Source organism: Micromonospora sp. PRAS1 (assembly GCF_059553435.1).
Genome location: NZ_JCANNB010000011.1, coordinates 57672 through 115342, shown reverse-complemented (window position 1 = coordinate 115342; position 57671 = coordinate 57672). Strand labels below are relative to the sequence as shown.

Below are 57671 nucleotides of genomic sequence, written 5' to 3'. Positions count from 1 at the left end.
TCCTGATCAAGGTGGGTGGTCGGCCCGGCATCCCGATCCGGGTCGCGATCACCGACACCGAACGCCACCTGCACGACACGAACACCCGCTGGATCGCCAACGGTGAGGCCGATCGGCTGCTGGCCGAACGCGCCGCCGCGGTGCGCGCCGTGACCGGCGGTGACCTGCCGGTGGCCGCTGCCCCCGCAGCCGGTCAGCACGGCTGGCCGGACGACGGACCGGGGCAGGCATGAGCCGCCAGGGTGGGATCGGTTCGGAGTACCTGCCGTGGCTGATCCCCGGCTTCGCCGCACTCAACATCGTGATCTTCGTACCGCTGTGGCTCGGTGGCACCCTCGCCGCCCTGATCAGCGGCCACGGCTGGCAACCACCACCGTTCACCCTGGACGTCTACGTCAGTCTGGTCAGCGGGGCCACCGACCGGCACTGGCCGGGCATGCCGTCGTACCTGGTGTACGGCTGGGCGGTCGCGCTGGTGCTGCTCGGTGCTACCCCGGCGATGCTGCTCGTCCGCCGGTTCGTACGCCGTCTCCGGGAACCCCGTAGTCTGGCCCGCCCCGGCGAGCTGAGCGCCATGATCGGCAAGGGAATCGAGGCCCGCGCCCGCGACCTGCGGCCCGGCCTCAGGAACGCCACCAAACTGAGCCCTGACGACACCGGCAACCTGCTCGGCGACCTGATGCCCGCCGGACCGGAACTACGCTCCTCCTACGAGGACGTGGAGCTCGACCTGATGGCACCGCGGGCGGGCAAGTCCACAGGCATCGCCATCCCACGGGTGCTGCGCGCACCGGGGCCGGTCCTGCTGACCTCGAACAAATCCGACGTGTTCACCGTGACCCGGCAGGAACGGACGAAGGTCGGCCGGGTGTGGACCTTCGACCCGCAGGGCATCGCGTACAGCGAGCGCGAGATGTGGTGGGACATGCTCGGCGGCTGCGACACCATCGAGGGCGCGCGCCGGCTGGCCGGGCACTTCGTCAGCTCGGTCAACGACGACTCGTCCAAGAAGGACTTCTGGATCGCGGCGGCGCAGAACACCCTGACCGCGCTCTTCCTCGCCGCCTGCCGTGGCGGCGCGACGGTGAACGAGATGCTGGCCTGGCTCGCCGACCCGGCCGACCGGACCCCGGTCGACCTGCTCCGGGACGCCGGCATGCACGCCATGGCCGACCAGCTCCAGGGCACGGTACGCGGCGCCGTCGAGACCCGCGACGGCATCTACGAGACCGCCCGGCAGTGCGTCGCCTGCCTGCTCGACCCGGATATCCTCGCCTGGGTCAGCCCCGACCCGTACCGCCCGCAGTTCATCCCGGAGCAGCACGTCCTCGGTCGGGACACCCTGTACCTGCTCTCCAAGGACGGCGGCGGCTCGGCCGCCGGGGTGATCGCCGGGCTGGCCGACGCCGTCATCCGCGCGGCTGTGGTCGCCGCCGAACGGATGGGCGGACGGCTCGACCCACCGATGACCGCGATCCTGGACGAGGCGGCGAACGTGTGCCGCATCTCCGACCTGCCCGACCTCTACAGCCACCTCGGCTCACGCGGGATCAGCGTGGTCACCCTGTTGCAGAGCTACCGGCAGGGCGTACGGGTCTGGGGCGAAGCGGGGATGGACGCGCTCTGGAGCGCCGCCACCATCAAGTTGCTCGGTGCCGGGCTGGACGACGCCGACTTCGTGGACAAGGTCGCCCGGCTGGTCGGCCAGCACGACGTAAAGACCCCCACCTACTCCCGGTCCCGGGACGGCTCGTCGCGGTCGGTGTCGTACCGACAGGAGCACGTGCTGCCGGCGGACAAGATCCGGGCGCTGCCGAAGGGCACCGCCCTGTTGCTGGCCACCGGCATCCGGCCGGCCCTGATCCGGCTGCGACCCTGGTACAAGGAGCCGAACGCGGGGCCGATATCGGCGGCGGCCAAGGCCGAGGTGCAGGCCATCACCGACCGTGCAGCGGCGAGCTGGAGCCGCCGCGAGTTCCGACAGGTCGGCTGAACGCCATGGTGGTGAACAAGGCCCGGGCGGCCCACACGGCTGCCAGCTCGATATTCAAGCCTGACGCGACGAAGCTGCTCTGGCTGTTCGTCTCGATGCTCGGGGCGTTTCCGCTGGTGGTGCTGGCGCTCCTGGCGCTGATCGTCCTGCTTGCCATCTTCGCCATGGCCGGCGGCTCGCAGATGACCTCGAACTCGGCCGAGCCGGACGACACCAGTGGTCAGGCGACCCACGCCACCGCCCTGATCGAGTTGTCCGGTGGTGACGGCCGTGGCGAATTCAAGGCGACGGCGGTGCCCGATGAGGACCTGGTAGCCCCGATAAAGGCTGCCGCCAAGAAGTGCACGCTGCTCACCCCGGTGATCCTCGCGGCGCAGATCGACTACGCGTCGGAGTGGGACGCGGACAAGGAAGGACCGCAGGGCCGCAAGGGGCTCTCCCAGCTGACGCCCGAGGTCTTCGACGAGTACGGCGAGGACGACGACGACAGCGGCGAAGCCTCCGTGCTCGACGCCGAGGACTCGATCCACGCCCACGCCCGGTACTTCTGCCACCTGGCTGACAAGACCGGGCAGCTGTTGAAGGAGCAGAAGGTGGCCGGTGACCACCTCAGCCTGACTTTGATGGCCTGGGACATCGGCCTGGAGACGGTCGAGGCTCAGGGCGGCATGCCCGTCCTCGCCCTGGGCACCTACGCGTTCCAGGTCCGCGGGCTCTTCCCGAAGTACACACGTGACGAGGACGAGGAGTCGGACGCCGACGCCGACGACTCGCCACCGGAGCCGGATGAGACCGCCACCGCGCGTCCCGCCCAGGACGACCCGGACGACAGCGCGGAGGACGGCGACGGGGCGGCGGCGCTCAGCGCGTCGAGTTTCGCCGCCATGTTCCCCAACCGGAACTCCTTCTACACCTACGACGGGCTGACCGACGCGATGGCGAAGTTTCCCGCCTTCGCCGCCACCGGCGACGAGCAGACCCGCAAGCGGGAACTGGCCGCCTTCCTGGCCAACATCGACCACGAGTCCGGTGGCCTGGTGCACGTCGAGGAGATCAACCGGTCCGCGTGGGGGAACTACTGCGATGCCGGCCAGCCCTACGGGTGCCCCGCCGGGCAGAGCGCCTACCACGGGCGGGGGCCGATCCAGCTCAGCTGGAACACCAACTACAAGGCCGCGGGCGACGCCCTCGGTCTGGACCTGCTCAACGACCCGGACCTGGTGAAAAACGACCCATCGGTGGCGTGGCAGACCGCCCTGTGGTTCTGGATGACGCAGAGCGGGGCGGGCACGACGACGGCGCACGCCGCGATCACCGGGGGCGGGGGATTCGGCGAGACCATCAGGACCATCAACGGCGCCCTGGAATGCGGCGGTGGCAACCCGGCCCAGGTGCGGGCCCGGGTCGACGCGTACCAGCGGTTCGCCGCCACCCTCGGCGTCGATCCCGGCGACGAGGGCACCCTCACGTGCTAGGAGGAGCAACATGACGCAGGCGATCCAGCAGGGCGAACCGGACCTGAGTCAGCCGCCGCCACCGGAGGAGCCGGAGGCCCGGCCGTTCTTCATCCTCTATCTCGACGGACCGGAGTACGCGGAGGAGCTGTGGCGGCTCTCGCAGTGGGTGGAGAACCTGCTGCTGCCGGTCTACGGCGGTGAGGTCAGCTCCGGTTCGCCGTGGTGTCCCCGCTGGCGTGAACATCCGGAGGCGATCGCCTACCTGCACGGGCTCTGGCTGGCCTGGCAGGAGCGGACCGGCCCCCGGGCCCAGGCGTCCGACCCGGCGATGTGGCACCAGAGCTGTCTCTGGCCGACCATGGAGGCGCTGCGCAGTCCCAACGGTCCCTTCGCGGGCTGCAAGCCCGGTTCGCACCGGCCGAAGGAGCGGCCCCAGGTCGAGTGAGCCGAAGGAGCCTCCAGGTCGAGTGAACGGTCCGCCCACCGGGCCCGTCGTAGTGGCATCCGGTCCACCGGTCGGCGGTGCGGTGCCCGCTGCGCCTGGGCCCCGGATCTGGGCCCCTCTGGGTCCTTCGACTCAGGCGTGCCGACCCGGTTGATCACTAGCGTCCGTTCTGGAGCGCGGTCAGATCATCCGGCCGGAGGAGAGCACAGCCATGACCATCGACGTCTGCCCGACGGAACGGGTCGGGACCGACACCGACCCGGTGAGCCGGATGCGGGCTATCCACGCCGCGAACGCCCAACCGTTGTACTACTACCTGCTCCGGCTGACCTGCGGCCAGCGCGAACTGGCCGAGGACCTGCTCCAGGAGACAATGCTGCGGGCGTGGCGTCGGCTGGAGGAGTTGCCTACCGAGCCGGACCGGATCCGTCGATGGCTCTTCATCGTCGCCCGTCACCTGGTGATCGACGCCGCCCGGGCCCGGGCCGCCCGGCCTGCCGAGATCTACGGGGTGGACGTGGGTTGGATGCCGTCACCGGAGAACGCGTTCGAGGAGATCGTGGACCGTTCCGTCCTCTCCGACACGCTCTGCCGGCTCACCCCGGAGCACCGCGCCGTGCTGGTCGAGCTCTACTACGGCGGTGCTTCGGTCGCGGAGGCGGCCAGCCGGATCGGGATTCCGGAGGGGACCGTACGGTCGCGGTCGTTCTATGCCCTGCGCGCGGCGCGGGGGATCCTGGAAACCGTGTCATGACTCCGGACAGGCGGGTCCGGGTTGGTCGCTACAGCCCGCCGGCCGGGTCCGCAGCGCCCAACTCGCGGCGGCCACCGCCACCGGCGAAAGCCAGCCGAGCCCGGCGGCGACCGCCCGGACCGCGCCCCGCAGGTCGGAGGCGTCGAAGTGACCGTGTACCAGACAGCCGCACACCGGTGCCCGGAGCAGGGACGTGATCGTCCGGCGGTCGGTGTCTCCGGTCATGATGATCACCTGTGACCGTCCGGCCAGGTCCCGGACCAGGTCCCGGTCGTCGGGCGTGCGGACCTGGTCGTCCAGCAGGGTCACGGTGGGGCGCAACCGCTCTGCCAGGGCCACCGCCTCGTCGCCGTCACCGGTGGCGGCGACGACCCGGATCCGGTCGCCGCAGCTGAGCATGGCGCGCAGGCTGGCCCGCTCGGCTGCGCCGGGATGGACGATCAGCGCGGTGAGTGTCGTGCCCCGGCCGCCGGTCGTTCCGCCGGCGTCGCCGCCCGGTGCCCCGTGGGCCTCGCTCATCGGCCGTCCGCCGATCCGTCGTTCATGGTCATCCCATCCGGGCGGTGGTGCCGGGCGGAAAGGGCCCGTCGACACTACGACGACCGCCCGCAGACCGGCGTTCAGCCAGCGGCCGGATCCGTTGGAACTACTGCTCTGCCGTCCATCGCACCACCGCCTCGGTACGGTTACCGACCTGCAACTTGGCGAAGATGTTGGCGAGATGGTTCTTGACCGTCTTCTCGGTCAGCAGCAGCCGTCGGGCGATCGCCGCGTTCGAGTGCCCGGCGGAGAGCAGGGCCATCACCTCCTGCTCGCGCCGGGTCAGGCCGAACCCCTCGCGGACCGTCCGGAGGCGCTCCGCCCGGTCCGCGTCCGCCTGCTCGCGGGCCGCCTGCTCGCGCAACGCCGAGATGGTGACCGAGGCGCTGCGCGGTGACAGCCAGCCCTGACCGGCAGCCACGGCCCGCACCGCGCGCAGCAGCTCCGCCGGATCGAACTCACCGTGTACCAGGTAGCCCCGGGCGCCGCCGCGCAGCATCCCGGCGACCAACTCGTTGGCGTCGTCACTGGTCAGCACGAGAACGTGGGAGTACTGCGCGACCTGGTCGACCACGCTGAGCCCGTCGGCGATGGGCATCCGATGGTCCAGCAGGGTCACGTCCGGGCGTAACCGCTGGGCCATCGCCACCGCGGTACGTCCGTCGGGTGCCTCACCGACCACTGTCACGTCCTCGGCGCTGGCGAGCCAGCCGCGCAACGCCATTCGTACGATCGGATTGTCATCGACGATCATGAGTTCGATCACGGTGACCACCCGCCGGCCCGGCCGGCGACGGCGGGGGAGAGGGGCAGCGTGACCACCACGGTGGTGCCCTTGCCGGGGCCGGAGTCGAGCCGCAGTGCACCGCCGACCGCCTGGGCACGCTCGGTCATTCCGACGATGCCGAAGTTGCCCGCGGTGGAGAGGGTGGTCAGGTCGCGGGGAGGGAGGAAGCCCGCACCGTCGTCCCGGATGGTCATCACCACGTCTCCGTCCCGCTCGTGCAGACCGACCTGGACCAGGGTGGCGTTCGCATGCCGGGCCACGTTCTCCAGCGCCTCGTTGAGGATCTGGGCCAACTCGTACCGCGCCGCCGGGGTCGGTTCGACAGCAGCGGTGTCAAGCCGTGTCGGTACCCCGGTTCGCTCGGTCCACTCCCGACACACCTGCCGCAGGTAGTCGACAAGCGGTCGGTCCAGCAGGTCCCGGCGCAGTCCGGAGAGCAGCTCGCGGGCCTCCCGGATCGCGGTGTCCGCCCCGGCGGAGACGGTGCTGGCGAGTTCCTCGGCCAGATCCGGTTGGCGGCGCAGCAGGGTGGGCAGGGCGACGGCGGCGAAGGACACGCCGCGCAGCGTCTTGGCGACCGAGTCGTGCAGCTCACGGGCCAACCGCGCCCGCTCGGAGGCGACCGCCGAGTGCTGGGCGTTGGCCACCGCCGCGACCGAGGCGTCGAGGTAGCGGGCGACGGCGGCGGTCACCACGGCGGCGCCGTACCCGCAGACGATGTTGAGCATGGGGAAGGCGAGGACGAACGGGGCGGCGATGGAGTCCGCAGTCTCCGCGGTGCGTAGCAGTTGGGTCGCGACGGCCAGCCCGAGCCCGGCATCGACGATCCAGAGTGGCAGTGCGCGGCTGCCGAGCAGGGCGCCGCTGAGCGCGGCGAAGCCGGCCGCGTAGCAGAAGAAGGCGATGCCGCCGCCGCTGAGCACCAGGACCGCGATCATGAGAGCGGCGTCGACGGCCAGGAAGCCCAACCGCCAACGGATCACGGCCGGCCACCGGCTCAGTACGGTGACCTGGACGGTCGTGACGACGGCGATGCCGGCGAGCGTGCCGAGCGTCCGCCAGATGTCGTCGACGAGTTGGATGCCGACGCCTACCGCTGCCAACGTCAGCGCCAACCGGCCGAGCAGCAGGGCTCGGCACAGGGCGACGTACGCGACGAATCGGTTCATCCGGTCGCGGTCAGCTTATGGTGATCTTGTCGATGTCTGGGGTGGGGCCGGTGTCGTTGTAGAAGGCGACGCTGACCCGGCCCGCCGGGACGGTGGCGGTGTACTGCAAGGTGCGGGGAGTGTCCCAGTCCGTACCGGTGAGGTGGTGGGTGGTCGGCGCCGCGCCGTTGATGGAGATCTTGAGTTGGCGATCCCCCTTGACCGTGTAGCTGACGGTGATGGTGCGCTCGCCGGCGGCGGTCGTGGTGAGGTAGGCGGTGAGCCGGCCGAGGTAGCGCACCCGGGCACCGCCCGCGCAGGCGGCGCAGCCAGCGATGCCCGCACCCTCGCTGAGCACATTGCCCGGGTCCTCGGCCTCCACGCTTACCGGTCGGAACGTCGCCGGTGGTGGGGCGTCGGGCGTGGTGGTGGAGGGGGCCGGTGCCGCTGGTGGCGGTGCCGTATTCCGGCTGGGCTGGTCCGCTGTCGCGCCCGCTGCGGTGGTCTGCGCGGTCGGTGCCGAGGTCGGTCCCGGCGCCGGCCCGGCCGGGTCCGGGACCGTGGCGGCGCCCGGGGTGGTCGGCGCCGGGGTCGGAGAGTCGCCGGGAGGTGGCGGGGTGTCCGGCGCAGTGCCCGTCGCGGCCGGGAGGGCCGCCTCGCGGGGTTGTTGACCGTCCGGGACCAGCAGCGATGGAACCGCTATCGCGGCCAGGGCGATCGCCCCGGTCAGCGTGCTGATCCCCACCCAGTGCCAGACGCGCCCCGGGTGATCCGGGGCCGCTGCGTTACCGAGGATGCGTGGGGCCGGACGGTCGGTGTTGGACAGTGCGTCGTCGGACACCGCTCGACTCCCCCACGATGACCATGAACCCTGCGCATGACGGGCCAACGGTACACACGGGTACGAGCACGAACAATGTCGGGCCGGTCCGGGTCGGCTCGGCGTCGGGCGGCGGCGCGGGCGGAGATGGTGGATGTCACCGCTGTCGGGAACCGCTGTCGGGAACGCCGTCGGTTCGGGGCGGCAGAGCCGGCACGCTGGCCGGGAACAGCGTCCGGAAGGGGCCTGGAACTTTCGCTGGTACGGGCGGCTAACTCCGGCACTCATTGGGTAGCCGCTGCCACCGCTCCTCGGACTCCTGGTTCGGATGCTGTCGCTGAGCAGTGCGGATGTCGTTGAGACGAGCGGGCTGTAAAACCATGGTTTCCAAAGTATTTCCGGAAGTTGTTGACGGGTGGACGGTATCGGCCCAATACTGTTGGCCATCGACACAACTGGATGAACGTCGATTGCCGCGACCTACTCGGCTGGTCGTTCTCGCCGACGGCCGGCACCCCACCACCACCACCACCACCACCGCGGTACGTGCCGGCAGTCGCTGGCGGCTGCCCAGCCACCGAAGCCTGCCGGCTCGTACCGCACCGCTGGCCACCGGCCAGCCGTCCCGAGGAGGAAGCATGAACAACGTCCCCGTCCCACCACGAAGTCGCAGGCGTGGACGCCTCAGGTCGCTCATCGGTGCCGCCTGCGCCGTGGCGCTGATCACGACCGGCACCGTCGCGATCTCGGCCGGCCCCGCCCACGCAGAGGCCGACCGGCAGGTCTGCTCGAACACGGAGGGCACCCACAACGGGTTCTTCTTCTCGTTCTGGAAGGACAGCGGCGACGCCTGCATGGTGTTGCGCGAGAACGGCCGCTACACCAGCTCGTGGAGCAGGAGCACCAACAACTGGGTCGGCGGCAAGGGCTGGAACCCCGGAACCCGCCGCACGATCACCTACTCGGGCACCTACAACCCGGGCAACAACAACAGCTACCTCGCCCTGTACGGCTGGACCCGCAACCCGCTCGTCGAGTACTACATCGTCGAGAACTTCGGTAGCTACAACCCGAGCAGCGGCGCCACCCGGCTGGGCACCGTCACCACCGACGGCGGCACCTACGACATCCTGCGCAGCCAGCGGGTCAACGCCCCGTCGATCGACGGCAACCAGACGTTCTACCAGTACTGGAGCGTTCGGCAGCAGAAGCGCAGCAGCGGCACCATCACCACCGCCAACCACTTCGACGCCTGGGCCCGCGTTGGCCTGAACCTCGGCAACCACTACTACCAGATCATGGCCACCGAGGGCTACCAGAGCCAGGGAAGCTCCGACATCACCCTCCGGGAAGGCAGCGGTGGCAACCCCGGCCCCGGCCCCACCACCCCGCCGCCCGGCAGCGGCGGTTGCTCGGTCAGCGTGAACCGCGCCGAGGACTGGAGCGACCGGTTCAACACGACCTTCTCGGTCAGCGGCAGCAGCAACTGGGTCGTCACCATCCGTACCAACGGCGGCCAGAGCCTGCAGAACAGCTGGAACGCCTCGATCAGCGGTAACAGCGGCACCCTCACCGCCCGGCCGAACGGCAACGGCAACAACTTCGGCATCACGCTCTACAAGAACGGCAACAACACCACACCCACCGCGAGCTGCTCGACCGGCTGATCGGCCTACTCGAATGGGACGCCGGCAATCGCCGGCGTCCCATTCTGCGGTGTCCGGTCCCTTGCGTTCACCTGGCTGTAGCGCGGATGGGATAGACATGCCCGCATGCGTAGATCCCTGACAGCGGTCGTTCTCGCGCTGGCGATGGTGGCCGGAACGGCCGGGCCGGCGGGAGCCGCCCCGGCCGCGAGCCCACCCCCACAGTCGCCCGCCGCCGGCTGGTCGGTCACCGACGGCAAGCTGACCTGGCGTGCCGACCGGCGGGTGCCGATCGGCGGTGCAGCCGTGGAGTTCTGGTCGGGCGACCGCCGGCTCGGCCCCGTCCGGCCGCACCCGGACGGACGCACCTTCAGTCTCGACCTGACCAGCGCGGTCCGGGTCGAGGACCTGACGGTACGTGCCGGTGGTCGGCGCATCGACCAGGAGACCCCCAGTGCCGCCCGACGGGCGGCCCCGCCCGCCCCGGCACCGGCACCGCAGCCGGTTAACGCGGTCGATCCCGGCGTACCCGGCCCGTACCGGGCGGTCACCGGCGAGTACGACCTGCCCGCGGTCAAGCTGCCGGACTTTCCGGAGCAGGTGGAGATGCGGGCGGTCGTGGTCGCCCCGCGCGACGCGCCCGGCGCCCGCCCACTCGCCCTGTTCCTGCACGGCCGGCACGCCTTCTGCTACCGCGGTGACGAGGAGGTGCCGCAGCAGTGGCCCTGCCCGCCGGGCACCGACCCGATCCCGAGTCACCGTGGCTACCTTCAGGCCCAGCAGCTGCTCGCCTCGCAGGGCTACGTCACGGTCTCCATCTCGGCAAACGGCATCAACGGTCAGGACTGGGCCGCCGAGGACCGCGGTGCCCAGGCCCGCTCCTCGCTGGTCCGGCTGCACCTGGCGAAGTGGGCCGAGTGGGCGGGTGCCGGGCGGGCCGGCGCCCCGGCGATCGTGCGCGCCGCGCCGCGCGCCGACCCGTCCCGGGTGTTCCTGATGGGGCACTCGCGCGGTGGTGAGGGCGTCAGCCGCGCGGCGATGGACTCGCTCACCCCGCCGCCGGCCGCTCAGGACGGCTATCGCGGCAAGGTCCGCTGGACCGTGCGCGGCATGCTTCTGCTCGGTCCGACCAACTTCGGCCACAACCCGGTGCCGAACGTCCCGTCGGTGACGATGCTTGCCGGCTGCGACGGTGACGTCTACGACCACCCGGGTCAGATGTTCGTGGACGAGACCCGGGACGTCAGCCGCAGCCGCGCGCTGCGCAGCGCGCTGTACGTCATCGGCGCGAACCACAACTTCTTCAACACCGAATGGACGCCCGGCCAGTCGGTGGCGCCGTCGGTCGACGACTTCTTCACCTTCGACGGCGAGCCCGACCCGGTCTGCTCGCCGGGCACCCCGACCCGGCTCACCGCCGCCCAGCAGCAGAACGTCGGCGCTACCTACATCGCCGCCGCCGCGCGGCTCTTCGTCGATGGCGACGACCGGGTCCGACCGCTGCTGGACGGCACCGGTCGGCGAGCCCCCTCGGCCGACCCGGCCCGGGTACTCAGCCACGCCCTCGGCGGCAACCGCACGCCGCTGGTCATCCCGGACCCGTCGACGGTGCTCTCCGGCGGCGCGCGCCTCTGTGACCAGGTCAGCCTTGACGAGCAACGGTCCTGCCTCGACCCGGCGGACCCGAACGCCGCCCTGGCCCACTTCGTGTCCTTCCTCGGCGCCGTCCCCGAACCCGGCCGGCACGCGGTCGCGCTGAGCTGGTCGACCTCCGGCCGCCCGATCCGGGTGGCTCCCGCCCGCCCGGTCAACGTCGCCAGCGCCCACGACCTGGCCCTGCGCATCATCGTGCCGCCGAACACGACCGGAACCCGGTTCGGCGTCAGCGCCGTCGGAGCCGACGGCAGCCGCCACTCGCTGGGCGAGGTCCAGCTGGACGGCCTGCCCGGCACCGGGTACACGACCTCGTACTGGGCCCAGGAGGTGCGGGTGCCGCTGCGGGACGCGCCCGCGCGGCTGGCCGCCGTCGAACTCACTCCGCGTACCTCGACGGGCCAGGCCTGGCTGCTCGACGCGTGGGGCTGGCAGCCGGGCACTCCCCGCCCGGCCCCGGCCAACCCGGCGCGGGTCGACCTCGGCATGCTGGAGGTGGTCGAGGGGGACTCCGGCTCGAAGACGTACGAAATCCCGGTGACCGTCACCGGAGGCGGTGGTGGCCTGGTCCGGCTCTACCTGTCCGACGCGCAGACCTGGCCGGTCAGCTCCTGGCTGGCCACCGTCCGACCCGGCCAGCGCAGCATCCGAGTGCCGGTCGAGATCACCGGCGACACGTTGTGGAACTACCCCGAACGGCACACGCTGTCGGCCAAGGCGGAGCGGGATCTCGTGATCGGCAGTTTCGTCGGCGGGATCCTGACCCGCAACGACGACCCGGTGCCGACGCTCACCGTGGAATCCGCCTCCCTCCGGGTCGCCGAGGGCGAGACGCTGACCTGGCGAATCTCCGCCTCCGCCTACACCGAGCAGGGCATCTCGCTGGGCGCCTGGCCGGTGGCACCGGCCACCGGGGTGGAACTCTCCACCGCCGACGTGGACCCGGACTGGTTCGCCGAGAACGCCTGGGGTCAGCCGGTGACGCCGGTCCGACCACTGTCGCAGAGCTGGCTGGGGGTGTTCGGGTTCATCGCGCCGGACGCGACCACAGGTGAGCTGACCGTGCCGACCATCACCGACCCGCTTACCGAGCCGGACGAGATCATCGAGTTGCACTTCGACGCCAATCCCGACGAGCCAACGCCGGGTGAGGTGCTGACCGGCGTGGTGGCCGCCAACTGACGCCACGGTCCGGGCCCCATCCACCGGATGGGGCCCGGACCACCGCCGTCGACCGTCAGCGGTTGGTGATCGTGATCGTCGCCTTGCGGTAGTTGTTGCCCTTGCCCTTCTTCGTCGGGTCGTAACCCTTCTCGACGTTGCCGGCCGCGTCTACCGAGAACCAGTGGAACGTGGTCGTCTCGGTCACGTGGAACACCTCGCCCGGCTCGCGGAACTCGGTCGCCTGGTAACGCGGCGAGTCCAGGGTGGGTCGGCTACCGTCCGTCGTGTAGTAGATGGTGGCCGGTTCGTCGGTCTCGAAGCGCACGTCGACCGAGCCGTGGTAGCGCCCGCCGCCGGGAACGAGCGTGGAGGTGGGCTTCTTCTTGTCGTTGCCCCAGTCCGCCGCGACCCGGAACATCTCCATGATGCCGTTGGCGTACTCCATGGTCTCGGCGTGGCCGCTGACCAGCTCGGGGTTGCCCTCCCACGGCGGCTGGAACGAGCCGCCCTGCCAGTTGCCGGTCGCCGGGTTGTAGACCGAGCCGCCGACCTCCCATCCGAACGCGTAGATCCCGTAGGTGTGGTACAGGTCCTCGCGTACGTTGCCGGCGGAGGAGTAGAGCACGTCGGAGGAGCCACCGACGTTCTGCGGCGTGACGACGGTCTCCCGGTAGGCCTTCACCTGCGACAGGATCCGGCCGGCCGACTGCCAGTAGAACGCCTCGTCACCCAGCGGCGGGCGGGGCGTGGTGATCCGTCCGTCCGCGATGTACGCACCGGGCTGCCAGAAGAGCTGACCGCCGTTGGAGTGCACCGACATCATGAACTTGATGTTCGAGAACTTCTCGACCAGCCAGATGACGTTCTTCGACTCGGGCTCGGAAAGCTTTTCTGGGCCCTGGTAGGTGTTGCTGATGCAGCTGGTCGAGCCGCCCGCGTAGCCGTCGTGGCCCGACCCGACCCGGTAGTTCCGGTTGAGGTCCACGCCCCAGGAGTCGCGCCGGCCCGGGTCGGCGTTCTCGTCCGGGCAGTGGTTGGTCAGGTTCCGGCGCTGCGACGCGAAGTTGTAGAAGCTGTAGTTCGCGCCGTCCGGGTTGTTGGACAGGATGAAGAAGACGTCGGTGTTGTCGACGATCTTCTTCGTCTCCTTGTCCGAGTTGTAGTTCTGCACCAGACGCTCGGCGGCCTCCAGCGACGTCGTCGCGGGTACCCACTCGCGGGCGTGGTCCTGCGCCTGGATCAGCACACCCGGGTTGCGCCCGTCGCGGTGCTTGCCGATGCGCAGCACGGGGATCGTCGCCTCACCGCGCGGCGGCTCGCCCGCCGGCGCGCCAGCGCGCTTCTGGTCCAGGAAGTCGGTGAGCGCGATCGGGCCGGATGTCGGCGCGACGATGCCGGTGCCGGCGTTGGTCCGGTACGGGTGGGCCCGGTCGATCAGCCCCGCCGACCGGGTGCGTAGCGCCGCCGCCACCTCGGCGGCCGTGCTGGCGAGCTCGCCGGCGGCGTTCTTGGCGAGCAGGACGCGTACCGCCTTGCCGCTCACCTCGACCGCGAGCGGCAGGTCCGCCCCCGGCCGGTTGACGAACTCGACTGTGATGTCGTTGCCGCCCTCATGACCCCACGCCGCCGAGCTGACCACGACTGCCGACTGCCCGGTGCCACCGATCGTGGCCATCGCCTTGCGCTGGTAGCCGTTGGTCTTGTGCGGCAGGTAGACGATCTGGGCGATCTTCGGGTAATCGCGGGCGATTTCCTCGGCGCGCTGGTAGAGCTGCTGCGGGGTCCGGTACCCGTCGACGAGGTTCCACTTGTAGCCCGGCTTGTCCGTCAACGGTGGCGGGGCGTTCTCCAGCCAGTCGGAGACCTTGCCGGTGGCCACGCCGCCGGTCGCGCTGGTGACCCGGATCTGGTCCGGGCGGGTGTCCAGCTTGAACAGGTTCCGGTGGAACATGTACTGCCCGGAGTCGACGAACCGACTCATCGTCCGGGCGAGGCCGAACGAGGTGCCCGGGCCCGAGTCGTTCTCGAGCTGCATGCCGACGATCGGGTTCGTCTGCGCACCCTCGGTGGTACGCGCCTCCACGTAGAGGAAGCCCTGCCCCTTTGTGGTGAACCAGTCGGCGCGGGCGATCCGGACCGTGGCCTGGTGCGCGGCGGGCTGGGCCGCTCCCGCGCGGAGCGCCGGCAGGCCGCCGTCGGCCTCCTCGCTCCAGGTGAAGCCCTCCTCCTCGCCGAGGATCTCGGCGCCCATCGCCTCGAGTGCGGTGACCTGCTCGCCGGTCACCACCGCCTCCGCCTCGATGCCGTCGGGGACGCGCTGGAGGCCGTGTTCGAGGTCGAAGCCGGCGTCGACGACCTTCTCCAGCATCTCGGCGCCGGTCAGTTGGATGCGTACGTGGCGAATCGGGTCCTGATGCTCCAGATGGGAGCGTTTCGTGTCGGTTGATGCGGCGGGCTCCGCGCCCACCGCCGCGGGCGCGCCCGCCATGAGCGTGCTTCCCACCAGGGCGGGCAGTACGAGGAGCGCGATGCGCAGTTTGGTGCGCCGCATGCTTTCCCCTTCCACGTTGTTGACGTGTGCGGTCTCCGATCGGGTGGGTGGAACCTATCGGTGCCAGTGAAATTCGACCGTGCTTGATCTGCGCAGTTGACCGAATCTTGAGCTTTGCCGCCGGACGGGGTGCCACCTTGCCGGACGAAAACCTTTTCGGCAAGGTGTCCGGCCGATTAACGGCTTGTTCTGCGAACACCAGGGCCGCGGCCTTGCTGCCGGAGTCGAGCGGCTCGTTCGATTGACAGTAATCGATTGAGATCTCCGGTTGCAGAGGTGAGTTGAGATGACCGTGACTCGGCAGGGCTCCGCCGGACTCCGCTGGCGCCGCCGGCTGCTGGTGATCGCCGCGGCGCTGGCGGTGGCGATCCCGACCGTGGTGGCCAACCCGCCACCGGCCGCTGCCGCGGCGAAGACGGTGTGGATTCCGGCGCGGTGGACGCAGACCGGCGAGGTGCCCTGGGTGCCGGAGCGCACCCGGGAGTCGGCCAACTTCATCCTGCTCTGGGGTGATCGGTCCGGCACCGACCCGCGTAACGCGACAGGCGAATACCGGTTCGACCCGGCCAACGTCCTCGACCAACTCGAACGGCTCTATTCCTACTACATCAACGACATGCGCTTCACCCCGGAGGCCGGGCTGCTCGCCCAGCACAAGATCATCGTGATCGTGACCCGGACCTGGTCCAACGCTCCACTGGACGCCTGGGCCACCGGCGGTTCGACCGACGGCCGGGTCGGCGTGATCAACATCGCGCCGGGGGCGGCGCAACCCGGCTCATGGGGCCTGGCCCACGAACTCGCCCACGTGTTCCAGAACTACACCTTCCTCGGCCGCTCGGGATACGGCTTCACGCACCCCTCGGCAGGTACGTTCTGGGAGGCCAGCGCCGAGTTCATGGCGATGCAGGTCTATCCGACCACGGCGGCGGGCGACCTGACCCGGTTCATCCGCACCGAGAACCTTGCCTACAGCAGCAGCCGGCACCACTACGGCGCCTGGATGCTGTTGCAGTACATCAAGGAGCGCGACGGGTTGGCCATGTTCAACCGGCTGTGGAACGAAGCCCGCAACACCGAGCACCCGCTGGAGACGTACCGGCGGATCGCCGGGATCACCCAGTCCGAACTGAACCGGCGGGTCGGCGAGTACGCCCAGCGCAATGTCACCTGGGACTACGCCAACCGGGCCGACTTCATGCCCTTCATCAACCGGCTCTACCCCTTCATCACCGCCTACAACGGGGTACCGGTCGACGCGGTCAACGCCGCCGCCGGCCACTTCCGCATCCCGGACGCCCTGGCTCCCTCCGACTACGGCTACAACAAGATCAAGCTCGTGCCGCAGCAGGACGGCGGCCTGATCCGGTTGCGGTTGCGGGGGCACGTCAACGCCGCTGCCAACTCCGGCTGGACCTTCGGCTTCGTGGCGCTCCGCAACGGGGTGCCCCGGTACGGGCCGCTCACCGTGGCGACCGACGCCGAGATCAGCTTCCAGACCCAACCCGGCGAGCGGGAGGTGTACCTGGTGGTCACCGGCACGCCCGGCGTGGTGCACAGGTACGCCTTCCTGGAGGGTTACCCGCGCAACTACCGCTACCCGTACCAGTTCCGGGTCAGCGGGGCGGTTCCCGCCGGCCACGAACCCGGTTACGTACGACCGGCCGCGCCCGGCGGTGGCCGGTGGCACAGCAACGGCGGCGGCTGGGTGGACGCCCGCGCCAACGTCGCGGCGACCGCCTACGTGGGCCCACGCGCAGCGGTATACGGCAACAGCACCGTCACCGGCAACGCCCGCGTCGAGGACCTCGCCTGGATCAACAGCGGTGCCACCGTCGGCGGCAACGCGGTGGTCAAGAACAACGCGCTCGTCCAGGGCGGGGCCAATCTCGGTGGCAGCGTGATCATCGGCGGCGACGCCGAGCCGGCGACGGCGTGCAGCTCGGGCACCTACCTGATCTTCAACCCGGATCGGCGCTGCGACGGCGGCCCCGGCGAGACCGACATCAACCCGCCGTACACCCTCTTCACCGACGCCCAACTGGCCCTCGGCGGCGGCACCCCGACGCCCACTGTCAACCCGACCCCGCCGACCCCGACCGCCACGCCGGGGCCGACGTCCCCGACGCCCACTCCGGGAGCGGGCGGCTGCACGGCCAGCTACGCGATCACCGGGCAGTGGCAGGGCGGCTTCCAGGCCGAGGTGACCGTCCGGGCGGGCAGCGGTGCGATCTCCGGCTGGACGGTCACCTGGACGTTCGCCAACGGCCAGGCTGTCACCCAGTACTGGAGCGCCACGCTTACCGGCAACGGGTCGACGGTGACCGCGACCAACGCCGCGTACAACGGCACCCTCGCCCCCGGCGCGACCACCAGTTTCGGCTTCATCGGCTCGACCGGCACGACAAACACCGCGCCCACCCTCAGCTGCCAGGCCCGCTGAGGCCGGCGCTCTGCCGGTGCGGCGTCGGCGACGTCGCACCGCCGCCACCCGTCCCGTTCCCGTCCCGATCAGGAGACCCCATGCGACGACGACCCATGCTCCGCGCGCTGGCCGCCGGCTGCGTCGCGGCCCTGGCCGCGAGCGTGGCCCTCGCGCCACCCGCCTCGGCCGCCAACCCCATCATCACAAGCATCTACACCGCCGACCCCGCGCCGCTCGTGGTCGGCAACACGATGTACGTCTACGCCGGTCGCGACGAGGCACCGACGGGCACGAACAACTTCGTCATGCGCGAGTGGCACGTGCTGTCGACCACCGACGCGGCGAACTGGACCCACCATGGCGCGCGGGCCAACATCGGCACCTTCGGCTGGGCCGGCGCCGACGCCTGGGCCAGCGAGGTCGAGCACCGTAACGGCCGCTACTACTGGTACACCTCGGTCAACGGCAACGGTCCCGGCTGGATGAACATCGGCGTGGCAGTCGCCGACAGCCCGCTCGGCCCGTTCACCGACGCCAAGGGCGGCCCGCTGATCAGCGACAGCACCCCGAACTCCAGCCCGCTGAACATCGACCCGACCGTCTTCGTCGACGACGACGGCCAGGCGTACATGTACTGGGGCGGCTACTGGGGAGCCCGGGCGGTGCGGCTGGCCAGCAACATGATCGACACGGTCGGCTCGGTGGTCACCCCGCAGGGGCTCACCAACTTCTGGGAAGCGCCGTTCATGTTCAAGCGCAACGGTCTCTATTACCTGCTCTACGCGGCGAACGACACCCAGGGCTGCGTCACCTCGTCGAGCTATGCCTGCCAGCGCTACGCCACCGCGACCAACCCGATGGGCCCGTGGACGCACCGGGGCGTGCTGCTCGGCCAGGTCTCCTCGACCACCAACCACGCGGGCGCGGCACAGCTCAACGGCCAGTGGTACCTGGTCTACCACAACGCCAACGCCCCCGGCGGCGGCAACTTCCGCCGCTCGGTCGCGGTGGACCGGATGTACTTCAACGCCGACGGCACCATCCAGCCGGTGGTGCAGACCAGCACCGGCCCGCCGCCCAACCCGGGTGGCGGCACCCCGCCGCCCACCGACGTCAACCTCGCGCCGAGCGCGACCGCGTACACCTCGTACGTGTCGTCCTGGGAGAGCCTGGCCGCGATCAACAACGGGGGCACACCGAGCAGTTCCGCCGACCGCACCAACCTGGCCTACGGCAACTGGCCCGAGCAGGGCACACAGTGGATCGAGTACCGCTGGCCGAGCGCGCAGCACATCAACCGCACGGCCACCTACTGGTTCGACGACAACCAGGGCATCGACCTGCCCGCCTCCTGCCAGGTGCAGTACTGGAACGGCAGTGCGTACGTCAACGTGCCCAACCAGTCGAGCTGCGGGGTGGCCGGTGACACCTACAACGTCACCACGTTCGGCACGGTCAGCACGACCCGGCTGCGGCTGAACATCACGTCCCGCACCGGCTACTCCACGGGAGTCCTGGAATGGATGGCGTTCCGCGCATGAGCAGACGTTCCGGCCTGGCCGCCCTGGTCACGGCGGCCCTGGTGGCCAGCACGCTTGTGGTCTCCGGCGCGCCCGCGCGGGCCGAGCAGACAATCGGCTATCCCACCTTCACCGGCCCCGCCGTGCCGGCCCCACCCGTCGGCTACTCCACCGGCAACACCATGCAGGCGATCTACGACGCGGAGAGCGCCGGCACCGACTTCTGGATCGACCGGCTGCTGGCCCGTCCGGGCAACGATCCGGCCGGTACCTGGCTGATGACCCGGGGGCGTGGCCTGTTCATGTCCACCCACAACCCGTCGGTGATCGGCTTCGGCGGCAACACCGCCTACTGGGACAACATCAGCAGCCAGGGCGCCTACACCATCACCGTCGGCTCCGGCACCCTCAGCGAGCAGGTGGCGCAGCGCTGGCAGGCGCCCAGCCACTGGCGCAGCGTGCACACCGGCGGATCGCTGCGCGCCGAGGTCACCAAGTTCATCACCCACCAGAACGTCGCGGTGACCAACCTGACCCTCACCAACACCGGCTCGGCCAGCAGCACCGTGCAGCTGCGGGTCACCTCGCCGTACGCCACCACGGCCAGCGGCACCGAGCTGACCGGCAGCCGGCAGGTGAAGAACAACCTGACCACCATCCGGCCGCGGCTCTCCGGCGACGGGTTCACCGTCAGCGGCGGCGCGCTGACCCGCTCGGTCACCCTCGGCGCGGGCCAGCGCGTCACCACCAAGGTCCAGTTGGGCGTCGTCACCGACGAGATCCCCGAGTCGCTGACCGAGTACACCAGCTACCGCAACGCCACCCCGGCCGCCGCCTTCGCCACCCACGTACGCGACTACCACCGCTGGTGGGCGGAGAACGTGCCGTACCTCGACGTGCCCGACCCGGCGATCAAGAAGAACATCTACTACCGCTGGTGGCTGATGCGCTTCAACCACCTGGACGTCGACATCCCCGGGCAGGACTTCCAGTTCCCCACCTCCATCGAGGGGGTGACCGGGTACAACAACGCAATCGTGCTGACCCAGCCGATGCACGTCGACGACCTGAAGTACCTGCGCAACCCGATCTTCTCGTACGGACCCTGGCTGTCGGTCGGCCAGTCCTCGGCCAACGGCCGGTTCATGGACAATCCCGGTGACCCGGAGAACTGGTCGAACAGCTACACGCAGTACCTCTCCGAGGCTGCCTGGCGGGCGTACCAGCTGCACGGCGGGCAGCCGGCGATGCTGCACAACTTCGCCCGGTACGCCGAGATGGACGTCAAGGGCCAGCTCGCCACCTACGACACCAACAACAACGGGGTCATCGAGTACGACTGGGGCGCGATGACCGGCAACGACGCCGACGCGGTCTCGTTCCACTGGCGCTCGGGCAACCTCGACCGGGCCGAGGGCGCGTACCTGTACAGCAACGCCCTGGCCGCCGCGCAGGCGTACACCCTGCTCGGCAACACCACCAAGGCCACCGAGTTGCAGAACCTGGCCAACCGGGTCCGGGACGGCATCGTCAACGTGCTCTGGAACCCGAGCCGGCGACTGCTGGAGCACCGGCACGTCGCCACCAACACCCACGTGCCCTGGAAGGAGATCAACAACTACTATCCGTACGCGGTCGGGCTGATGCCGAACACCGCCACCTACCGGGAGGCGCTGCGGCTCTTCAACGACCCGGCCGAGTATCCGATCTTCCCCTTCTATACCGCCAACCAGCGGGACAAGGCCGCGGCGGCGGCCGCCGGCAACCCCGGCAGCAACAACTTCTCCACGATCAACTCCACCGTGCAGTTCCGGCTCTACTCCTCGGTGCTGCGCAACTACCCGAACCAGTGGATGACCGCCGAGCACTACAAGAAGCTGCTCTACTGGAACGCCTGGGCGCAGTACGTCAACGGCAACACCCAGTGGCCGGACGCCAACGAGTTCTGGTCCAACTGGAACGGCTCGTCGATCACCTACCGCTCCTGGATCCACCACAACATTCTGGGCAGCAGCAACTGGACGGTCATCGAGGACGTCGCCGGCCTGCGGCCGCGCAACGACACCACAATCGAGCTGCACCCGATCCCGATCGGCTGGTCCCACTTCGCGGTGAACAACCTGCGCTACCGCAACGCCAACCTGAGCGTGGTCTGGGACGACCCGGCCGACGGGGTCACCCGCTACCCGGGCGTCCCGCAGGGTTACTCCGTCTACCTCAACGGCACCCGGGTGGCCACCGTGGACCGGCTGACCCGCGTGCTCTACAACCCGTCGACCGGGTCGGTGACCCTGCCGGCGGGCGGCAGCACCACCTTCAGCGCCGCCTTCGCCGGTTTGCAGGCGCCGCAGCAGGTCAGCCACAACAGCCCCCGGATGGTGGACGTGTTCGCCAAGGCGGGTGTCGACCTGACCTCGACCACGCCGAACCTGGCGCAGGGCGCGACCACGTCGGCGTCGTACACCGCCTCGGGCACCGCCACCGGCGCGGCGGTCGACGGATTCCCCACAAACGCGCCGATCTGGGGCACGACCGGCTCGCCGAACGCCACCGACTGGTACGAGGTCAACTTCGGCCAGACCCGTACCGTCGATGACGCCTGGCTGTACTTCCGCGACGACCGGGCCGGCAACCGCTACCGGGCGCCCGCCGCCTACACCGTGCAGTACCTCAACGGCGGCACCTGGCTGACAGCCGCGAGTCAGGTGCGGACCCCGGCGACGCCCCGGGCCAACCACAACCGGGTCCGGTTCACCCCGGTCAGCACCCAGCGGATCCGGATTCAGGTGACCCACGCCGCTGGCTTCCGCACCGGCCTGACCGAGCTGAAGCTGTACGCCCGGGGCGGCGCACCGCCCCCATCGGGCCGCTCGGCCGGCTGAACGGTCAGCGACCAGCGCGGTGGGCAGGTGCGCACCTGCCCACCGCCGGGTGTGCGTCGGCGACCGCCAGTTGGTGGATGTACGGCCGAATGAGCGGTGCGACGACCTGCTCCGGCGACCAGGGGCACCAGGTCGAATAGACGTAGGGGCGGACGAGCGGCAGCTGGGCCGACTCCGCCGGCCAGGCGCCGACCGACGGCACCAAGAACTCGGGTGGGTACCAGGACAGGTTCTCGAACTCCCACGTGTCCGGGCTGCTCCACGAGTCCAGGCGGTGCCGGAACTCGCGGGTGTAGCGCGTCTCCCGCCAGATGTGGGTGACCATGGCGGCGACCATCCACATCAGTCCCAGCCCGACGAAGCAGTACCCGAGGATCAGCACCCGTAGCCCCCAGCGCGAGTCCAGCGCGGCGGCGGTCACGCCACTGCCGATCGCCGTCGCCGCGAGGCTGATGACCAGATACCACAGGCGTGCCGTCTCGCTCTTGAAGAGGCTTCCGAGGCGCTGGCGGGAGGCCACCAGCCACGGTCGCTGCACGAACGCGACCTTCTCCCGCTGCACGAGACGGCGGTTGATCTGGCGGCAGCCGGCGCGGTACGTGGCCGCGCCGAGCAGACCCAGCGCGGTCGCCAGCTTGAGAAGCCGACCGGGTCGGTCGTCGATGTACGCGCACCATTCCTCCGCGTAGATCTCCGCCTCGTCAGGGCTCCGGGCCCACCAGCGTGCGGCGATCCGGACGATCCGGCGGGCCGGTGCGGACGAGAGATCCCACAGCTCGTTGACAACGATGCCGACGAGGATGGCGATGACCGTCTTCACCGCTGAATGCCCAGGCAGCCGTGTGCCCACCGCAGGCCGGATGCCGCCGCTGCGGGACGGCGCTGCCGGAGCACCCCGACTGCCCACGCCCGGCCGGTGGGGGTGAGAGCGTAGAACCGCCGTCGTGGCCGGTTCTCTTCCGGATGCCGATCCTCCCAGCGGGCCGTTGCCAGTCCGCCATCGGTCAGCCGTTCAAGGATCTTGTACACGGTGGGGCTACCGAGTTTGGTTGCCTTCGCGATGGCCCATCCGTGCAGCTCGAATCCGTCCGCGTTGAGCAGCGCCTCCAGGACGTCGAGCATCGACGGCGTGATCCGGACCGGCCCGTCTCCCATGGGCGGCAGTCTAGGCCACTGTGGAAGGTAGGTGAAACAAGCCCGGCGCCTGCCGTGGTCGACGTACTTCCACCTATCCTCCTAGGATGCCTTACGCGATGTGACACCCGCGACCAGAGCTGAACGCGCCAGGTGCCGCCCGTCCGGGTGGGGACGGGCGGCACCTGGACTCGACTGGAGACGACTCCGCTCAGCAGAGACCGCCGCAGCCGCCGGTGTTCGGTGGCGGCCCGTTCAGCCAGGGCTGGGACAGACCGGGCACATGCTCCGGCTGGGCCCCGGTGATCCGCGGCTCGGAGAAGACCGTGTTGTACGCGTTGGCGGTGTCGTCGACGTAGATGATGCCGGTCAGCTTGTTCTCCGGGATGGTGCCGTCGGCGTACTTCGGCGTCCAGTTGCGTACCGGCGTGATGTTCGTGCCGAGGATCCGGGTGAAACCGTCGCTGCCGCTGAGGATGGAGACCACGTCACCGGAGTAGTCCGGGTTGACGTACCCATGGTCCTCGGGGTCGCCGTGGCCGCTGCCGTCGTCACCCCCGTCGTCACCACCACCGTCGTCCCCTCCGTCGTCGCCGTGCTCGCCGCCACCGCCGGGCTTGTCGTCGGAGTCGTAGTACATGTTGACGCCGTCGTCGCAGCTGCCGCTCGCGTCGCAGGTGGTGATGGTCTGGCTGCCGGAACTGTGCGTCGAACTGTTGAAGATGACCGACTCCACCTTGATCGTGCCGACCTCCTTGCCGTCCTCGTCGTAGACGTAGTAGATCGTTTCGAGCCAGGTGTCGAGCTTTCCCTTCGTCGAATGGGTCTTCGAGGTGGTCTCGCTGACCAGGCGTCCGTGCGCGTCGAAGACCGTGGTGCTCTCCTCGATGTAGAGGTCGCCCGGCTCACCCCGCTCCTCGTACTGGTGCAGGACCGTGTTGCCGCGCGACCCGTCGGCGTTGAAGTGGTTCCGCGTCGACCCGCCCGGCACCAGGTCCACCACGTCCCGCGATCCGTCGGCGTAGTGCAGCTGGTAGTCGAAGTCGTCGAACCAGCCACCCTTCTCGGTCTTCACGACGCCGCCGTACGCGGCGGGGCTTTGCCCCGTCACGCCGCGCTCGTACTCCACGAAGTGCGAATCGAACGGCGTGACCAGGGAACCGCTCAGGGGATCGCCGATGCTCTGCGAGATCTTGCCGCGGCCGATCGCGACGCCGTCGCGCCGCACCGACAGTTTCAGCTCGTCGAACTGCTTCAGGTCGACGCCCAACCGGGTGTAGGTGTCCTGCCGGACCGGCATCGCGAAGATCCCGAGCGCCGGCAGGTTCGTCGCCTCCTCCTTGAGCTTGAGGATCTCCTCGGGGAACGCGATGAAGCTGCCGCGCCCGTACGAGAAGGTCGGCAACTTGTTGACCGAGGCCAGCTCCGCGACCACCTGGAGGCTCGGGGTGCTCTGCGGGTCCCAGGGGTCGGTGCCGGCGGCGAGTTCGTCGGCGTCGCTGAAGCCGTCCCGGTCGCTGTCGGCCACCCGCCAGGAGAGGTAACAGCCGGTCGGGTCGCAGAACCGGGCGTACGACAGCTTGGCCCGCTGGGACGGTTTCTCCGCCGAGGCGGCGGTGCTGATGGTGGTCAACGAGAGGGGTATGGCGAAGAGTATGGCGGCGGCCAACGCCGCTCTTGCACGGTGACGAGGGATCATGGGGCGTACGGTCGCACCGGCGCCGCCTCGGCGAAGTCCTTGTGTCGGCAACCGGTCGGGCCCTCCCCAGCCTGGGAAAAACCCCAGCTAGGGTGTGCCTGCCGTACCGGCTCGACGAAGGTGGCCAACGTGGACCTCGACCGGCGTGCCGCGCAGCCGGAGGATGCCGACCAACTGCTGGCCGCCGCCGACCAGACGAACGACCCGGTGACCGCCGCCCGCCTGGTGGCGGAGGCGTTCGTCGCACTGTCGCGCACGGCCGAGCCCACGGTCCTGCCGCCGATCGTGCGGCGGCTGGGGGAGTTGCGTACCCGTTCGGCGCAGCCGGAGGTCGAGTTCCTGCACCACGCGATCGCCTGCGCCGTCGGCGCCCGGACCGGACGCCGGATCGCGCCCCGCGACACGGACCACGCGCTGCGCCTCTTCGCCACCGCGGTCCCGCACGACGATCCGCTGTACGTGGAGTGCGCGATGATCGCGACGTTGAGCGCCCTGCGGCCGGATCGCATCCGGCCGGACTTCGCGGAGCTGGTCGAGCGGTGGGTGCCGGACGAGGCGACCGAGCCGGCGCGCCGGGCCCGGTTCACCACGATGCTCGGCATGGGCGACGCGTGGTCGGGGGAGCTGTTGCGTGGTCGGGTGACGCTGCGCCGGGCCCACGCGTACGCGATCGAGGCCGGCCGGCTCGACCTTCAGGCCGAGATCGTGTCGTGGCTGGCCAAGTGCGAGGCGCTCTGCGGTGACCTGGCGGAGTCGCGTCGCCAGCTGGCCTCGGCGCGGCTGCTGGCGGCCCGGTCAGGTTCGGCGTGGGTGGGCTTCCACATCGCCGAGTGTGCCGCCGCCCTGCATCTGGCCAGTGGCGACGCCGAGGCGTGGGTCGGTGTGGTCGGGCGGCTGGTCGACTCGGCGATCGGCTCCAACTCGGGCCTGGTCTTCGAGCACCGCTGTGAACTCGCCACCCACCATGCGTTGCGCGGCGACGCCGCCACCGCACGGACCATTCTGGAGACTGTCGGGGAGCCGTCCCTGGACTGGCCGGGCGCGCCGGCGCTGCCGGCCTGGCGAGCGTGGATCACGAGCCCCGAGGACCGGGCGTCGATGGCCTGGCTGGAACGCGCCCTCACCGGGCTGAACCGGCCGGTGGAACGGTTGTCGCGGGCGCGGCTGGCGTGGCTGCTCGGTGCCCAGCACGCCCGCCTCGGCCGGCGGGTCGACGCGATCCGGTTGCTGGAGCTGGCGAGCAGCGAGTACGCGGCGACCGGCGCGGCCGGTCTGCTCGCCCGGGTGGCCGTCGACCTCGCATCGGTAACCGAGGCGGTCTGGCCTGCCGATTCACCGCCGAGCCGTAGCCCCGACGCGCCGGACGGTGTCGGCGGGACGGGCGGTGCCGTGGCGGCGGGCGCGGCTGTCCGGCTGACCGCGACGGAGCGCCGGGTGGCGGCGGCGGTGGTGGAGGGGCTCAGCAACCAGGAGGCCGCTGGGCGGCTGGCGGTGTCGACCAAGACGATCGAGTTCCACCTCGGCAACATCTACCGCAAGCTCGGCGTGCGCAACCGGGCCGAACTGGTCCGGCACCTGTTGCGCCGACCGCCGGTCGGTTGACTGCCGGTGGCCGGTCAGCCCTTGATGGCACCGATCAGGACGCCCTTGACGAAGTGCCGCTGGATGAACGGGTAGACGGCGACGATCGGGGTGAGGGTGACGATGACCACCGCCATCTTGATCGCCTCGGTGGGCGGCATGCTGACTCCGCTGCTGCCGCCGGAGGTGTTCGGTGCCTGCCCGGCCAGCAGGTAGCTCTGCAACACCCGCTGGATCGGATACATGTCGTTGCTGTCGATGAAGAGCACGGCGTCGAACCAGACGTTCCAGTAGGCGACCGCGTAGAAGAGGCCGACCACGGCGATCACCGCCCGCGACAGCGGCAGGACGATCCGGGCCAGGGTCAGGAAGTCGTTGGCGCCGTCGATGCGGGCGCTGTCGAGCAGTTCCTGCGGGATGCCCTGGAAGAAGCCCCGGACGACGACCAGGTTGAACACGCTGATCGCGGGGGGCAGGATCAGCGCCCAGATGGTGTCCTTGAGCCCCAGCCCGGTGACCACGAGGTACTTCGGCACCAGCGGCGGGTAGATCAGGAACGGCAGCAGGAAGTACGCCAGCAGCCACCGGTGGCCGAGTGAGCGCGGCCGGGACAGGCCGTACGCGGCGAGCACCGTCACGGTCAGCGCGATGGCGGTGCCGATGACGGTGACCAGGGTGCTGATCCAGAGTGCCCGGGTGACGGCGCCGCCGGCGAAGATGGTCTCGTAGGCGGAGGTGTCGATCCCGCGTGGGATGACCACGAGGCCGCCGGCCTCGGCGATGGTTTCGCGGCTGGAGAGGCTGGTCACCAGGATCACCCAGAGCGGGAAGAGCACGCTGAGTACGAGCAGGCCGAGCAGCAGCGCCTTGCCGGCCTGGCCGACCGCTGTGGGTTTCTCCTCCCACACCGGTCGGCGGGTGGGCGGGCGGGGCGCTTTCCGGGCGACTGTGCTGGTCATGACTTCGAGTAGATCCCTCGTTCGCCGAGCAGGTGTGCCACCTTGTTGGCGGCCAGGATCAGGCAGAGCCCGACGGCGGCCTTGAAGAGGCCGGCCGCGGCACCGTAGCCGTAGTTTCCGGTGGCGATGGAGAAGTGGTAGACGAAGGTGTCGAGTACCTCGGAGGCCTGTCGTCCGACGGCTTCGCGTTGTAGCAGGAACTGTTCGAAGCCGACCGAGAGCGCGTCGCCCAGCCGCAGGATGAGCAGCAGTACGATCACCGGGCGCAGGCCGGGCAGGGTGATGTGCCAGAGTCGGCGCCAGCGGCCGGCGCCGTCGGCCGCCGCCGCCTCGTAGAGGTTCTGGTCGATGGTGGAGAGCGCGGCCAGGAAGACGATGGTGCCCCAGCCGACGTCCTTCCAGACCGCCTCGGCGGTGACCAGGATGATGAAGGTGTCCGGGTTCGTCATGATGTTCCACGGCTCCATGCCCGCCTCGCGCATCGTCTGCGCGAGCAGGCCGGCGCCGCCGAACATGGCGACGAAGAAGGTGACCACCAGTACCCAGCTGAAGAAGTGCGGCAGGTAGACGACGGTCTGGATGAAGCCACGCAGTCGGCTGGAGAGCAGGCTGTGCAGCGCGATCGCCAGCAGGATCGGCAGCGGAAAGAAGAACACCAACTGGAACGCGGTGATCGCCAGGGTGTTGCGGAATGCGCCCCAGAAGTTCGGGTCCTCGAAGAGGAGCTGGAACTGCCCGAAGCCGATCCAGTTGCTCTGGACGAATGCCTCCAGCGGGTTGCTGCCGAGGTACGGGTTGTAGTCCTGGAAGGCGATGACGTTGCCGACAATCGGCACGTAGCTGAAGACCAGCAGGATGACGAAGCCCGGGGCGACCATGGCCAGCAGTTGCCAGTCGCGGCGCAGCCGGGCCCGCAACGGGATCCGGCGATGGCCGGGGCGGCGCGCGGGCGGCTGTGCCGGCGGGTTCGCCCCGCGGGGCCGGGACCTGTCGGTCCCGGCCTCGAAGGGTGCGTGACTGGTGCTCATCAGTTGCCCTTGGGCAGCGACTCCGCGAGCAGGCGCCGGGCCTCTTCGCCGCCGTTGGCCTTCCACTCCTGCACGATGGACTCGACGTCGGAGAGCGGCCGGCGGCCGCGCAGTACGTCGTTGAACCGGTCCTCGGTGGGCACCTGGTTGGCCTTGTAGGCGGCCGGCATCTCCAGCTTCACGCCGTACCAGGGGTCCTTCTCCAGGTACTTCACCATCTCGTTTGAGTAGGTCAGCAGGTCCGGGACGTAGTTGGGGGTGTCCGGGAACGGCCCGATGGCCGGGTTGCGGCCGCTGATGAAGAAGTACTGGTTGGCGATTTCCTTGAAGGCCAGGTCGGTCTTGCGTGGTCCGTCCGGGGTCGGGGTGTGGTGTTTACCCTCGACTCCGTAGTCGCGCAGTTGCGCCTCCTGGCTGCCCAGCGGGGCGGAGCACCAGTTGATGACGCGCAGCAGTTCCTCAAGACGTTCCTTGCCGACGCCCTTTTTGACGAAGGTGAACGAGATCGGCTCGTCGTCGCCCCAGACCAGCGGGTCGCCGCCGGTGGCGGAGAAGATCGGCACCGGCTGGATGTTGAGCTTGGCGTTGACCTTCTGGTACTCGGCCTGGGCCGGCTGCCACATGCCGATACCGGCGCGGCTGAAGACGATCGCGCCGTTCTTGGCGAAGAGTTGGGCGGCGTCGGCACCTCTGCTGGCGACGATGTCCGGGTGGACCAGGCCGTCCTGGTAGATCTTGGCCATCACCTCCAGGGCCTGGCGGAACTCCGGGGTCTCGTACTTGAACTCGGGGGTGCCGTCGGAGGTCAGCCGCCAGCCCTGCTTGGAACCGGGCACCTTGTGGTACATCTGGATCATGGCGAAGACGTCGTCGAAGGCCCACACCTTCTTCGCCGGGTCGGTGACCTCCTTCGCCATCGCCAGCAGTTCGTCAAGCGAGGTCGGAACGGTCAGGCCGCGGGCGTCCAGCAGGTCTTTGCGGGTGAACATCGCCCACGGGAACGGCCCGTCGGTCGGGTTGGGCACGGCGGCGAGGCGGCCGTTCCAGATGGCGTGCCGCCAAGCCCCGGTGGGGAAGGCGGCGAGCGTCGGGTAGGCGTTGGCCGCGTCACCCTTGAGGGCGTCGGTGAGGTCCTCGAAGAGTACGCCGATGGCCTCGGCGAAGCGCGGGATCTTCTCCACCTCCCAGCCCGGCACGCAGAGCAGCTCCGGGACGTCGCGGCCGCCGAACATGGCGTTGAGCTTGTCCGCGTACGTGTTGCCGTCCTGGATGGTGAAGTTGACCGGAACGCCGAGCTCAGCGTTGACCGCCTGGAGGTAGGCGCTCTGGGCGATTCCGGGCGGTGTGGGACCCCACTGCGGGGTCATCGCGGTGATCTCCTTGCCGCTGCTGCCCGGCTTCTCAGTGATCAGGTCGACCAGATTGCTCGGATATTTGGTGTATCCGTCCGGCACCGGGCGGGTGCCGATGATGTCGGGCGCGATCCTGTTGGCGAGGTCCTTCTGCGCCGGCAGGATGTCGGCGAAGGCGTCCAGGTTCTGCGCGGTGCCGCTGCCGGCCGGTTTCTCGGAGCAGCCGGCGAGCAGTGGGCCGCCGGCGACGGTGGCCGCGCCGAGGCCCGCCAGGCCGAGGAAGGTGCGGCGGCTGCTCCTCGCACCGGAGTGCTGATATGTCATCGGTCTTCCCCTTCGAGAAGGGCTCGGTCGCGAACCGACGCGCACGAGTGCGCGACTTCGTCTGGATGCTAAACAAACTAATCGACGGCCGTGACACCGGCAAGAGCCCGGGTGGCCGCGACGCGCGGCGGGCGCCCCGGTGGCATCCCGGCGGCTGGATGGGATTTGCGCTGGGTGGCTTAAGCTTGTGAGTGGTACTCGACTTTTGGTCCAGACAAGACTGAGGTGCGATCGTGGTGGACGGTACCGCCGTGGCGGGCGACGAACAGGACAGGCCCAAGTTGGACACCGGTGTGCCGCAGACAGCCCGGATCTGGAACTACCTGCTCGGCGGCAAGGACAACTTCGCCGCCGATCGCGAGGTCGGCGACCAGATCATCGCCAACCTGCCGCACCTCGCGCAGAACGCCCGGCTCTCCCGGGCCTACCTCACCCGCGCGGTGCGTTACCTGGCCGGCGAGGCCGGCATCCGGCAGTTCCTCGACATCGGCACCGGCCTGCCCACCGCCGACAACACCCACGAGGTGGCCCAGTCGGTCAACCCGCAGGCGCGCATCGTCTACGTCGACAACGACCCGTTGGTGTTGACCCACGCCCGCGCGCTGCTGGTCGGCACGCCCGAGGGCGCGACGGACTACATCGACGCGGACCTCCGGGACAGCGAGACGATCCTCCGGGAGGCGTCGCGGACGCTTGACCTGAACCAGCCGGTCGCCCTCATCCTGATGGGCATCCTCGGCCACGTCGAGTCCGACGACGAAGCCAAGTCGATCATCGACAACATCATGGCCAAGCTGCCCTCCGGCAGCTACCTGGCGATGTACGACGGCAGCGACACAAGTGAGGCGGTCACCGAGGCCGTACGGATCTGGAACATCTCCGCCAACCCCAGGTACCACCTGCGCAGCCCGGAGCGGATCGCGGCCCTCTTCGACGGCCTGGAGCTGGTCGAGCCCGGCGTCGTCTCGGTCACCCGCTGGCGCCCCGACGCCGCGAACCCGGCGCCCGAGGAGATCGACCAGTACTGCGCGGTCGGCCGCAAGCCGTAACCCGGGGCGGGGCGGCTGTGGTCACGGTCTTGACCACAGCCGCCCCTCCGGATCCGCGTACACCTCGGCGTACAACGCCGCAGGCAGATCCGACATGCTGCGCCGAATCCGATCCAGCGCGGCGTTGAGCAACTCGGCCCTCGAACCGTCGTAGCGACCATCTCGAATGTTCTCGCCGGTCAAAGCGCGTAGGAACCGGGTGAAGATGGCCGGGTGCTCGGCCTTGAGCAGGGCGGCGTTCTCGGCGAACCAGGCGACGATGGGGTGTCGGAGATTGGCGGGCCAGCCGTCGTCGGCCAGTACATCAGGCGCTGCGTAGGGCAGCACGGCGAATGGCGGTAGCACGGCGAGCCCCGGTGGTCGTGCTGGCGGGCGGGCACTGCCAACCGTCAGATGCCAAGTTCGGGAATAGTCATCGTTTTGTGGGTCGCCCATGCCGACGTCAAGCGTCAGCGCCACGAGCGCTGGCTGCATCAAGGCCGGATAAAAATCCCGACCTGCCCGGTACTTTGGACCGAACCGCGGGATCAGCACGTCAAGCGGCGTTTCGGCGGCCAGCTCTCGAAGCTCTGTGGCGCTGCTGCGGCCGGACCGTGACGAGTCCAAGAGCAGCTCATTGCACCACTCGGTCCACAACGGATCGTTCGTCATCTCCTCGGCGGTCGGCTGTGGGGTTGCGAGCCCGGGAAGGAGCGAGGTTTGCATGATCCGGTCGGCGAGTGCTCGGTGTGGCGTCGAGAGGTAGGGTGCTGCGGCGCGGCGGACGGCCAGGTGCAGCGCGGACCAGATAGGAAAGGCGAAACCGCGGAGCAGGTCGCGGGAGACCGACACATCCGGTCTCAGCTCATCGAACAGACCGACCGAACCGAGGATCAGAAAATCCGATGACGAGTGCTCATACAGTCGAACCGTCTGCTGGAATGGATTTTCCGGCGACTCCAGGCGGGTGGTGACGCCTATTCCGTTGTGCCCGAGCCAGGTGTGCCCCCGGGTCAGTGCCGTGCCGTCCCCGATGACTCCTGCCAGATCGGTAGGGAACTTCGCCTGGATGGGCGGTCTGTCCATTCGTGAGTCGATGACGCGGAACAGTCTTCCCAGGTGTGGCCCTGGATCCAGGTGTTGGCGCTCCCCAGACCCGAGCCAGTTGCGCAGTCCGAAGATGGCATCCCGCTGGCACCGCAGTTGGATGCTTACGGTTCTGCCGTCGCCATCCAGGCTCAGCCCACGCCAATCGATGCAGGTGTCCAACTGCCGCACGAGTGACTCGGGCATGTCCCGGGTGAACTCCTCGGGCAGCGCCGGCATGAGGCTGGGGCCGCCCTCCGCCTCCACGCCGATCGCCACGAGCTGCCCGCGTACGGCCGGTGACGGCGAATGGGCGGTGAGGTCGAGCGGCAGGTACGTGACGGTGTACGTCCCGGTCGCCAAGATGTCGAGCCCGGCGGGCCTGTCGGGCCCGCCGGTGACCCGGCTCCGGACCGCCCGGTCGATGATCGGAGTGTCGAGGATGCGGTGCTGGCAGCCGTGCTGCTCGACGTCGTTGATGAAGACCCGCACCGGCGGGAAGAAGAACGCCTCGCGGGCCCGCTCGATGAGCTGCTCCAGGGTGACCTCGGACCTGGTCGGGTCGATCCGGACCGCCACGCTGGTGCCGGGGCTCTTGCGGTAGCCGGCCTCCCGGCCGGCCCGGCTCGGGAACGGCGCGGGCAGCATCGGCTGCTCCTGCATGACGAAGAAGTCGTCGAGGCCGTCGAGCGAGAGGCGCAGCGGCACGGCGAGCGTGCCGTCGGGCATCCGTCGCCGGGTCGAGACCTCGATCCGGTCGCCGACGATGAACGAGGAGAGCACGCCGATGCCGAAGCGGCTGATGGCCTCGAAGTTCTGTCGCGGCTTGTTCTTGCGCAGGATGTCGGCCTTGAGTTCCTCGGAGCGGTAGTAGGAGCGGCCGACGCCGAGGAAGTAGCGCTGCACGATGCCCTGGTCCATGCCGCTGCCGGTGTCGTCCACCCGGAACCAGTAGCTACCGTCGGCGTCCTCCCAGGCCGAGACCCGCACCTGCATCGAGTCGGGATCGGCGTCGTGCAGGTAGAGGCTGAGCCGGCAGGCGTCGACGGCGTTCTGGAGCAGCTCCCGGACGAAGGCGTACGGATCGCTGTAGAGCTGCTCGCCCATGAACAGGCGCAGCACGTTGTGCCGGTCCAGCGAGAAGCGGTACTCCCCGTACCGGTAGCCGCTGCTCACGATGCCACTGCGGTCGATGGCGCCGGGCAGGGCCAGGGACCGCCACCGTTTGTCGCAGAAGTCCAGCAGGATCCGGCTACCGCGCAGCTCCTCCTCGACCACGTCGAGGAACGTGCGGATGGCGTGCTCGACCGCTGGTCTGCGGGGACTGGCCAGGAAGGGCAGCGGATAGTTCGGCGCCCGCGAGATGGGGAACCGGAAGCCGCGCGACGCCAGGTGCTTCGACCATTCGTCGTTGCTCACCGCTCGGGCGCCACCGGCCGCCTCGGCGAGTCGCAGGTGGGTGTAGACGGCGGCGGGCGAGCGGCTCTGGTCGAGGTCGAGGATGTCCGCCAGGCGCAGCAGGATCGCGCACATCCGTAGGTCACAGGCGGCCAGGAAGCTGGTGGAGAAGCGTTCGGACCGCAGCTGCTCGATCGGCTCGTTGTGGCTCTGGCAGAGCGTGGCCAGCCCGTCGGCGATGCCGACGCCATCCCAGGCGAGCGTGTCGTGCTCCAGCTGGAAGAGGTGCTCGGAGACCCGCTCCGCGTGCCGGGCGCGGCAGTAGTCGACCACCACGTCGAGCGGCAACTCGGTGGCCTGGCGGACCCGGACGTACGCGGCCGGGTTGTGGTCCAGGAACTGCCGGAAGTCCTCGTCGTCGGCGAGGTCGGCCAACTCCTGCGGCTCGTAGACCATGCCGATGTCGTGGAAGTACGCGGCGAGGATCAGCATCGCCGCCTCGATCGGCCGGAGCCGGTCCAACTCCGGGCCGAGGAGTTCCTCGACCAGCCGGATGACGTTCTCGGCGTGCTGCCGGTCGTGCATCGTGTAGTCGGGGAAGGTCTCCCGGACCAGGATCAGCTTGCCCGCGGCGTACTCCACGAGCTTTTCGACATTGGCGACGTCCGCTGCGCTGCCGCCCGCCCGGAGGACCTGCCAGAGCCCCACGCCGTACCCCTGTTCTCCAGTCGTGCCGAGTCAGGACATTCGCGGGATGACCACCGACTCGGCGATCACCCAGAGCAGCACGACGGCGCTGACCACGAAGAGCACCAGGTATGTCTCGTACCACCGGTAAAAGTTCCGCAGCTGGGGTGGGCTGCGGAACTCGCTGTCGAAGTACTTCGCGGTGAGTTCGCACTCCTCCCTCCGGTAGTCGATCCAGGAGAGCACGCCGGCCCCCACCAGCAGCACGGTGAAGGCGGCGACCAGGGTGGCCAGCAGGAGCAGGCCGCGTATCCCGAGCCGAGCCGTGTCGGCGCTGATGTCCCACTTCGAATAGCCGACGAAGAGCGCGAGCGCGGCGGTGACGAGCGCCGTGGTCAGGGTCTGAAAGATGGTGAAGAACCGGTAGACGTTCTCGTTCACCGTGTGGATCTGCTGGAGGATGTACCTGTACCGCTCGACGACGATTGTCGACACGTCCTCGGCATCCGGCATGCGTCAGATCGTACCGATCCGCTGCGCACCAACAGATCCGTCGACCGTACGCTCCGCAGTGGACCGGCCGACGCGGGTGCGCTGGATCAGGGCGACGCAGGCCAGCACCACAAGCGCGGCCGCGATCGAGGCCGGGGTGACGTGCTCGCCGAGCAGCAGCGCCGACCAGATCAGGGTGAGTACCGGCTGGGCGAGTTGGATCTGGCCGACCTGCGCGATGCCGCCCCGGGCCAGGCCGGCGTACCAGGCGAAGAAGCCGAGGAACATGGAGACCACGGTGAGGTAGCCGAACGCCGACCAGGCATGCGGGCCGGCGTGCGGGGGATCGGCCAGCGCCGCGACGGTCGTGATCGGCACGGTGGCGGGCAGCGACAGCAGCAGGGCCCAGCAGATTGTCTGCGCCCCGCCCAGTTCCCGGGCGAGCGCGCCGCCCTCGGCGTACCCGAGACCGGCGAGGGCGACCGCCGCGAGCAGGAACAGGTCGGCCATGGAGAGGCTGCCGCGCAGTGCGCCGCTGACGGACAGGAAGGCGAGCACGGCCAGCAGCCCGCCGCCGCTGGCGAGCCAGAACAGCGGCGGCGGGCGCTCGCCGGCGCGCAGGACCGCGAAGACGGCGGTCATGGCGGGCAGCACGGTGATGACGATCGCGCCGTGCGCGGAGGTCTGGCTGGTCAGCGCCAGCGAGGTGAAGAGCGGGAAGCCGACCACGACGCCGAGGGCGACCAGCGACAGCCGGCGCCACTGGCCAAGGCTGGGTAGCGGTGCGCCGGTGACGCGCAGGTAGCCCCAGGCCAGCAGCGCCGCGCCGACGGCGCGGCCGAACGCGACGAACCATGGATCGAGTTGTTGCACGGCGACCCGGGTGGCCGGCAGCGACATGCTGAACGCGAGTATGCCCAGCGCGCCGAGGGTGAGGCCCACCGCCCGCTGCACCGTTACCGCCGGCTCGACGGTAGCGCTACTATGAACTCTCATGAAAGACGGTAACGCAGCCGGGCGTGTTATCCAAGATCTGCGCCGGCTGGCGGTCGCGGCGGCACCCGGCACGCGGTTGCCCTCGGTGCGCGAGCTGACCGCCCGGCACCAGGCCTCACCGGTCACCGTCGCCGAGGCGATCCGGCAGCTGGTGGCGCAGGGGCTGGTCGAGACCAGATCGGGCCGGGGCACCTATGTGGCCGACCGCCCGCAGCGGCACCGCACACCCGACCTGGCCTGGCAGACCGTCGCGCTCGGCGCCCGCCGCCCCGGCGAGGAGGAGATGCAGGCGTTACTGGCGTTACCGCCGGCCGGGGCGATCCCGCTCTCCGGCGGCTATCTCGACGCGGAGTTGCAGCCCGCCGCCGCGCTCGGCACCGCGCTCACCCGCGCCGCCCGGCAGCCCGCGTCCTGGCAACGTGGACCGGTCGAGGGGCGGGCGGACCTGCGTGCCTGGTTCGCCCGTGAGGTCGGCGGTGGGCTGCGCGCCGAGGACATGGTGATCTGCCCCGGTGGGCAGGCCGCGCTCTCCACGGCGCTGCGCGCGCTCGCCGTACCCGGTGACGCCCTGCTCGTCGAGGCGCCGACCTACCTGGGCGCGCTGGCCGCCGCCCAGGCGGCCGGACTGCGGGTGGTGCCGGTGCCAGCCGACGCCGACGGCGTACGACCCGACCAGCTCGCCGCCGCGTTCGCCCGTACCGGTGCCCGGCTCTTCTACTGCCAGCCGCTGCACGCAAACCCGCACGGCGCGACCCTGGCCGAGCACCGTCGGGCCCGGGTCGCCGAGACGGTACGCGAGGCCGGCGCTTTCCTGATCGAGGACGACTACGCCCGCGATCTGACCATCGACGGGGAGCCGCCCGCACCGCTGGCCGCCGACGATCCCGACGGGCACGTCGTCTACCTGCGCTCGCTGACGAAGTCCACCGCCCCGGGTTTGCGGGTCGCCGCGCTCGGCGCCCGAGGGCCGGCCGGTGCCCGGCTGCGCGCGGCCCGACTGCTCGACGACTTCTTCGTCGCCGGCCCACTGCAACAGGCCACGATCGAGTTCGTCACCGCCCCGGCCTGGACGCGGCACCGACGGGCGCTGCGTACCGCGCTGCGCGCCCGCCGCGAGGCGCTGTTGACCGCGCTGCGCCGGCACCTGCCGGAACTGCTCGACGGGCAGCCGGTTCCGCGTGGCGGCCTGCACCTCTGGGCCCGGCTGGCCGGCGGCACCGACGACGTCGCGCTGGCAGCCGCGGCGGCCGCCGAAGGCGTCGTCGTCTTCCCCGGCCGCCCCTGGTACGCGGCCGAAGCGCCGTCCCCGTACCTGCGCCTCACCTACGCCGCCGCCCCACCGGAACTCATGGACGAGGCTGTGCGCCGCCTCGCCCGCGCCATGCCTGCCGCGGGCCCGGCTCACAGGTCACGACGCCGGAAGACCACCGCGGTGAGCCCGAGCACGAGGACGACCCAGAGTGCGGCCCAGGCGAGATAGGTGCCGGTGAGGGCGGCCTCGCCCAGGAACGGATGACCCTGCATGACCGGCCCGAACTCGATCAGCATGGACGGGTCCTGGAAGGCGTTCATCGCCCCACGCCACAGTCCGTCGGTCGGCAGCAGCATCCGGGAGACGGTGCCCACCCGGGCCACGCTCTCGTTGTCCAGGGCGGTGCCGAAGGCGCCGACCACGCCCGCGATCCAGGTCGACCCGAACAGGCCGACGGCCACCACGCCCGAGGCCATCGGCGAGCTGACGCTGGAGAGCAGCAGACCCAGGGTGAGCAGGACGGTGGTCTGCGCGGCGAGCAACGCCAGACCGGTCACCGGCGCCGGTGGCCAGTAGTCCACGGTGAACTTGACGACGAGCAGCTGAGCGAGTCCGGCCACGGTCACGAAGCCCGCGCCGAAACAGACCAGCCCCAGCCACTTGCCCAGCAGCACCGCCGAGCGGCGTACCGGCCGGGCCAGGATCGCCAACGCCGCACCGGACTCCATGTCGCCGGCCAGGGTGGGGCCGGCGAGGAACGCCGTACCGAGCGCGGCGATCAGGCTCAGGCCGAACATCACCAGGTTGAGCACGAGGGACGCGACCAGCCGCGCCTCGCCGCTGGTGAGCCCGCCGAACTCGGCGTCGATCCGGGAGAACCCCCAGGCGCTGAGCGCGAGCAGGAGGACCGTCAGTACCGCGAGCGAACGCAGCACCCGGCGACGTGCGGCCTCCTGGAGGGTCAGGCCGGCGATGGTCAGTACGGTCCGGACGGTCATCACCTGTCACCTCCGGTACGCAGGATGTCCAGCAGACGTTCCTCGAGGCTGATCCGTCCCGGCTCGACGGCGTGCACGCGTACCCCGAGGGCGACCAGGTCGGCCACGAGGTCCGGCACGATAGCGGGATCCGGATCGGCGGGCAGCGTGACGGTGAAGGTGTCCGCGCTGCCGGTGACCTCTCCGGCGGCGGCCAACCGGGCCTGCACCCGCGCGTCCACCCCGTCGAGCCGCAGCCGCAGCTCGCGGCGGCCCAGCAGCTCAGCGAGGGTGCCGGCGGCGGCGACCCGCCCCATGTCCAGCACGACGACCCGGTCGCAGACCCGTTCGACCTCGCCGATCAGGTGCGAGTTGAGCAGGACGGCCACCCCTCGGGCCCGGAGGGAGAGCAGCAGGTCCCGCACGTCGGCGCGGCCGAGCGGATCCAGGGCGCTGGTCGGCTCGTCGAGGATCACCAGTTCCGGGCCGGCCACCAGCGCGACGGCCAGCCCGAGCCGCTGCTGCATGCCCTTGGAGAAGCCACCCACCCGGTCGCCGGCCCGGTCGGCCAGGCCGACGGCGGCCAGGCACTCGGCTCGTTCCCGCTGCGGCACCACCGCGCCGGCCAGCCGTACGTGCAGCGCCAGTACCTCCGCCGCGGTGAGCCACGGCTGATACCGGAACAGCTCCGGCAGGTAGCCGACGCGGCTGCGGGCCCGTGGGTCCCGGGCCGGGCGCCCGAGCAGGAGAACCTCCCCGGCGTCGGGCCGGACGAGACCGAGCAGCATCTTGATGACGCTGGTCTTGCCGGCACCGTTGGGTCCGAGCAGGCCCACCACCTCACCCCGGCCGACGGTGAAGGACACCCCGTCGACGGCAATCCGCCGCCGGTACCGCTTGTGCAGGCCCGAACACCACACGGCAGGGGAGGGCGGCAGCTTGGCGAGCAGCCGCTCGACCTCCGCCACGGCGGGACCGGTACCGCCGTCCAGGCCGGGATCGGCGCCGTCGGGCGCGGCGGTGGGGCGGGCGCTCACCGGTCCCACCGCAGCTCGCGCGCCACCGACAGCACCTCGTCGGAGCTGAGCGAGCCGGCCACGGCGGTGACGGTGCCGTCCTGCACCCAGACCACCCCCGCCAGCACGCCGTCGCGGGAGGCGAGCACCGTGGCCGGCTGGCCGTGCACCTGCGCGGCGGTGGCGGTCAGGTACCGGTCGTTCACCGGCAGCGGCAGCGTGGTCGCGTCACCGGAGAAGCCGCGCAGCTGCGACGCGACGTTCTCCGGCAGCCCCGGCAGGGTCAACAGGTAGTCGACGGCGGTGGTGAACGGAACGCCCGAGGAGTAGGCGGTCGGGGCGACCGCGCGGGCCACGATCAGTGCCGGCACGCCTCCGTTCGGCGACCAGACGGCGGCGACGCCGGGGCCGGCGGTCAGCCGGAACTGACTACCGTCGAGACCGGCCGGCGGCGAAGGCAGCGGCTCGCCGGTAGTGGCCGCCGTCTGCCGTGCCTTCTCCACCGAGAAGGTGAAGATCGCGCTCATCCGGTCGCCGACCTGGTACGCGGGCGCTCCGGTCACGCCGCGCGGCAACTTGTCGACCTGCGGCACGGCCAGCCCGGTGACCTGCTTCGCCGTGGCGGCGTCGGCGACCTCGCGTACGTTGGCCCGCTCGGTCAGCTCGACCTCGCCGTACGCGGACAGGTCGGGCAGCGCGACCAGGTCGGCCTGGGGCAGCGTGATCGGGGCGATCCGCTCGGTGTGGAACACCGGCAACCAGTTCGCGGCGGCTGCCGCGCCGGCCCCGGCCACCAGGGTGACGACGGCGGCGACGGCGACCACCGGGCTGCCCAGCGCGGCCCGCCACCGGGGCACCCGGCCGTACCCGGACAGCTGCCGGGCGGGCGTGGGCAGCCGGTCGCCGTCGATGGCGCGGGACAGGCGCTGCCATCCCGCCGCCACATCGGTGCTCACCCGCACGTCCAGTGCCGCGCCGGTGAGCGTCGCGTCCCGTCGGACAGCGGCCAGCCCGGAGCGGCAGACCGGGCAGCCGGCGATGTGCTCCCGGTCGGCGTCGGCCACGCCGGCCGGCTCGTCCAGCAACCGGCGCAGGGTTCCCTCATTCGGATGACGCATGGCGGTTCAACTCCTTCCGTAGGGCGGACTCGGCGCGTCGCACGGTGGTGCCCACGCTGCCGAGGGAGAGTTCGAGGGCGGCCGCGACCTCGGCGTAGCTCAGACCGCTGTGCCGCAGCACCAGGGCGACGGCCTGCCGGCGCGGCAGCCGGGCCAACGCCGCGCGTACCCGGCGGCGCTCGTCGAGGGTCACCACGGCGTCGGCGATGTCGGGGCAGACGTCGTCCTGGTTTCCGGCGACCTGCTCCCGGGCGGCGCGGCGGCGGTGCGACCGGACGTGGTTCAGCGCGGTGTGCGCCGCGGCGACCGACAACCAACCGGTGGCCTGCCCCGCCGGCACCGAGGAGCGGCCGAACGCGAGGAACACCTCCTGGGCCACGTCCTCGGCCTCGGTGCGGGAGCCGAGCACCCGGGCGGCGACCCCGACCACGCGCGGATATACGGTACGAAACACCTGTTCCAGGTCGGCGCGGACACCGTCGCGGCCCACCGGAGCCGAAGCGCTCACGCCGTACTCCCTTCGCTCGGTCCGCCCGGCGGACCCGGCGCGACCGAGCGCGGACCGGACGGGTCCGGCACGGCCGGTTCCGGGCCGGATCGCCGGCGCGGCGGCGGCCACCCGAATCTGTCCTGGTCCGCTGGGACCAGCTTCCTCCTCCATACCTACGAAGCACCGCCGACGCCCCCGATGTGACACCGTGAGCTGTCCGCGGTCACCCCCGATCCGCACCGGGAGCCTCGCCGGTACCGTCGCGGTAGCGGGCCGGTCCGTGCCGCCGCTCGGCGCGGGGCGTGATTGTCCGGTACCGGTCCCGAAACCGGTGAGGAGATGACGAAGGTGAGTTCTGCTGAGCTGTCCCCGCCGTCGCCGGTGCGCCAGTTGCGGCTGGTGGTGGCGGCCGACGACTACGAGGCGGCGGTCCGGTTCTTCCGCGACGTACTGGGCCTGCCGGAACAGGCCGCGTACTCCGGTGACGGCGACGCCCGGGTGGTGATCCTGGACGCCGGCCGGGCCACGCTGGAGATCGCCAATCCGGCGCAGCGTCGGATGATCGACGACGTCGAGGTGGGCCGGCAGGTCGCGCCGCAGATCCGAATCGCCTTCGAGGTCGACGACGCCGCCGCCACCACGGAGCGGCTGGTGGCTGCGGGCGCGACGCCTGTCGCGCCGCCGACCACCACGCCGTGGCAGTCGGTCAACGCCCGGCTGGACGCGCCGGCTGGTCTGCACATCACGGTCTTTCAGGAGTTGCGTACGCCCGACGAGCGCGCTGCGCTCGACGGCTTCGGCACCGAGTCCGCACCGCCCGGGCCGGAGATCGACGGCGGGTCATCCGTTTACTGACCCGTCGGCTGTCCCGGTCGACTTTCGATTGATCACCGTTCGGGTCTAGCCACGATTCGCTAAACCGGTTTAGCCTGCCCTGGAGCCACACCACCACCGAAGGGACCAGGCGATGTTTCGAACGCAGGCTAGGAGAGGTTGGTGGACACCGCTCGCGATCGGACTCGCGGCATCAGCGGTGTTGACCACAGGCGGGGCCGCGGCGGCACCGTCGTCGAAACCGAAGCCCACGCCAAAGCTGCCGAGCGAGGCGCAGCAGGTGCCGCCCACCGACTGCAGCGCGCCGGTCGGCATCGACGCCAACGCGGTGCTGCCCGGATACCTCGTTCCGGACGACACGCTCGGCATCACCTGTGTGCCGTTCACCCAGGTACCGCTGGAGCCCGCCGGCTACCAGGGCGACTACCGGGTGGACGCCTTCTCCGACCAGGTGCTGCGCGACATGCTGGCGAACTGCGAGGCGGCGCCGCCCTGCTCGGCGATCACCAATGCGCAGAACTACAGCCCCCCGCAGTTCCGGCTGACCGGATCGTTGGTGCCCGAGGGCAAGATCGATCCGCACGCGACAAACGTCGACCTGCGCGAGATCCGCCGTCCCGGCTTCTTCGGCCAGGCACCCTACCACGAGCCCATCGCGGCGGCCGACAAGAACAGCTACACCTTCGAGTTCACTGTGCCGGCCGAGCCGTACGAGCGGCTGAAGCGCGGCATCACCGCACCGGTCAAGCTACGCGGCTGGTACCTGCGGGGTGCCGGCGTGCAGCAGCCCAACGGGCGTCGGACGCAGTCCCTGGCGATCTTCGTCGGTGGCCGTTCGGTGGAGACCACCACCGTCCAGGACCCGCGCGATCCGCTCTACGTGCGCTCGGAGAGCACCGGCAGGTTCGAGAACGTCAGCTACCCGTCCCGGGGTACCGAGCAGTGGGCCGGCCGGCAGTGGCGGCAGTACCTCTACAAGCTCAACCAGGCCGGCTTCGACGTGCTCACCTTCGACAAGCGCGGCCACGGCATCTCCGGCGGCATCAGCGGTGACAACATCCTGCAGCAGGGTCTGGACATGCTGCGGGCGATCGACGCGCTCGACAGCGGCGACGGGGTCCGCATCGTCGGCGCGGACGGCCGGCAACTCAGCGGCCGGGCCGCGACCCGCGCGCTCGTACCGAACAACATCGGGAAGCTGCCGGTCATCCTCGGTGGCCCCAGCCAGGGCTCGGCGGCCACGCAGTGGGCGATGGACGCGAACTTCAACCGGTGGTGCGAACTGGACACCCCCGAACGGACGTGCCACAAGCCCTGGGGCCACAACGTCAAGGGTGCGGTGCTGATGGCGGGCTTCCCCGTGGTCAACCCGTCGCTGGCCGAGGCCGCGCGGCGCAAGGTGAACCACACCGTCGGGCTGGGCGGTACCTCGGAGCCGCTGGCTGGCATCGGTTCCTGGCCGGCGGTCTTCTTCGGCAAGGGCCTCTTCGACGGGATTCAGGGACCTTTCCCCACCTTCAACGCCTACCTGCGGGTGCGGGGTGACAAGGAACTGCTCTTCGTCCGTGGCCCGCACTCCGAGGTCGCCTTCGGCCCGGGCAACGTCGCCCTGATGCAGGACCGGGTGGCCCAGTTCGCCGTCCGTGCAGTGCTCGGCCAGAAGACCGACCAGCCGAGGTACCGCAACCTCAAGGAGGCGGTGGCCGCCAGCCCGCAGATCTGGGAGCCGTCCACCCAACCCACCTTCGAGACAAAGCCGTAGCCCCGTCCACAGCCGCTCACGTCGATCAAGAAGTTTGCGTCTCCGGAGCGCTGATTCCGGACGCAAACTTCTTGATCGACGGTGCTGGGCGGGGTTGCCGCGCCGGATCGCGAACTGTTCGGGAGCGCGGGTCAGCAGCAGGACGCTGAGCCCGGTGGTCTCGTGTCCGGCGGTGACGTCGATCATGGGCAATCGATCTGCGCGACGTGACCCTGATCGCCAACGACACGGGCGGAGCGATCGCGCAACTTGTCGCCGCGCGCCATTCGCAGCGCCTCGGCCGCCTGGTGCTCACCAACTGCGAGGCATTCGACAACTTTCCGCCGAAGCAGTTCCGTGGCCTGGTGCTGGCCGCACGGACCGGTCTGCTTCCTGCTCTGCTCGCGCCGCTGCGGCTACGGGCTGCCCGGCGCCGCCGGCGGGCGTCAACCCGGTTCGTGCCGGTCGAGGAGCTGACGGAGCAGGCGGGTCAGCCTCTGCCGGTCCTCGGCCGACAGTGGCGCCAGCAACTCGTCCTGCACCTGATCGAGCACCTCGTCCATGCGCCGCAGCTGCCGTAGACCACTTCCGGTCAGGGCCACCCTGTTGCGTCGTCCGTGCTCCGGATCCGGTGTCCGGTCGACGAAGCCCTGCTCGACCAGCTCGTTGACGGCCGCCACGACGTCGCTGCGGTCGACGCGGCAGCGGCGGCCCAGGTCGGCCTGGCTTGACGGCCCGAACTCGTGCAGCGCGGCCAGAATCCGGTAGTGGTATCCGCGTGCGTCGGTGGCGGCGAAAGCGTCGGACACCAACCGGCGAACGTGCACGGCCAACTGGGTGATCAGCCAGCTCGGCTTCACCGCCAGGCGCTCCGGGACCTCGTTCATGCCGACCACCCTATCGGTATTGGTGACACCAACACTCTGCTGCTAGTGTTGGTGTCACCAATGTTGGACAGACCATCAAAGGAGGCGTCGTGTCCACTGCGACCCAGACCGCCGACCGTGTCGACATCACCGAACTCTTCGCCCGCTTGGCCAACCTGCTCGACGACGATCGTGTCGACGACGCCCACCACGTCTATCGCGACGATGTCGTGGCGCGCTCGCCGCGCGGCGCCGAGTTGTACGGTCTTGACCAGGTCATCGCCCACCTGAAGCGAAGCCGAGTCGAGGGGGAGCGTACCCAGCACGTGCACGGTGACGTGCTGGTGCACGTCGACGGCGACCACGCGAAGGCCACCGCGAACCAGGTGGTGTACTTCTACCGCGACGGCGCGCCACCGCACCGGACGAGCGGCCTGCGAACGGCCTGCACCGCCGTGCGGACCCCGGTGGGTTGGCGATTCAGCACGATCGACATCACGCTCGCCTGGACGCGGGAGAACTGACCCCGGTCACGGTGGGTCGCCGTGGGCCGGCTCGCGGGAGGTGTGCACGAGGCGATGGCAGGCCGGCAGGGCGCGCATGCCGTGGGTGCCGAGTGTGCCGCGGACGAAGCGGTGGAAGCTGGGGCGGGCGAGCTGTCCGGCGAGAAACCGGACCGGCCCGGCCGGCAGCCGCGCGTAGTTGACGAGTGCGAACGGTGCTGCCCCGGTGGCTCGGAGGGCGGTGGAGTTGTCGACTCCGGTCTTGCTGGTGTACCAGCCGGTCAGCGAGCGCCAGACGGCCTCGGCGTCCACCTCCGGCGCGGCGGTGAAGTGGTTGAACAGGAAGGTGCCGTCGGTGCGGGCCTCGGTGTCGCCGATCCGCGCCACGTTGACCCCGGCCAGGATCTGTTCCCCGCCGAGCGCGGACAGCTCCTCGCAGGCGCGCACGGTGTCGAGCTGGTCCACGAGCACGGTGCGTACCAGCACCGCGAGGTCGTGGCGGGGTGCACCGGGCAGCGGCGGGATGAACACCGCCCGGTAGACGTTGACGGCAGCGACGTCCGGGCGGCGGGCGAGCGCGGGCACGGCCGCCATGATTCGCGCCGCCTCCCGGCGCCGGCGTGGCGTGAAGGTGTGTACGGGGAACCGCTGGGTGGGTTCTGCCGATATGCCGAGGTAGATGAAGCCGTGCGGTTCCGGAGCGACGAACCGGGGCGGTGGATAGCGGGTCATGAAGTCTCCAGGGCGCGAGACGGCGCGGTTCTCTCCAGATACGGAGTCTAGGTAACTGTTACCCAAGAAGACAATAACGCGGGCCTACAATGTCGGAATGTCCGACGACACCTCAGGTGCGATTCGTCCGCTGGCCAGCCGGGCCAACTTCCTGCTGTCCCAGCTCGGCTTCCATATCGCGCAGTCGTTCGCCGAGCGGTTGGCGCCGCTGGGCATCGCACCGAACCATTTCGGGCTGCTCATGCAACTGGAGCGCGCCGAGGGAAGCTCCCAGCAGCGGCTCGCCGACGCGTTGGGCATCCACCGCAAGGTCATGGTCGGTCTGCTCGACGACCTGGAGCGGCGCGGTCTGGTGGAGCGTCGGCGGCATCCCGCCGACCGCCGCGCGCACGCCATCCACCTGACCGCCGCCGCACGCGAACTGCTGCCCCAGGCCCGGGACGTCGCCGACCAACACGAGGAGGAGGTGCTGGCAGCCCTCGACGAGGGCGAGCGCGCCCAGCTCATCGCCGCCTTGCAACGGCTCGCCGGGCAGACCGGAGACCCGCCGGGCGTACACCCCGGGCTACGGGGAAAGGAAGGGTCCCTGCTTAACGCCTGGGGTAGTAGAAGGGCCCCTTCCTAACAGCCAACCCTCAAGTACCGGTCCCGGTTGTGATCAGCCTGGTGTGCTCCGCCCTCAGGCCGGCTCGGACAGCCAGGGTTCAAGTACGGCGGGATCGGCGGCCGTCAGCCTGACCTGCGCCAGTTCCTCGGTGGTAAGCGGCAGCGCCCGCAGCCGGGCACCCCACTCGGGCACCAGGTCCCGCTTCTCCAGGGCGGTCGACAACTCGATGAGCGCGGCGAGCGCCAACGCCTGTTCGACGGCGGACGCCGTGTCGCCGTGCCGGCGTAGCCCCGAATTCAGCGCCCGGAAGGAGGCCAGGTCGTCGCGCTTGAACTCGCGCAGGATGCGGGCGTTGTCCAGGACCTTGGCCAGCCCGGACAACTGCCGCGACCCGCCGTACTCCAGCCTGGACGGTTCGTCCCGACGGATGAAGGTGATGGTGTTGCCGGACGGATCGACGATGCTGAAGCGCGACGCGCCGGGCCGGTAGCGGGTGATCCGGGGCAACCCCCGGGCCAACACCTTGCCATAGGCCCCGCGCATGCCCGCGACGAACGCGGCGTGGTACGGCGCGACCGCGTCGACCATCACCAGCGCACCGCAGCCACTCTCGGCCGGCTGGTCGAATCCGCGCGGCGCACTGCCGTAGTGCAGCTCGAACCCGCTGTATCGAAAGGCCAGATACAGGTACGGCTTGCGCTGCTCCCAGGTCACCGCGAAGCCGAGCGCCCGCCAGAAGGCGATCGTCTCGTCCACCGCCACGCAGGGCAGCAGCGGTACGGCGGTCTCGTTCGGCTGGATCCGCTCCTCGAGCGTCATCGATGGTCCTCCCGGTCCGATCGGCGTCCCGCCCAGTGTTGCCGGTCCACGTCGTAGTACCTGTGGGCGGCGGGTGGGGTGGGCTGGGCCGGACCTGATCTGCGTCGGTGTTCCGGGTGTCGGGTAGGGCAGTCGGTGGTCGAGACTTGCCGGATGCTGACGAGGCAGGCAGGGACGGGATCGCCTTCGTGGTCGAACGTGCTGACGCATCCGTTGGTCTGGTCGATACCCGTGATGGCCTTCCTGGCCTGGGTGTCCATGCCGTTGAACGACGCGCTCTACGAGTTCTGGGTCAACTACGACCCACAGGGCGATGCGCAACAGCACGAGTGGTCCGCCGCCACGCGGATCTTCCGGTACACCTCAGGGGTGCTCAGCGGACAACTGTTGGCCCTGCTGGCGGGCGCCGCCCTGGTCCGCCGCCATGGTCAGGCAATCGCACTGGCGGTGGCGGCTCCGCTCGGCGTACTGCTGGCCGGGGTGACCGTGCTGGTGGCGTACCCGGTCGCCCGGGCCCGGGAGGCCGGCGACGGCGGCGGCCGAGCGTTCGACGACCCCGTGTTGGTCCGGGTGCTGCTGCACGAGCTTGCCGGTTATCCGCTGCTCGCCGCTGCCGGGGTCGGCCTCGGGATCCTGCTCGCCGGTCGCCGGAGCAGTCAGCGCATCGCGCTGCTGACCCTCCTCGGGCTGGCCTGGTACGGCGCGACACAGGTCGGGCTGGCGCAGGACGACGAGTTCGTCGGGCCGTCGTGGCTGTTGTGGGCGGTGCCGCCGATCGCTGCGGGAACCGCGGTCGCGCTCGCCGGCCTGTCGCTCGACGTGTGGTCCGAACCTCCGGTGCTGATCGGCGACTGGGGGTACCGCGCCGGCATCGCCCTGCTTGTGGGGGCCGGAGCGTACGCGCTCGGACTGAACCTGCTCGGCGTCCTGGTCGATCGGTACCGACGCCGTCCGGGCAGGACTGTTGATCGAGCGGGACAGGGCTGAGTGATCGCCGCGGGTTGATCCGTCGGGAGAGGACTGCCGTACTCATCTCCGTAACGAATGTGGTGAACCGGCGAAAGGCGCAGGCTCCGATGGACAGATCGAGGTTCGGCAGGTCTCGTACGCAGACTCGGCGGTGGCGGCTCGGCGCGGTCGCCGGGGCCGCGATTCTCGCCCTTGGTGTCGGGTTGGGTGTCGCCTCGGCCGGCGAGGACGTGCCGGCCGCTCAGCCGCCTGCCACGAGCGCGCCCGGGGTGGAGGCGCCTGCGGCGGAGACCCCGGCCGATCCGCCGGTGGCGGTCAACGGACAGCTCAGCGTGTGTGGTCTGCAGCTGTGCAACGAGGCCGGTGAGCCGATCCAACTGCGTGGCATGAGTAGCCACGGTCTCCAGTTCTTCCCGGACTGCGTGAACACCGACTCGCTGCTGGCGCTGCGCGACGACTGGCAGGCCGACGTCATCCGGCTGTCGATGTACGCGCAGGAGGGTGGCCTGGAGACCGACCCGGCCGGTTTCACCGCCAAGGTGAACGGGCTCGTCGAGGAGGCCACCGCGCTCGGGCTCTACGTGATCGTGGACTTCCACGTTCTCACTCCGGGTGATCCCAATTTCAACCTGGAGTTGGCGAAGACGTTCTTCGAGGACGTGACGAGCGCGCACGCGGCGAAGAACAACGTGATCTACGAGATCGCGAACGAGCCGAACGGGGTCAGCTGGGACGGCATCAAGGCGTACGCCGACGAGGTCATCCCGGTGATCCGCAACAACGCGCCGGAGAGCGTGGTGCTGGTCGGCACCCGTGGCTTCTCGTCGCTGGGGCTCAGCGAGGGCAGCGACGAGACCGAGATCATCGACGATCCGATCACCTTCGAGAACATCATGTACACGTTCCACTTCTACGCCGCCTCGCACGGCGCGGACCGGCGTGCGGTGGTGGCCCGAGCCGCGCAGAGCCTGCCGCTGTTCGTGAGCGAGTTCGGTACCCAGACCTTCACCGGCGACGGCGACAACGACTTCGACAGCACCACCGCCTGGCTGGACCTGCTCAAGGAACACCAGATCTCGTACGCGATGTGGAGCTTCTCGGACGGCCGGGAGACCAACTCGACCTTCCTGCCGGGCACCTGCGCGGGAACGGATTTCGCCGGCAACGACGTGTTGACCGAGGCGGGCCGTTACCTGCGCAGCCGGATCCTCACCGGCGTCGGCAACCCCAACGGCTAGGGCAGGTGGTGAAGCCCTCGGCTCGACCGAGGGCTTCACCACCGACCGGCCGATCCCTGGTCCCGAGCGACTGTGACGACGACAGGTGCCTGCGACTACGTTCAGAGCATGGCCCTACTCATCCGGAGCCGGCCAGCCGAGGCCGACCACCACACCTGGTGCTCCGCAACCCACCGTCGGCTCGAACACGCCGGTGTCCTGGCACACCGGCCGTGGCTGACCGCAGCCAGCGACGGGCCGACCTGATGGCGCCAGCTCAGGTCGATCGGCAGGCCGTCATCGCGTTCCGGTTGCGTGCCCAGCACCTGCACCGCCGGTTGCCGGCGTCGTCGTTGCAGCAGGCGGCGGTCTGCGGGCTCCAGGACGGCGCGCCCCGGTCGGCGCTGCTGGCCCTGCACGCCCGAGTCGACCAGGTGGGCCCGCAGGCCTGGGCCGACCCCGCGTTCACGCAGGTGTGGGGACCACGCGGCGCCGTCCACGTGGTGCCGGTCGACGATGTCGCCGTCTTCACCCTCGGACTGCTGCCCCGTGACGAACGCAAGCAGCAAATCGCGCAGGAGGCGGCTGACGCGGTGCAGGAAGCGGTCGGTCGCCGCCAGGTGCCCAAGCGCGCCGTCTTGGCGGCGGTCGACAACCGCGTCGACCGGCTCATCCTCGCCTGCACCACCGGACGCATCCGGATCCGCTGGGACGGTCGCGACACGCTCGTGTCGGCGACCGAGCCGCCCCGAACCGATCCGGACGAGGCGCGCGCCGAGTTGCTGCGGCGCTTCCTCGGCGTACTCGGGCCGGCCACGGCGGACGGCTTCGCGGCCTGGACCGGGCTCTCCGGCACTGACGCCCGCACCACCTTCCAGTCGCTGACCGACGAACTCACCGAGGTCACCGTGGCGCACGGCCGCCGGGTGGTGCTCAGCCCCGATCACGACCGTCTGGTCGACGCCGAGGAGGCCGCCGGGGTGCGGCTGCTGCCGCCCGGCGACCTCCACCTGCTCGCCCCCGACCGCGAACTGCTGGTTCGAGAGGCAGCAAATCGCAAGGCCGTCTGGCCGGTGGGCAACGTCCAGCCCGGAGCGCTGCTCGCCGATGGTGAACTGCTCGGCACCTGGCGTCGCCGCGGGCCCAAGGTCGAGATCACCACGTGGGCCGAGGTCGACGAACGGGTACGGGCGGCTGCGCAGCGCGAGGCCGCCGGGTTCCCGCTGGCGCTGGACCGCGACATCGCCGTCACCTGGGCGCGGCACTGACCACTGCGCGCTCGCCGGTCTCTGCCGGGGCTGCCGTCAGTCATCATCGCGGACCGCCTCGTCACACCGAAACCTGGGGCGGGCACTGATGTCGATGTCTTGACAGGCTGAGGTCGCCAGTCAAGACTTCGACACAAGCCCGAAACAGTCACTGACGTTGATGCTTTCTGGCCATCATTGTTAGCGCTAACAATGATCTACCGCGCCCACCACCCGGTAAGGAGAGCCTGGATGTCGAGAGTTGTCACCAGGGTGAGCGCGCTGCTCGCCGCGATCTGCCTGCTGTTGCTGCCCGGCGGGCAGACGCCCCGAGCGGAGGCCGCCGCGCAGGAACCCCGGGCCGAGGCCGCCGCGCTCGACCCGTTCACGGGCTACCTGATGGCCCACTTCACCGGGGAGTCGGCCAACGGCGAGCAGATCTACCTCGCCCACAGCCGCGACGGGCTGACCTGGCGCGACCTGAACAACGGCGCGCCGGTACTGCTCTCCACGCTCGGCACCCGCGGCGTCCGGGACCCCGCCCTGGTCCGCTCACCCGCCGGCGACCGCTACTGGATCGTCGCCACCGACCTGCGCATCGCCAGCGGCATCTCGTGGAGCGACGCGCTGAACCGGGGCAGTACCTCGCTTGTCGTGTGGGAGTCCCGCGACCTGGTGAACTGGTCCGCCCCCTGGCTGATCAACGTGGCCGGCGCGATCCCCGGTGCCGGCAACGCCTGGGCGCCGGAGGCCATCTACGATTCGGCAACCGGTGACTACGTGCTCTACTGGGCGACGAACTCTCCGCGCAACGGCGTCACCAAGAACCGGATCTGGTACGTCCGCACCAGCGACTTCCGTACCTTCACCGCGCCGCAGGTGTTCATCGACCGCCCCGGCAGCCAGGGCATCATCGACACCCAGATCATCGAGGTGCCGAACAGCGTGGGCGGCTACCGCTACTACCGGGCGTCGGCCGACGGGCACATCCCGATCGAGGCCAGCAACTCCGTCCTCGGGTCCTGGACGAGCCTGGGGAACCTGTCGCACCTGGGCATCTCCAACGGCACCGGCGGCGGCAACGTCGTCGAGGGCCCGATGTGGATGCAGTTCAACGGCCGCAACGAATGGGCGCTCTATCTCGATCAGTTCGCCACCGGCCGGGGTTACCTGCCGATCACCTCGACGAACCTGGGCAGCGTCAACAACTTCCGGACCCGCTCGGACTACGCCATGGGTGCCAGCCGCAAGCGGCACGGTTCGATCCTCAACCTGACCGCTGCCGAGGAGAGCCGTGTGCTGGCCCGCTGGCCCAGCACCGCCACGGTCAACCGGATCCAGTCGTACACCCACCAGGACCGGTACGTGCGGCACGCCAACTACGACGTACGCATCGACGCCAACGTCAGCCCCGTCCAGGACGCCCAGTTCCGGGTGGTGCCCGGCCTGGCCAACAGCTCCGGGTACGTGTCCTTCGAGTCGGTCAACTACCCGGGCTACTACCTGCGGCACTACGGGTTCGACTTCGTGCTGGCGGCCAACGACGGCACGTCGGTCTTCGCCGCCGACGCCACCTTCCGCCAGGTCCCCGGCCTGGCCAACAGCGCCTGGCAGTCGTTCCAGTCCTACAACTACCCCGATCGCCACATCCGCCACTACGACTACCAGCTCCGCCTGGACCAGATCACCGACACCCAGTCCCGCAACGACGCCACCTTCCGGCTGACCTCCTGACCGCCCGCGTCGATCATGAGGTTAGCGGCAGTTTGAAGATCAACTAGTGCCGCTAACCTCATGATCAACAGGGCGGGGTGGCGGGGTTATTTGCGGCGGTGGTGGGACTTTTTGGAGTGCTTCTCTGTGGAATGGTGGGAGGTCCTGCGCTCGCCGCCGGTGCGACTGCTTTCGCCCTGGTTGCGCGTCGATTGCGTGGCGGCGGCCCGAGGGTCCCAGGTGGGGGTCTGGGCCACCATGCCCGGCGGCAGGTCGTTGAGCGTGATCGGCGGCTGCGGCGGCCCGACGAAGGCATAGCGGTTCTCGTAGTCCTGGGTGTGACCGCTCTGGCGTTGCAGCTGATAGTAGTTCGCGAAGGCGTCGTTGTGCGCCTGCGTGCCCGGCCCCTGGCTGTCCCCGAGTAACGGGACCGTGTTCCGGAAGATGTCGACGTGCGTGCCGATGCGCTGGCCGGGCATCTCATTGACGAGCCGGCGGTGGGTAACGGCGTTGTCGAACTCGATCCGCTCCACCTCGCGGCCGTAGTACGCCTCCGGGGTGATGCCCTCTCGCTCGGCCCGGCGGGCGATGCGGCCCCGGCTGGCATCTCTGTCGAGGTCCGCGCGACGCTCGGCCTGCGTGGCATTCATCACCTCGAAGATGGCGGTGCCCAGCAGGCGGCTGCTGCCCTCCCGTTGCACGTCCGGGTGATCCGGGTTCAGGACGATCGTGCTGCGCTGGCCGGGGGCGCCCTCGCGCCAGACGCCGACACCGCCGCCGTCGGCCTGGCCGAACACGACGTCGACCCGGCCGGCCATCCGCCGGATCGTCTGGAAGTCCGCGGGTAGCGCGGCGAGGTCACGGGCGAGCCGTTCCATCGTGCGGCCATGGTAGGCGGCCTCGAAGTTCATCCGCTCGGTGCGTCCGCGCCATGCGCTCTCATCGGCTGAACCGTCCGACGACGACCCGCCGAAGGCGAGGTTCGAGTTGTACGAGCTGTTGCTGTTCGGGCTGTTGCCCTCGGGTTCGCTCACTGCAAGCTGCCTTTGCTGGTTCCGATCCAATTCCGGCGAGAGCGCGCACCGGACATCGCGATCCTCGCTTCCGTCGGGTTGGAGAAGGGCCAAGGTCGACCGCTATGACGGCCGACCCCACCCCCGGGTTCACCGCCGCCACCAACTTCTGAATGAGCTGGCTGGGCTCGTACGATTGCGGCAGAGTTCGCGGATCGCGGTGGGGAGGGGCCATGGGCAAAGGGATATACGTGCAGGAACTGCCAGGAATCGGCAAGCGGTACGACGTCGACCTGGGCAGCAACACCCAGCGGATCTCGATCGTGGTACGCCGCGACGGCGCCCGCGACCTGTACGTCTTCGCCGCGGGGGTGGATGATCCGGTTGCCGTGATCGAGATGTCGGAGGAGCAGGCCCGCAAGGTGGGCGCGCTGCTGGCCGGCACGTACTTCTCCGAGTAGTCGGACCGGGCTCCGAGCAGTCGGCCCCCGTAGCTCCCCACCCAGCCCTTCCCAGGAGTCCTCACCGTGCACGCTGACCTCGTGGGCTTCGGTGCCCTCGTGTTGATCGCGGGTCTGCTGGCCCGTTTCGGTCGCCGGATCAACCTGCCCACCGTGCCGTTCTTCATGCTCGCCGGCATCCTGCTCGGGCCCGGCACGCCCGGCCCGGTGCTGGTCGCCCATCCGGAGGACCTCAGCCTGCTCGCCTCGCTCGGGCTGGTGCTGCTGCTGTTCCACCTGGGGGTGGAGTTCCCGGTCGAGCAGGTGCTCGGCAGCGGGAAACGGCTGTTCATCGCGGCCGGTGCCTACATCCTGCTAAACGTCGGTGCCGGCCTGCTCTTCGGCTTCGCGTTGGGCTGGGGCGGCTACGAGGCGTTCGTGGTGGCCGGCGCGCTCGGCATCTCCTCGTCGGCCATCGTCACCAAGCTGCTCATCGAGCTGCGCCGGCTGGCGAACGCGGAGACCCCGGTCATCCTCGGCATCATCGTCATCGAGGACCTGTTCCTCGCCCTGTACCTGGCGCTGCTGTCGCCGCTGTTGTCCGGGGCCGGGTCGGCGGGGGAGTTGACCCTGCGGATCGGGCTCAGCTTCGCGTACCTGGTGGTGCTCTTCGCCGTCGCCCGGTTCGGCGCCCGGCTGGTCAGCAAGATCATCGACAGCAACGAGGACGAGCTGCTGGCCATCCTGATGGTCGGGCTGGTGGTGCTGGTCGCCGGCATCTCGGCCGAGATCGGCGTCTCCGACGCCATCGGCGCGCTGATGATCGGTCTGGTGGTGTCCCGCACGTCCATCCGCGAGCGGGTCGAGCGCCTGGTCCTGCCGCTGCGCGACGTCTTCGCGGCGGTCTTCTTCGTGGTGTTCGGGCTGAGCATCAACGTCAGCGCGATCGGTTCGGTGGCACTGCCGGTGCTGCTGGCGGTCCTGCTGACCGTGGTCACCAACGTGGCGGCCGGGCTGATCGCCGGTCGGCTGTTCGGGCTCAACCAGCGCGGCGCGGCCAACGTCGGCCTGACCGTGCTGGGCCGTGGCGAGTTCTCGCTGATCCTCGCCACCCTCGCGCTCGCCGCCGGCCTGGACGCCCGCCTCGGCCCGTTCATCGCCCTGTACGTGCTGGTGCTCGCGGTGGCCAGCCCGCTGCTAGCGGCGAACTCGCGCTACCTCGCCCGGATCATCCCGGACCGCCTGCTGCACTCCAGTTGGCGGTACGTGCGGGAGGAGACAATCAGCACGGCCTGTACGCACCTGGACCGCATCCAGATCACCGAGTCCGACGCCGAGGCGTGCCCGCAGTGCCTGGAGACCGGCGACGACTGGGTGCAGCTGCGGCTCTGCCTGATCTGTGGCGCGGTGGGCTGTTGCAGCGACTCGGTGAACAACCACGCCGAGGAGCACTACCGGCAGACCGGCCACCCGTTGATCCGGTCGCTGGAGCCGGGCGAGGACTGGCGTTACTGCTACATCGACGGCGCCCTGGTCCGCGAACCGATGGGCGCCACCCGGGAGTGACCCGGCCGGGCGCTGTCGGTCTCCCGGACCAGGAAATGCGGCCGGCGCTTGCTCTCGTGGTAGATCCGCCCGATGTACTCGCCGATCACGCCGAGCACCATCAACTGGATGCCGCCCATCCCGATCACGGCGCTGATCAGGGTGGCGTAGCCCGGCATGTCGACCCCGTCCACAGCCGCCTTCACCACCACCCAGACGGCGTAGCCGAGGGCGACAAGCGTCTGGAGCAGACCCGCGTACACGACGAGGCGTAGCGGTTTGTGGTTGAACGAGAGCAGCCCGTCCAGGGCGTAGTTGAACAGCTTGCCGAAGCTCCAGGTGCTGGTGCCGGCCTGTCGTGGTTCGTGCCGGAACGGCAGCGTGATGGTGTTGAAGCCGACCCAGGAGAAGAGGCCCTTGGAGAAGCGGTGGTACTCGGGCAGGGCGAGCAGGGCGTCCACCACCTCCCGGGACAGCAGCCGGAAGTCACCCGCGCCGTCCTGGAGCCGGACGTCGACCCAGCGGTTGACCGCCCGGTAGAACAAGCGGGCCGGAATGCGCCGCAGCGCCGGCTCACCGCTGCGGTCCCGGACCGCGACGACCTGGTCGTAGCCCTGCTTGTACAGCGCGACCATCTGCGGCAGCAGGTGCGGCGGATGTTGCAGGTCGGCGTCGAGCAGGACGATCGCGTCGCCCCGGCTGCGTTGCAGACCCGCGAGCATCGCCGCCTCCTTGCCGAAGTTGCGGCTGAACGAGATGAACCGCACGGCCGGGTCCCGGGCGGCGAGGCCGCGTAGGGCCGCCAGGGTGCCGTCGGTGCTGCCGTCGTCCACGAAGAGGATCTCCACCTCCTCGTCGGGCAACGCGGAGGCCGCGGTGGTCACCGCCGCGTGCAGCGGGCCGATCGACCGCTCCTCGTTGTAGCAGGGCACCACTATCGTCAGCTGCACCGTCTCCTCCAATCCGCCCTAGTTGAGGTGGTAAACGAAGACGCCGGCTATTTCCTCCCGCGTGATGCCGAGGCCATCCAGCGGTCGGGTGGCCACGCCGTCCCAGGGCGTACCAGCGAGTTGATTCGGCAGGACGACCACCGACCGGATGCCGCTCTGCCGGAGGAACGCGACGCTGCCCGGATCGGGGAAGCTCATGCTCATCGTGCGGATCTGCTCCTGGCTGGCCGGCACGAAGGCGGCGAGACCGTTGGCGACGCGGGGGAAGCCGTCGGTGGACCAGAGCATGACGTGCAGTTCCGAGAGACCGTCGCTCGGCAGGACCAGCATCGGCTCGGCCGCCGCCTGGATCGCCGCCGGCGCGGGCGGCACGGTGGGGTGAGGGGTGCGGTTGACGCCTTCGACCAGCACCAGCAGCAGCGGCGTGAGGAGCACGATCCGCCCGGCCAGTCGGGGCCACACCAGCTTGGGAAGCTGCCGCCCGAACTCGGTGACGGCACCCGCCGCGAGAATGGCGAGCAGCAGGCTCGTCCACACCATGAGGCGACCCGGGGTACGAAGCGCGTCCCAGCCGGGCAGCAGTCGCGACAACGTCAAATAGCCCGGATCGCCCTGCCCGACGAGGTTGCTGCCCAGGCCGAGGGCGCCGGTGACCAGCACACCGAGCCCGAGCAGTACGCGATGCCGGACCCGGAACACCGAGTAGCTCAGCCCGACCGCGGCCAGCACGATCAAGGTGATGCCGGGCAGCAGCGCCATCTCCGGCGGCCAGGTCAGCTGGGCACGGGCGCCCTCGAAGTAGTCACCCCACAACCACGAGTCCGCGGGTGCGACGAAGTATCCACGCAGTGGTGGGGAGAACATCTCGGTCCAGGAGAGGTCCCGGCGAGCCTGCGGATTCAGTTCCACCACCCGGAGGAAGGTGGTGCCGAGCCAGAGACAGACGCCACCGAAGACGGCGCCACCGGCCAGGTTGGCCAGCACCACCCGGCGGCCCAGCAGCCATTCGCCGCGCCGCCACCGGGACCAGGCGATGGCCACGGCCACCACCAGCCCGATCCCGGCCAGGACGTACACCAGCGGCAGCCCGATCCCGAAGCCGAGGCTCACCTGCCAGGCGGCGACCAGCCAACCGGCCACGATCCACCCGGGGCGGTGCAGCTCCGGCCGGTGGCCGCGGCGCAGCGACCAGCCGTGGCCCCGGGCCAGCATCGCCAGGCAGAGCGCGATGCCGCCGATGGAGAGGATGTTCAGATGACCGCTGTGGGCGAGCCGCCACGGCGCGAAGGCCCAGGCGATACCGGCGACGGTCGCCGCCGTCCGGCTACTGCCCAGCTGGCGGACCAGGGCGTACGCCCCGACGAAGGCGAGTGCGTAGGCCAGGACGAAGAGCACGTTGTAGCGGAACACGGCGGCCTCGACGCCGCTGCCGAGGAAAGCGGCAGGAGCGTAGCCGAGCAGCGTGTCGCTGTAGACGTAGGTGTACGACGCCGGAAAGAAGGTATTGGAGTGCCATAGGTTCAGCGGGTCGGTCAGCAGTGCGTGCCCGGCCCAGGCGACCTGCCATGCCTGCAATGTGGGATCCCCGATGTCGCCCGGGATGGTCGTCCACGGCTGTTTCAGGGTCGGCCAGGTGAGGAGCACGGCCAAGGCGATGCCGGCGAATGTCGCCACCACCCATTCGTGCCGCAGCAGCCGACCGGTCGTCGTCAGCCAGCCCGGTCCACGACTGGGTTGGGACTCCGGTTCTGCCTGTTCCGGGGCGGATTGCCGGCGGTCGGTAACAGAGGTTCCGAGAAGCCTTCGACGTATCGCCTGCACGTACCCTCCTGTTGCTGACCGGCGCCGCGGGTCCTAGCGTCGCATTGGTCGAAGGGTAAAAGCCATATCGACGGCTACCGAAACTTGTTCGGCCACCCAGCCCACACGCTGGGAAAGCGGGAAAAAGCGGATCGACTATCTCAGGACAGCTACAAATGAAAAACGTCCGGATCAGCGCCCGGCCGGCCGGGGCGTGCCGATCCTGGTGACGCCGGAGCCGTGTTCGACAAGTGGCGCGACCAGCGCGGCCAG

At 70.0% G+C, this 57671-nt stretch carries 48 protein-coding genes (2 of these 48 cut by a window edge); 23 read left to right on the top strand and 25 right to left on the bottom strand.

Features of this window, described 5'->3' with window-relative positions; translation table 11 throughout:
• The 5 genes from AC507J_RS13185 to AC507J_RS13165 all read left to right on the top strand — a co-directional run.
• Positions 1 to 233, top strand: partial view of a putative type IV secretion/conjugal transfer ATPase gene (locus AC507J_RS13185; protein ID WP_496289424.1) — the end only. Its footprint begins 1573 nt before the window's first position; only the last 233 of its 1806 coding nucleotides appear in the window; the start codon falls outside the window, past its left edge; its stop codon occupies positions 231 to 233.
• Positions 230 to 1993 (top strand): type IV secretory system conjugative DNA transfer family protein, encoded by a 1764-nt coding sequence (locus tag AC507J_RS13180; RefSeq protein WP_496289423.1) that lies wholly within the window; start codon positions 230 to 232, stop codon positions 1991 to 1993. The genes AC507J_RS13185 and AC507J_RS13180 overlap by 4 nt, the downstream gene beginning before the upstream one ends.
• Before the next feature lie 5 nt (positions 1994 to 1998).
• Positions 1999 to 3468 carry a glycoside hydrolase family 19 protein gene (locus tag AC507J_RS13175; RefSeq protein ID WP_496289422.1) on the top strand — a complete coding sequence of 490 codons (1470 nt, stop codon included), beginning with the start codon at positions 1999 to 2001 and terminating at the stop codon, positions 3466 to 3468.
• Between the two features lie 10 nt (positions 3469 to 3478).
• Positions 3479 to 3895 (top strand): DUF4913 domain-containing protein, encoded by a 417-nt coding sequence (locus AC507J_RS13170; RefSeq protein WP_496289421.1) that lies wholly within the window; start codon positions 3479 to 3481, stop codon positions 3893 to 3895.
• 211 nt (positions 3896 to 4106) lie between these two features.
• Entirely contained in the window at positions 4107 to 4649 is a 543-nt protein-coding gene (locus AC507J_RS13165) for a sigma-70 family RNA polymerase sigma factor (protein ID WP_496289420.1), read from the top strand.
• Here AC507J_RS13165 and AC507J_RS13160 read toward each other — a convergent pair.
• From AC507J_RS13160 to AC507J_RS13145, 4 genes are all read right to left on the bottom strand, one after another.
• Positions 4644 to 5168, bottom strand: a complete 525-nt coding sequence (locus AC507J_RS13160) for a response regulator (RefSeq protein WP_496289419.1) — start codon at positions 5166 to 5168, stop codon at positions 4644 to 4646. The two genes, AC507J_RS13165 and AC507J_RS13160, sit on opposite strands and share 6 nt — an antisense overlap.
• Before the next feature lie 127 nt (positions 5169 to 5295).
• Positions 5296 to 5955 (bottom strand): LuxR C-terminal-related transcriptional regulator, encoded by a 660-nt coding sequence (locus tag AC507J_RS13155; RefSeq protein WP_496289418.1) that lies wholly within the window; start codon positions 5953 to 5955, stop codon positions 5296 to 5298.
• Entirely contained in the window at positions 5952 to 7145 is a 1194-nt protein-coding gene (locus AC507J_RS13150; RefSeq protein WP_496289417.1) for a sensor histidine kinase, read from the bottom strand. Before AC507J_RS13150 ends, AC507J_RS13155 begins: the two co-directional genes overlap by 4 nt.
• Positions 7146 to 7155: 10 nt before the next feature.
• Entirely contained in the window at positions 7156 to 7965 is an 810-nt protein-coding gene (locus tag AC507J_RS13145) for a carbohydrate-binding protein (RefSeq protein ID WP_496289416.1), read from the bottom strand.
• Positions 7966 to 8582: 617 nt separating this feature from the next.
• Here AC507J_RS13145 and AC507J_RS13140 point away from each other — a divergent pair.
• Both AC507J_RS13140 and AC507J_RS13135 read left to right on the top strand, forming a co-directional pair.
• The gene (locus tag AC507J_RS13140) at positions 8583 to 9611 is read left to right on the top strand and encodes a glycoside hydrolase family 11 protein (RefSeq protein WP_496289478.1); all 1029 of its coding nucleotides are present in this window, start codon (positions 8583 to 8585) and stop codon (positions 9609 to 9611) included.
• A gap of 105 nt (positions 9612 to 9716) precedes the next feature.
• Positions 9717 to 12425, top strand: a complete 2709-nt coding sequence (locus AC507J_RS13135; protein ID WP_496289415.1) for a S9 family peptidase — start codon at positions 9717 to 9719, stop codon at positions 12423 to 12425.
• Between the two features lie 55 nt (positions 12426 to 12480).
• Here the strand turns inward: AC507J_RS13135 and AC507J_RS13130 are convergent, their stop codons facing one another.
• On the bottom strand, positions 12481 to 14958 hold the full coding sequence (locus AC507J_RS13130) for a M14 family zinc carboxypeptidase (protein WP_496289414.1): 2478 nt from the start codon (positions 14956 to 14958) through the stop codon (positions 12481 to 12483).
• A gap of 286 nt (positions 14959 to 15244) precedes the next feature.
• Here AC507J_RS13130 and AC507J_RS13125 point away from each other — a divergent pair, with 286 nt between their 5' ends.
• From AC507J_RS13125 to AC507J_RS13115, 3 genes are all read left to right on the top strand, one after another.
• On the top strand, positions 15245 to 17401 hold the full coding sequence (locus AC507J_RS13125; RefSeq protein ID WP_496289413.1) for a DUF6055 domain-containing protein: 2157 nt from the start codon (positions 15245 to 15247) through the stop codon (positions 17399 to 17401).
• A gap of 80 nt (positions 17402 to 17481) precedes the next feature.
• Positions 17482 to 18924 carry a family 43 glycosylhydrolase gene (locus tag AC507J_RS13120; protein WP_496289412.1) on the top strand — a complete coding sequence of 481 codons (1443 nt, stop codon included), beginning with the start codon at positions 17482 to 17484 and terminating at the stop codon, positions 18922 to 18924.
• Positions 18921 to 21785, top strand: coding sequence for a discoidin domain-containing protein (locus AC507J_RS13115; protein WP_496289411.1), 2865 nt, complete (start codon positions 18921 to 18923; stop codon positions 21783 to 21785). Before AC507J_RS13120 ends, AC507J_RS13115 begins: the two co-directional genes overlap by 4 nt.
• Before the next feature lie 4 nt (positions 21786 to 21789).
• Here AC507J_RS13115 and AC507J_RS13110 read toward each other — a convergent pair whose 3' ends face one another.
• From AC507J_RS13110 to AC507J_RS13100, 3 genes are all read right to left on the bottom strand, one after another.
• Complete coding sequence (locus AC507J_RS13110) at positions 21790 to 22605, bottom strand: hypothetical protein (protein WP_496289410.1); 816 nt, start codon at positions 22603 to 22605, stop codon at positions 21790 to 21792.
• On the bottom strand, positions 22602 to 22940 hold the full coding sequence (locus AC507J_RS13105) for a PadR family transcriptional regulator (RefSeq protein WP_496289409.1): 339 nt from the start codon (positions 22938 to 22940) through the stop codon (positions 22602 to 22604). Before AC507J_RS13105 ends, AC507J_RS13110 begins: the two co-directional genes overlap by 4 nt.
• 190 nt (positions 22941 to 23130) lie before the next feature.
• Complete coding sequence (locus AC507J_RS13100; RefSeq protein ID WP_496289408.1) at positions 23131 to 24552, bottom strand: thrombospondin type 3 repeat-containing protein; 1422 nt, start codon at positions 24550 to 24552, stop codon at positions 23131 to 23133.
• 195 nt (positions 24553 to 24747) lie between these two features.
• Here AC507J_RS13100 and AC507J_RS13095 point away from each other — a divergent pair, with 195 nt between their 5' ends.
• Positions 24748 to 26220, top strand: a complete 1473-nt coding sequence (locus AC507J_RS13095) for a helix-turn-helix transcriptional regulator (RefSeq protein ID WP_496289407.1) — start codon at positions 24748 to 24750, stop codon at positions 26218 to 26220.
• 14 nt (positions 26221 to 26234) lie between these two features.
• On the opposite strand, the gene AC507J_RS13090 is transcribed toward AC507J_RS13095, so the two are convergent.
• From AC507J_RS13090 to AC507J_RS13080, 3 genes are read right to left on the bottom strand one after another with little or no spacing between them, the layout of a single operon-like run.
• The gene (locus tag AC507J_RS13090) at positions 26235 to 27158 is read right to left on the bottom strand and encodes a carbohydrate ABC transporter permease (RefSeq protein WP_496289406.1); all 924 of its coding nucleotides are present in this window, start codon (positions 27156 to 27158) and stop codon (positions 26235 to 26237) included.
• Complete coding sequence (locus AC507J_RS13085) at positions 27155 to 28186, bottom strand: ABC transporter permease (RefSeq protein WP_496289405.1); 1032 nt, start codon at positions 28184 to 28186, stop codon at positions 27155 to 27157. The genes AC507J_RS13090 and AC507J_RS13085 overlap by 4 nt, the downstream gene beginning before the upstream one ends.
• Positions 28186 to 29862 carry an extracellular solute-binding protein gene (locus AC507J_RS13080; protein WP_496289404.1) on the bottom strand — a complete coding sequence of 559 codons (1677 nt, stop codon included), beginning with the start codon at positions 29860 to 29862 and terminating at the stop codon, positions 28186 to 28188. The genes AC507J_RS13085 and AC507J_RS13080 overlap by 1 nt, the downstream gene beginning before the upstream one ends.
• Positions 29863 to 30095: 233 nt before the next feature.
• On the opposite strand from AC507J_RS13080, the gene AC507J_RS13075 reads away from it, so the two are divergent.
• Positions 30096 to 30911, top strand: coding sequence for an SAM-dependent methyltransferase (locus AC507J_RS13075; protein WP_496289403.1), 816 nt, complete (start codon positions 30096 to 30098; stop codon positions 30909 to 30911).
• Between the two features lie 21 nt (positions 30912 to 30932).
• Here the strand turns inward: AC507J_RS13075 and AC507J_RS13070 are convergent, their stop codons facing one another.
• From AC507J_RS13070 to AC507J_RS13060, 3 genes are read right to left on the bottom strand one after another with little or no spacing between them, the layout of a single operon-like run.
• Positions 30933 to 34082 (bottom strand): HD domain-containing protein, encoded by a 3150-nt coding sequence (locus AC507J_RS13070; protein ID WP_496289402.1) that lies wholly within the window; start codon positions 34080 to 34082, stop codon positions 30933 to 30935.
• Between the two features lie 30 nt (positions 34083 to 34112).
• Complete coding sequence (locus tag AC507J_RS13065) at positions 34113 to 34574, bottom strand: hypothetical protein (RefSeq protein WP_496289401.1); 462 nt, start codon at positions 34572 to 34574, stop codon at positions 34113 to 34115.
• Between the two features lie 3 nt (positions 34575 to 34577).
• A complete protein-coding gene (locus tag AC507J_RS13060) occupies positions 34578 to 35549 on the bottom strand; it encodes a DMT family transporter (protein ID WP_496289400.1) in 972 nt (323 codons plus the stop codon).
• On the opposite strand from AC507J_RS13060, the gene AC507J_RS13055 reads away from it, so the two are divergent.
• Positions 35548 to 37029 (top strand): aminotransferase-like domain-containing protein, encoded by a 1482-nt coding sequence (locus tag AC507J_RS13055; protein ID WP_496289399.1) that lies wholly within the window; start codon positions 35548 to 35550, stop codon positions 37027 to 37029. The two genes, AC507J_RS13060 and AC507J_RS13055, sit on opposite strands and share 2 nt — an antisense overlap.
• On the opposite strand, the gene AC507J_RS13050 is transcribed toward AC507J_RS13055, so the two are convergent.
• Genes AC507J_RS13050 through AC507J_RS13035 form a run of 4 tightly spaced genes read right to left on the bottom strand, consistent with a single transcriptional unit; the run spans position 36951 to position 40420 of the window.
• Complete coding sequence (locus AC507J_RS13050; RefSeq protein ID WP_496289398.1) at positions 36951 to 37799, bottom strand: ABC transporter permease subunit; 849 nt, start codon at positions 37797 to 37799, stop codon at positions 36951 to 36953. The two genes, AC507J_RS13055 and AC507J_RS13050, sit on opposite strands and share 79 nt — an antisense overlap.
• Positions 37799 to 38815, bottom strand: a complete 1017-nt coding sequence (locus AC507J_RS13045; RefSeq protein WP_496289397.1) for an ABC transporter ATP-binding protein — start codon at positions 38813 to 38815, stop codon at positions 37799 to 37801. Before AC507J_RS13045 ends, AC507J_RS13050 begins: the two co-directional genes overlap by 1 nt.
• Positions 38812 to 39912 (bottom strand): hypothetical protein, encoded by a 1101-nt coding sequence (locus tag AC507J_RS13040; protein ID WP_496289396.1) that lies wholly within the window; start codon positions 39910 to 39912, stop codon positions 38812 to 38814. The genes AC507J_RS13045 and AC507J_RS13040 overlap by 4 nt, the downstream gene beginning before the upstream one ends.
• Positions 39896 to 40420 carry a sigma-70 family RNA polymerase sigma factor gene (locus AC507J_RS13035; RefSeq protein ID WP_496289395.1) on the bottom strand — a complete coding sequence of 175 codons (525 nt, stop codon included), beginning with the start codon at positions 40418 to 40420 and terminating at the stop codon, positions 39896 to 39898. The genes AC507J_RS13040 and AC507J_RS13035 overlap by 17 nt, the downstream gene beginning before the upstream one ends.
• A gap of 330 nt (positions 40421 to 40750) precedes the next feature.
• On the opposite strand from AC507J_RS13035, the gene AC507J_RS13030 reads away from it, so the two are divergent.
• Positions 40751 to 41257, top strand: coding sequence for a VOC family protein (locus tag AC507J_RS13030; RefSeq protein WP_496289394.1), 507 nt, complete (start codon positions 40751 to 40753; stop codon positions 41255 to 41257).
• A gap of 259 nt (positions 41258 to 41516) precedes the next feature.
• Positions 41517 to 42998 (top strand): hypothetical protein, encoded by a 1482-nt coding sequence (locus AC507J_RS13025; RefSeq protein ID WP_496289393.1) that lies wholly within the window; start codon positions 41517 to 41519, stop codon positions 42996 to 42998.
• A gap of 425 nt (positions 42999 to 43423) precedes the next feature.
• Here the strand turns inward: AC507J_RS13025 and AC507J_RS13020 are convergent, their stop codons facing one another.
• The gene (locus AC507J_RS13020) at positions 43424 to 43864 is read right to left on the bottom strand and encodes a MarR family winged helix-turn-helix transcriptional regulator (RefSeq protein ID WP_496289392.1); all 441 of its coding nucleotides are present in this window, start codon (positions 43862 to 43864) and stop codon (positions 43424 to 43426) included.
• An 89-nt stretch (positions 43865 to 43953) separates the two neighbouring features.
• On the opposite strand from AC507J_RS13020, the gene AC507J_RS13015 reads away from it, so the two are divergent.
• Positions 43954 to 44367 (top strand): nuclear transport factor 2 family protein, encoded by a 414-nt coding sequence (locus AC507J_RS13015; RefSeq protein ID WP_496289391.1) that lies wholly within the window; start codon positions 43954 to 43956, stop codon positions 44365 to 44367.
• A gap of 6 nt (positions 44368 to 44373) precedes the next feature.
• Here AC507J_RS13015 and AC507J_RS13010 read toward each other — a convergent pair whose 3' ends face one another.
• Positions 44374 to 45078: a hypothetical protein gene (locus AC507J_RS13010; protein WP_496289390.1), complete on the bottom strand. Its 705-nt coding sequence runs from the start codon at positions 45076 to 45078 to the stop codon at positions 44374 to 44376.
• Between the two features lie 97 nt (positions 45079 to 45175).
• Here AC507J_RS13010 and AC507J_RS13005 point away from each other — a divergent pair, with 97 nt between their 5' ends.
• Positions 45176 to 45703: a MarR family winged helix-turn-helix transcriptional regulator gene (locus AC507J_RS13005; RefSeq protein WP_496289389.1), complete on the top strand. Its 528-nt coding sequence runs from the start codon at positions 45176 to 45178 to the stop codon at positions 45701 to 45703.
• Between the two features lie 54 nt (positions 45704 to 45757).
• Here AC507J_RS13005 and AC507J_RS13000 read toward each other — a convergent pair whose 3' ends face one another.
• The gene (locus AC507J_RS13000) at positions 45758 to 46504 is read right to left on the bottom strand and encodes a DUF8817 family protein (RefSeq protein ID WP_496289388.1); all 747 of its coding nucleotides are present in this window, start codon (positions 46502 to 46504) and stop codon (positions 45758 to 45760) included.
• 198 nt (positions 46505 to 46702) lie between these two features.
• Here AC507J_RS13000 and AC507J_RS12995 point away from each other — a divergent pair, with 198 nt between their 5' ends.
• The 4 genes from AC507J_RS12995 to AC507J_RS12980 all read left to right on the top strand — a co-directional run bounded on the left by AC507J_RS12995 (position 46703) and on the right by AC507J_RS12980 (position 51671).
• On the top strand, positions 46703 to 47491 hold the full coding sequence (locus tag AC507J_RS12995) for a hypothetical protein (protein ID WP_496289387.1): 789 nt from the start codon (positions 46703 to 46705) through the stop codon (positions 47489 to 47491).
• Positions 47492 to 47580: 89 nt separating this feature from the next.
• On the top strand, positions 47581 to 48711 hold the full coding sequence (locus tag AC507J_RS12990; protein ID WP_496289386.1) for a glycoside hydrolase family 5 protein: 1131 nt from the start codon (positions 47581 to 47583) through the stop codon (positions 48709 to 48711).
• A gap of 212 nt (positions 48712 to 48923) precedes the next feature.
• The gene (locus AC507J_RS12985) at positions 48924 to 49958 is read left to right on the top strand and encodes a DNA glycosylase AlkZ-like family protein (protein ID WP_496289385.1); all 1035 of its coding nucleotides are present in this window, start codon (positions 48924 to 48926) and stop codon (positions 49956 to 49958) included.
• A gap of 231 nt (positions 49959 to 50189) precedes the next feature.
• Positions 50190 to 51671: a glycoside hydrolase family 43 protein gene (locus tag AC507J_RS12980; protein WP_496289384.1), complete on the top strand. Its 1482-nt coding sequence runs from the start codon at positions 50190 to 50192 to the stop codon at positions 51669 to 51671.
• Positions 51672 to 51757: 86 nt separating this feature from the next.
• On the opposite strand, the gene AC507J_RS12975 is transcribed toward AC507J_RS12980, so the two are convergent.
• A complete protein-coding gene (locus tag AC507J_RS12975; RefSeq protein ID WP_496289383.1) occupies positions 51758 to 52684 on the bottom strand; it encodes a hypothetical protein in 927 nt (308 codons plus the stop codon).
• 212 nt (positions 52685 to 52896) lie between these two features.
• Here AC507J_RS12975 and AC507J_RS12970 point away from each other — a divergent pair, with 212 nt between their 5' ends.
• Both AC507J_RS12970 and AC507J_RS12965 read left to right on the top strand, forming a co-directional pair.
• The gene (locus AC507J_RS12970) at positions 52897 to 53124 is read left to right on the top strand and encodes a cation:proton antiporter regulatory subunit (protein ID WP_496289382.1); all 228 of its coding nucleotides are present in this window, start codon (positions 52897 to 52899) and stop codon (positions 53122 to 53124) included.
• A gap of 66 nt (positions 53125 to 53190) precedes the next feature.
• Positions 53191 to 54669, top strand: coding sequence for a cation:proton antiporter domain-containing protein (locus tag AC507J_RS12965; RefSeq protein ID WP_496289381.1), 1479 nt, complete (start codon positions 53191 to 53193; stop codon positions 54667 to 54669).
• On the opposite strand, the gene AC507J_RS12960 is transcribed toward AC507J_RS12965, so the two are convergent.
• The 3 genes from AC507J_RS12960 to AC507J_RS12950 all read right to left on the bottom strand — a co-directional run.
• Positions 54618 to 55598 (bottom strand): glycosyltransferase family 2 protein, encoded by a 981-nt coding sequence (locus tag AC507J_RS12960; protein ID WP_496289380.1) that lies wholly within the window; start codon positions 55596 to 55598, stop codon positions 54618 to 54620. The genes AC507J_RS12965 and AC507J_RS12960 overlap by 52 nt on opposite strands.
• An 18-nt stretch (positions 55599 to 55616) precedes the next feature.
• On the bottom strand, positions 55617 to 57311 hold the full coding sequence (locus AC507J_RS12955; RefSeq protein ID WP_496289477.1) for a hypothetical protein: 1695 nt from the start codon (positions 57309 to 57311) through the stop codon (positions 55617 to 55619).
• A gap of 279 nt (positions 57312 to 57590) precedes the next feature.
• Positions 57591 to 57671 carry the 3' portion of an MIP/aquaporin family protein gene (locus AC507J_RS12950; RefSeq protein WP_496289379.1) on the bottom strand. The gene runs 633 nt beyond the window's last position, so the window shows 81 of its 714 coding nt (coding positions 634–714); the start codon falls outside the window, past its right edge — the gene reads right to left on this strand; its stop codon occupies positions 57591 to 57593.

Coding starts and splice junctions, on each gene's coding strand:
- AC507J_RS13180 (WP_496289423.1), top strand. CDS start 230: ATGAGCCGCCAGGGTGGGATCGGTTCGGAGTACCTGCCGTGGCTGATC.
- AC507J_RS13175 (WP_496289422.1), top strand. CDS start 1,999: ATGGTGGTGAACAAGGCCCGGGCGGCCCACACGGCTGCCAGCTCGATA.
- AC507J_RS13170 (WP_496289421.1), top strand. CDS start 3,479: ATGACGCAGGCGATCCAGCAGGGCGAACCGGACCTGAGTCAGCCGCCG.
- AC507J_RS13165 (WP_496289420.1), top strand. CDS start 4,107: ATGACCATCGACGTCTGCCCGACGGAACGGGTCGGGACCGACACCGAC.
- AC507J_RS13160 (WP_496289419.1), bottom strand. CDS start 5,168: ATGAGCGAGGCCCACGGGGCACCGGGCGGCGACGCCGGCGGAACGACC.
- AC507J_RS13150 (WP_496289417.1), bottom strand. CDS start 7,145: ATGAACCGATTCGTCGCGTACGTCGCCCTGTGCCGAGCCCTGCTGCTC.
- AC507J_RS13140 (WP_496289478.1), top strand. CDS start 8,583: ATGAACAACGTCCCCGTCCCACCACGAAGTCGCAGGCGTGGACGCCTC.
- AC507J_RS13135 (WP_496289415.1), top strand. CDS start 9,717: ATGCGTAGATCCCTGACAGCGGTCGTTCTCGCGCTGGCGATGGTGGCC.
- AC507J_RS13130 (WP_496289414.1), bottom strand. CDS start 14,958: ATGCGGCGCACCAAACTGCGCATCGCGCTCCTCGTACTGCCCGCCCTG.
- AC507J_RS13125 (WP_496289413.1), top strand. CDS start 15,245: ATGACCGTGACTCGGCAGGGCTCCGCCGGACTCCGCTGGCGCCGCCGG.
- AC507J_RS13120 (WP_496289412.1), top strand. CDS start 17,482: ATGCGACGACGACCCATGCTCCGCGCGCTGGCCGCCGGCTGCGTCGCG.
- AC507J_RS13115 (WP_496289411.1), top strand. CDS start 18,921: ATGAGCAGACGTTCCGGCCTGGCCGCCCTGGTCACGGCGGCCCTGGTG.
- AC507J_RS13105 (WP_496289409.1), bottom strand. CDS start 22,940: ATGGGAGACGGGCCGGTCCGGATCACGCCGTCGATGCTCGACGTCCTG.
- AC507J_RS13090 (WP_496289406.1), bottom strand. CDS start 27,158: ATGACCAGCACAGTCGCCCGGAAAGCGCCCCGCCCGCCCACCCGCCGA.
- AC507J_RS13085 (WP_496289405.1), bottom strand. CDS start 28,186: ATGAGCACCAGTCACGCACCCTTCGAGGCCGGGACCGACAGGTCCCGG.
- AC507J_RS13080 (WP_496289404.1), bottom strand. CDS start 29,862: ATGACATATCAGCACTCCGGTGCGAGGAGCAGCCGCCGCACCTTCCTC.
- AC507J_RS13065 (WP_496289401.1), bottom strand. CDS start 34,574: ATGCCGGATGCCGAGGACGTGTCGACAATCGTCGTCGAGCGGTACAGG.
- AC507J_RS13055 (WP_496289399.1), top strand. CDS start 35,548: ATGAAAGACGGTAACGCAGCCGGGCGTGTTATCCAAGATCTGCGCCGG.
- AC507J_RS13060 (WP_496289400.1), bottom strand. CDS start 35,549: ATGAGAGTTCATAGTAGCGCTACCGTCGAGCCGGCGGTAACGGTGCAG.
- AC507J_RS13050 (WP_496289398.1), bottom strand. CDS start 37,799: ATGACCGTCCGGACCGTACTGACCATCGCCGGCCTGACCCTCCAGGAG.
- AC507J_RS13040 (WP_496289396.1), bottom strand. CDS start 39,912: ATGCGTCATCCGAATGAGGGAACCCTGCGCCGGTTGCTGGACGAGCCG.
- AC507J_RS13020 (WP_496289392.1), bottom strand. CDS start 43,864: ATGAACGAGGTCCCGGAGCGCCTGGCGGTGAAGCCGAGCTGGCTGATC.
- AC507J_RS13010 (WP_496289390.1), bottom strand. CDS start 45,078: ATGACCCGCTATCCACCGCCCCGGTTCGTCGCTCCGGAACCGCACGGC.
- AC507J_RS13005 (WP_496289389.1), top strand. CDS start 45,176: ATGTCCGACGACACCTCAGGTGCGATTCGTCCGCTGGCCAGCCGGGCC.
- AC507J_RS13000 (WP_496289388.1), bottom strand. CDS start 46,504: ATGACGCTCGAGGAGCGGATCCAGCCGAACGAGACCGCCGTACCGCTG.
- AC507J_RS12990 (WP_496289386.1), top strand. CDS start 47,581: ATGGACAGATCGAGGTTCGGCAGGTCTCGTACGCAGACTCGGCGGTGG.
- AC507J_RS12980 (WP_496289384.1), top strand. CDS start 50,190: ATGTCGAGAGTTGTCACCAGGGTGAGCGCGCTGCTCGCCGCGATCTGC.
- AC507J_RS12970 (WP_496289382.1), top strand. CDS start 52,897: ATGGGCAAAGGGATATACGTGCAGGAACTGCCAGGAATCGGCAAGCGG.